At 59.1% G+C, this 40994-nt stretch carries 40 protein-coding genes (1 of these 40 cut by a window edge); 29 read left to right on the forward strand and 11 right to left on the reverse strand.

The window, feature by feature from the left end:
- Together G502_RS21580 and epmA are read right to left on the reverse strand one after the other, a co-directional pair.
- Positions 1-639, reverse strand: the 5' portion of a protein-coding gene (locus tag G502_RS21580; protein ID WP_022729261.1) for a dienelactone hydrolase family protein. The gene continues 96 nt to the left of window position 1, outside the view; only the first 639 of its 735 coding nucleotides appear in the window; the start codon lies at positions 637-639; the stop codon falls past the left edge of the window.
- A 138-nt stretch (positions 640-777) separates the two neighbouring features.
- Complete coding sequence (epmA, locus tag G502_RS0113775; RefSeq protein WP_022729262.1) at positions 778-1857, reverse strand: EF-P lysine aminoacylase EpmA; 1080 nt, start codon at positions 1855-1857, stop codon at positions 778-780.
- 91 nt (positions 1858-1948) lie between these two features.
- On the opposite strand from epmA, the gene efp reads away from it, so the two are divergent.
- On the forward strand, positions 1949-2515 hold the full coding sequence (gene efp, locus G502_RS0113780; RefSeq protein WP_322098922.1) for an elongation factor P: 567 nt from the start codon (positions 1949-1951) through the stop codon (positions 2513-2515).
- A 644-nt stretch (positions 2516-3159) separates the two neighbouring features.
- Here efp and G502_RS0113790 read toward each other — a convergent pair.
- From G502_RS0113790 to G502_RS0113800, 3 genes are all read right to left on the reverse strand, one after another.
- On the reverse strand, positions 3160-3534 hold the full coding sequence (locus G502_RS0113790; protein WP_022729265.1) for a hypothetical protein: 375 nt from the start codon (positions 3532-3534) through the stop codon (positions 3160-3162).
- Between the two features lie 379 nt (positions 3535-3913).
- Positions 3914-4729: a prolipoprotein diacylglyceryl transferase gene (locus G502_RS0113795; protein ID WP_022729267.1), complete on the reverse strand. Its 816-nt coding sequence runs from the start codon at positions 4727-4729 to the stop codon at positions 3914-3916.
- A 218-nt stretch (positions 4730-4947) separates the two neighbouring features.
- Positions 4948-5637, reverse strand: a complete 690-nt coding sequence (locus G502_RS0113800) for a fumarylacetoacetate hydrolase family protein (protein ID WP_022729268.1) — start codon at positions 5635-5637, stop codon at positions 4948-4950.
- Positions 5638-5852: 215 nt separating this feature from the next.
- Between G502_RS0113800 and G502_RS0113805 the strand changes: the two genes are divergently transcribed.
- The 10 genes from G502_RS0113805 to G502_RS0113850 all read left to right on the forward strand — a co-directional run bounded on the left by G502_RS0113805 (position 5853) and on the right by G502_RS0113850 (position 15776).
- Positions 5853-6836: a TRAP transporter substrate-binding protein gene (locus tag G502_RS0113805; RefSeq protein WP_211217839.1), complete on the forward strand. Its 984-nt coding sequence runs from the start codon at positions 5853-5855 to the stop codon at positions 6834-6836.
- On the forward strand, positions 6837-7379 hold the full coding sequence (locus G502_RS20295; protein WP_081649816.1) for a TRAP transporter small permease: 543 nt from the start codon (positions 6837-6839) through the stop codon (positions 7377-7379).
- Positions 7376-8692, forward strand: a complete 1317-nt coding sequence (locus G502_RS0113815) for a TRAP transporter large permease (RefSeq protein ID WP_022729271.1) — start codon at positions 7376-7378, stop codon at positions 8690-8692. Before G502_RS20295 ends, G502_RS0113815 begins: the two co-directional genes overlap by 4 nt.
- A complete protein-coding gene (locus G502_RS0113820) occupies positions 8689-9987 on the forward strand; it encodes a replication-associated recombination protein A (RefSeq protein ID WP_022729272.1) in 1299 nt (432 codons plus the stop codon). The genes G502_RS0113815 and G502_RS0113820 overlap by 4 nt, the downstream gene beginning before the upstream one ends.
- 145 nt (positions 9988-10132) lie before the next feature.
- A complete protein-coding gene (locus G502_RS20300; RefSeq protein WP_040488313.1) occupies positions 10133-10795 on the forward strand; it encodes a cysteine hydrolase family protein in 663 nt (220 codons plus the stop codon).
- An 87-nt stretch (positions 10796-10882) separates the two neighbouring features.
- Entirely contained in the window at positions 10883-11263 is a 381-nt protein-coding gene (crcB, locus tag G502_RS0113830; protein ID WP_026989492.1) for a fluoride efflux transporter CrcB, read from the forward strand.
- 4 nt (positions 11264-11267) lie between these two features.
- Positions 11268-12260 (forward strand): RluA family pseudouridine synthase, encoded by a 993-nt coding sequence (locus G502_RS20305; RefSeq protein WP_022729275.1) that lies wholly within the window; start codon positions 11268-11270, stop codon positions 12258-12260.
- A 30-nt stretch (positions 12261-12290) separates the two neighbouring features.
- Entirely contained in the window at positions 12291-12977 is a 687-nt protein-coding gene (locus tag G502_RS0113840; RefSeq protein ID WP_026989493.1) for an HAD-IA family hydrolase, read from the forward strand.
- Complete coding sequence (locus G502_RS0113845; RefSeq protein ID WP_022729277.1) at positions 12974-15061, forward strand: AsmA family protein; 2088 nt, start codon at positions 12974-12976, stop codon at positions 15059-15061. The genes G502_RS0113840 and G502_RS0113845 overlap by 4 nt, the downstream gene beginning before the upstream one ends.
- A gap of 7 nt (positions 15062-15068) precedes the next feature.
- Positions 15069-15776 carry an ATP12 family chaperone protein gene (locus G502_RS0113850; protein WP_022729278.1) on the forward strand — a complete coding sequence of 236 codons (708 nt, stop codon included), beginning with the start codon at positions 15069-15071 and terminating at the stop codon, positions 15774-15776.
- Positions 15777-15791: 15 nt separating this feature from the next.
- On the opposite strand, the gene G502_RS20310 is transcribed toward G502_RS0113850, so the two are convergent.
- Positions 15792-16850 (reverse strand): AI-2E family transporter, encoded by a 1059-nt coding sequence (locus G502_RS20310; protein WP_022729279.1) that lies wholly within the window; start codon positions 16848-16850, stop codon positions 15792-15794.
- A gap of 122 nt (positions 16851-16972) precedes the next feature.
- Between G502_RS20310 and G502_RS0113860 the strand changes: the two genes are divergently transcribed.
- From G502_RS0113860 to G502_RS0113885, 6 genes are all read left to right on the forward strand, one after another.
- Complete coding sequence (locus G502_RS0113860) at positions 16973-18505, forward strand: acyl-CoA carboxylase subunit beta (RefSeq protein WP_022729280.1); 1533 nt, start codon at positions 16973-16975, stop codon at positions 18503-18505.
- Between the two features lie 52 nt (positions 18506-18557).
- Entirely contained in the window at positions 18558-20519 is a 1962-nt protein-coding gene (locus G502_RS0113865) for an acetyl-CoA carboxylase biotin carboxylase subunit (RefSeq protein ID WP_022729281.1), read from the forward strand.
- A gap of 22 nt (positions 20520-20541) precedes the next feature.
- The gene (locus tag G502_RS0113870; protein WP_022729282.1) at positions 20542-20988 is read left to right on the forward strand and encodes a hypothetical protein; all 447 of its coding nucleotides are present in this window, start codon (positions 20542-20544) and stop codon (positions 20986-20988) included.
- A gap of 4 nt (positions 20989-20992) precedes the next feature.
- On the forward strand, positions 20993-21274 hold the full coding sequence (locus G502_RS0113875) for an acylphosphatase (protein WP_022729283.1): 282 nt from the start codon (positions 20993-20995) through the stop codon (positions 21272-21274).
- 24 nt (positions 21275-21298) lie between these two features.
- The gene (locus G502_RS20315; RefSeq protein ID WP_022729284.1) at positions 21299-21748 is read left to right on the forward strand and encodes an NUDIX domain-containing protein; all 450 of its coding nucleotides are present in this window, start codon (positions 21299-21301) and stop codon (positions 21746-21748) included.
- A gap of 69 nt (positions 21749-21817) precedes the next feature.
- Positions 21818-22186, forward strand: coding sequence for a DUF4870 family protein (locus G502_RS0113885; RefSeq protein ID WP_026989494.1), 369 nt, complete (start codon positions 21818-21820; stop codon positions 22184-22186).
- A gap of 6 nt (positions 22187-22192) precedes the next feature.
- On the opposite strand, the gene lipB is transcribed toward G502_RS0113885, so the two are convergent.
- A complete protein-coding gene (gene lipB / locus G502_RS0113890; RefSeq protein ID WP_022729286.1) occupies positions 22193-22876 on the reverse strand; it encodes a lipoyl(octanoyl) transferase LipB in 684 nt (227 codons plus the stop codon).
- 147 nt (positions 22877-23023) lie between these two features.
- Here lipB and G502_RS20320 point away from each other — a divergent pair, with 147 nt between their 5' ends.
- The 5 genes from G502_RS20320 to G502_RS0113915 all read left to right on the forward strand — a co-directional run bounded on the left by G502_RS20320 (position 23024) and on the right by G502_RS0113915 (position 28783).
- Positions 23024-25330, forward strand: a complete 2307-nt coding sequence (locus tag G502_RS20320; protein WP_022729287.1) for an NADP-dependent malic enzyme — start codon at positions 23024-23026, stop codon at positions 25328-25330.
- A gap of 4 nt (positions 25331-25334) precedes the next feature.
- The gene (mgtE, locus tag G502_RS0113900; RefSeq protein WP_022729288.1) at positions 25335-26726 is read left to right on the forward strand and encodes a magnesium transporter; all 1392 of its coding nucleotides are present in this window, start codon (positions 25335-25337) and stop codon (positions 26724-26726) included.
- A gap of 59 nt (positions 26727-26785) precedes the next feature.
- Positions 26786-27427, forward strand: a complete 642-nt coding sequence (locus G502_RS20325) for a glutathione S-transferase family protein (RefSeq protein WP_022729289.1) — start codon at positions 26786-26788, stop codon at positions 27425-27427.
- Between the two features lie 28 nt (positions 27428-27455).
- On the forward strand, positions 27456-27899 hold the full coding sequence (locus G502_RS0113910; RefSeq protein WP_022729290.1) for a PaaI family thioesterase: 444 nt from the start codon (positions 27456-27458) through the stop codon (positions 27897-27899).
- A gap of 203 nt (positions 27900-28102) precedes the next feature.
- On the forward strand, positions 28103-28783 hold the full coding sequence (locus G502_RS0113915; protein WP_022729291.1) for an SDR family oxidoreductase: 681 nt from the start codon (positions 28103-28105) through the stop codon (positions 28781-28783).
- Between the two features lie 32 nt (positions 28784-28815).
- On the opposite strand, the gene G502_RS0113920 is transcribed toward G502_RS0113915, so the two are convergent.
- The 3 genes from G502_RS0113920 to putA form a co-directional block, all read right to left on the reverse strand.
- Complete coding sequence (locus G502_RS0113920) at positions 28816-30237, reverse strand: sensor histidine kinase (RefSeq protein ID WP_022729292.1); 1422 nt, start codon at positions 30235-30237, stop codon at positions 28816-28818.
- Between the two features lie 239 nt (positions 30238-30476).
- A complete protein-coding gene (locus tag G502_RS20330; RefSeq protein WP_022729293.1) occupies positions 30477-30899 on the reverse strand; it encodes a PaaI family thioesterase in 423 nt (140 codons plus the stop codon).
- A gap of 67 nt (positions 30900-30966) precedes the next feature.
- Entirely contained in the window at positions 30967-34122 is a 3156-nt protein-coding gene (gene putA, locus G502_RS0113930; protein WP_022729294.1) for a bifunctional proline dehydrogenase/L-glutamate gamma-semialdehyde dehydrogenase PutA, read from the reverse strand.
- A gap of 116 nt (positions 34123-34238) precedes the next feature.
- Here putA and G502_RS0113935 point away from each other — a divergent pair, with 116 nt between their 5' ends.
- From G502_RS0113935 to bfr, 3 genes are all read left to right on the forward strand, one after another.
- On the forward strand, positions 34239-34763 hold the full coding sequence (locus G502_RS0113935) for an Lrp/AsnC ligand binding domain-containing protein (protein WP_022729295.1): 525 nt from the start codon (positions 34239-34241) through the stop codon (positions 34761-34763).
- Positions 34764-34856: 93 nt separating this feature from the next.
- Positions 34857-35072 carry a (2Fe-2S)-binding protein gene (locus G502_RS22835; RefSeq protein ID WP_081649817.1) on the forward strand — a complete coding sequence of 72 codons (216 nt, stop codon included), beginning with the start codon at positions 34857-34859 and terminating at the stop codon, positions 35070-35072.
- 109 nt (positions 35073-35181) lie between these two features.
- Positions 35182-35667 carry a bacterioferritin gene (gene bfr / locus G502_RS0113940; RefSeq protein ID WP_022729296.1) on the forward strand — a complete coding sequence of 162 codons (486 nt, stop codon included), beginning with the start codon at positions 35182-35184 and terminating at the stop codon, positions 35665-35667.
- Here the strand turns inward: bfr and G502_RS0113945 are convergent.
- Positions 35664-35849 (reverse strand): hypothetical protein, encoded by a 186-nt coding sequence (locus tag G502_RS0113945; RefSeq protein ID WP_155957860.1) that lies wholly within the window; start codon positions 35847-35849, stop codon positions 35664-35666. The two genes, bfr and G502_RS0113945, sit on opposite strands and share 4 nt — an antisense overlap.
- A gap of 448 nt (positions 35850-36297) precedes the next feature.
- Here G502_RS0113945 and G502_RS20335 point away from each other — a divergent pair, with 448 nt between their 5' ends.
- From G502_RS20335 to G502_RS0113965, 4 genes are all read left to right on the forward strand, one after another.
- The gene (locus G502_RS20335) at positions 36298-37134 is read left to right on the forward strand and encodes an enoyl-CoA hydratase-related protein (protein ID WP_022729298.1); all 837 of its coding nucleotides are present in this window, start codon (positions 36298-36300) and stop codon (positions 37132-37134) included.
- A 27-nt stretch (positions 37135-37161) separates the two neighbouring features.
- The gene (locus G502_RS0113955; protein WP_022729299.1) at positions 37162-39051 is read left to right on the forward strand and encodes a potassium/proton antiporter; all 1890 of its coding nucleotides are present in this window, start codon (positions 37162-37164) and stop codon (positions 39049-39051) included.
- Positions 39052-39235: 184 nt separating this feature from the next.
- Entirely contained in the window at positions 39236-40156 is a 921-nt protein-coding gene (locus G502_RS0113960; RefSeq protein ID WP_022729300.1) for a hydroxymethylglutaryl-CoA lyase, read from the forward strand.
- A gap of 3 nt (positions 40157-40159) precedes the next feature.
- Positions 40160-40582 (forward strand): DUF1489 family protein, encoded by a 423-nt coding sequence (locus G502_RS0113965; protein WP_022729301.1) that lies wholly within the window; start codon positions 40160-40162, stop codon positions 40580-40582.
- Positions 40583-40994: the final 412 nt, after the last annotated feature.

Consider the following 40994-nt stretch of genomic DNA (forward strand, 5'->3'; position numbering starts at 1 on the left):
GATTTGCAGCTCGTAGTTGGCCCCGACGGTCTTGAGAACCTTGGCCGCTTCATGCGCGCGTCCCACCGGCACAACGGAGTCTCTGCCCCCGTGGAGAATCAAGGTTGGCGGCATGGACTGAATGCGGGAACGGTCGATGTCCCAGGAAAGTCCCCCTCCGACAGCGACCACGGCCTTTATGCGCTCGTCCTGCGTAGCGCGGCCCAGTGCCTGAAAGGCACCAAGAGAGAAGCCATAGACGCCAATACGTTCCTCATCGACCTTGGGGAGCTTCGCGATGTACTCGAGGGCTTCGCCCACTACACGGTCACGCTGACGGAAATAGGCCGGGCTGGCCTTGTTCGCGACACTCAGGCCGTCGAAGTAGTGCACGATGAAAGCGGCAATGCCTTCATCCACAAGCTGTTCGACGATGGGATAGAACAGAGATCCACTTCCCAGGCCGCTGGCTCCATGCAGAACCGCAACAGCCGGAACGGGGGCATCGGGCCTGGCTCCTTCGGGCAGGGCCATGTCAATCCGTACGTTACGGCCTTCGACCTTGAAGCTTCCCATGCCGTTGACGACCTGGGCTGCATTGAAGCCATGGCTTTCGGAAAGGGGGACGAGCAGGAAAACGCTGAAAATGAGACCGGTCAAAACCGGAAAAAAGGCTCCTCTACGTTTCCGCATGCTGTTCCAATGCCTCCCGATGATTGGACCTGTGGTTCTATAACACCAAAACCCGCCCCAGTCTCAACAAAAAGCTGCTGCATTTCTGACATTCTTGGGGCGTGCTCACCTGGAGTCGGCATCATTCAATGATTGTCCTGGACGAACGGGGGCCCAAAGGACCTCCTCGATGTCCTCGGCACCGGTAAAGAGCATGACAAGGCGATCAACACCAAGCGCTATCCCGGCAGCCTCCGGCATGCCCTGGTCGAGTGCGGCCAGGAAGTCCTCATCAATGGGATAGCGCTGCCCGTAGATACGCTGTTTCTCTCTGCAGTCAGCCTCGAACCGTCGGCGCTGCTCGCTGGCATCCGTCAGTTCGCCAAATGCATTGGCGAGTTCAACCCCGGCGATATAGAGTTCAAAGCGTTCGGCCAGCCTTGGATCCGATGGTTTTGGGCGTGACAGCGCGGCCTGGCTGACCGGGTAGTCATAGAGGATGGTGGGGGTACTATATCCCAGGTGCGGCTCGATCTTCTCCAGAAGGATCCGGGTAAAAACGGCCTGCCAATCGTCATCCTCGGCTGTCCGGATTCCCTGTTGCCTGGCGGCTTCGGCCAGCAGGCCTGCGTCGGGCTTCCAGGGGTCCTCTGTCGTCGCCAACAGGTCGATGTTGGCATAGTGTTGGAAGGCCTCGGTAACGGAAAGATGCTCCCAGGGCTGGAAAAGATCGACCTGCTGTCCCTTCCAGATAATGGATGTTTGCTGCAGGCGACGCGCAATGGCACGCAGCATATCCTGGCAGTCCTGCATCAGGACTTCATAGCCTTCCTGTGCCCTGTACCATTCAAGCAGCGTGAATTCCGGATGGTGAAGGGACGAAGCCTCGGCATTGCGAAACACACGGGCAAGGGTGAAGAGGCGTTTTTCCCCGGCGACCAGAAGCTTCTTGCAGGCAAATTCCGGCGAGGTGTGAAGGTAGAGCTGCGCCTGCCTGCCGTCGGGGGTGGTCAGCCGGGTTTCAAAGGCCTGTAGATGAGGCTCCAGCCCAGGAGAAATCTGCAGGGCCGGGGTTTCAGCCTCCACGAAATCCTGATCAAGAAAGTGTTGACGTATCCCGTTCAGGACATGCGTTCTCTTGACCAGGTTCGGGCGTCGCCGGGCATAGGTTTCGGGATTCCACCAGTTTTCCGAGGCTGTGGTCATGCTGCTGATGCTGTTCCAGTGTGGCTTGGCGTTGAGGGAAGGAGGGGAAGCTGTTAGCTTCCGACATCTTTTTCATAAGGGATATTTGATCGTGAAAGTGAATGCCAGTGCACTGCGTCAGGGCAATGTTGTCGAGTACAATGACAAGCTCTACGTCGTTCTCAAGGCCGACAATATCCAGCCGGGCAAAGGTACGCCGGTGACCCAGCTGGAAATGCGCCGCATCAGCGACGGCGTCAAGACTTCGGAGCGTTTCCGCACCACGGAGCAGGTGGAGAAGGCCTTCATTGAGGAAGGGGATTATCAATATCTCTATGAGGACGCCGACGGCTCGGCCTTCATGGAGGTCAATACCTTCGACCAGATCATCATTCCCAAGCAGGTGATCGGCGATGGTCAAGTCTATCTGCAGGAAGGGCTGGTGGTTAAGGTCTACCAGCACGAGGGTGTTCCTGTCAGCATCGAGCTGCCCCAGCGGGTGACGCTCGAGGTCACGGAGACGGAGCCAGTCGTCAAGGGACAGACGGCAGCCTCCTCGAACAAGCCTGCCACTCTCAGCAATGGACTGCGTGTCATGGTGCCCTCGCACATCACGGCCGGCACGCGGGTGATCGTGAACACGGCGGACAATACCTACCAGGAACGCGCCAAGGACTGATCTTCAGGACTGCGGCAAGCAGAAAGCCTCCTGCCGTGCGGCAGGGGGCGTGGGGTTCTTAATTTTCTGGGATGCAGACTCATTCAGTCATCGATTAGTCCGGTCTGGCGGCGTCCTCGTCAGAAAGAAACGGGCTGGGGGTGCCACTTTGGATTTGTAAGGCGACATTTTCTCCAGCGCGCCGATCACTGATATAAAGGATGTCATCACTGGATTTGCGCGTAGGGATGCCGACCGATATCGGCGACTGCCTGCAGGTCGGTATAGAAAGCTCTGTAGGCCGTTAGCCTTTTTTCTTCCTGCACATCATCCGTCAAGATCGGTCCGGACTCACGGGGATTTCCTGCATATTGCTCCAATCCTATTTTCAAATGGAGCCAGGCACGGATGCTGCTAGAGTATTATGGAGTGGGACTACCCATAACTAGAAACTGGTTTAGGGAAATTTGGAATCGCGAGACAGTGGAGAAGAGTTGGCTGCCGATTCAAAGAGGCGTGCAGGGACTGCCGAGCAGTGGCACGGCGCCGACATGGGCAGAGTTTCAGTTAGGCTGACAGTATAGGTGTGCGTGGGCTCCCAGAAACGAATAGCCCCTGCCGTCTCCGGCAGGGGCCTCGCAGGTATGTAGAAGGACGAACCCAAGTTACTCAGTAATGTTCTCGTCCTTTTCTTCGTCGACGAGATCCTTATCACTAACCGATGGGGTACTGCCCATCGCAGCGTTGTTGTTGCTGTCATCGCCATCAATATCTTCGGCACCCTCTATGGAGGTGCCTTCCGGTTGGCCGCCAACATCGTTATGGTCGGTGTCAGGGTTATTGGACATGGTGTCCAGGGCGGGATCTTCGTCCTGCTTCATCTCTTCCGCCGATGCTGGGCCGGATTCCCGAGATGTCTCCTGGTTCTGGGCAAGAAGCATGGTGTCCTCGCTCATGCTTCCAGGCTGGGCAAAGGCTATTCCGGTGGCCATCAGGCCTGCCAGAGTGGCGGGCAGGATTGTCAATTTCACGGATTTCATTCTATACTATCCTTTCTCAAGTTGTCTGAGAGTCCCCCTGCTTTTCTGATTGGGTAGAGGAGAAGCAGGGGGATAGACGCTGTTTCGCGCCTCCATCAGAGGTCGCACCCTCCGAACTAGTGTCCAATGCTGCTGCGTCAATCATGGAGCGCTTCACCTCTCTTCTTGTTCGAGAGCAAGGCGAATTGGGCAAAGGAGGGATAATCCCGGTTGTCAATGACCAGGCTGCTGTTCTTCGTGGCCAATAATGTTTCGGGCAGAAGTGCCAAGGGAAGGGACTTAATCAATCAACTCTTCGACGGGCAAGGTGCAGCCTGGCTGGAGAAAAAGCCCCTGCCTCCCCAGGGGGCAGGGATGGGAGGCAGGGGTAAGGAAGCCCTCAGTCCATGTCTTCGGGGGCTTCGTATTCCGGCATTTCGTCAATGTCCTCTTCCGTGAGCGAGGTCACCAATTCACCTTCTTCGCCAGGTGAAAGGTCCGATAGCTCAATCGCGAGTTCCTTGGCGCCTATACCGAGAATGCCGCCGGCCTTGGCGAGTACGGCCACAACCTCGCCAACCTCGTTGGCCAGCAGGTCATCAACACGTGCAATTTCATCTCCCTCCTGGTTGACGATGGCAGCTCCGGCAACCTCTTCGGCGTCCATGCCATTGCTGAGTGTGACGGCTTCATAGTCGCCTTCCAGGGGGCGCAGTTTGGAGGTGTCGACGCTATCCTCCTCGGGGGTTTCCACGGATGAACTTTCGGCGTCGTCCTCATCCATGGCCTCGTCCATGGCATCCTCGGCGCCCTCGGCAGTCTCGTCCACCTCTTCGGCAGCGTCTTCGGCTGTTTCCTCTACGCTCTCGGCTGCATCTTCAGCTGCTTCTTCTGTCGCCTCGGCTGCGCCAATGTCATCTTCCTCCTCGACGTCAGCGCCTTCCTCTGCAGAGTGCGCTGCGTCGTCATCGAAGGCTTCGCCAACTTCGGCACCTTCCTCGTCGCCGGCATACTCTTCTTTTTCGCTTTCTCCATCCCCGCTTTCGGCACCGGCCTCGGCGTTCACGCCAGAGCCGGATTCCGGGGAGGATTCGGTGGTTTCTGCGGGCTGTCCGCTATCCTGCTCGGAAGGCGTGGAGGACTGAGCCACGGCCAAGCTCGTGGATGCCAACAGCAAAGCTGCGGCGGGAATCAAGGTTGATATACGGGGCTTCATGGTTGCACCTCATTGTAAACCATTGTCTGGTCCAGAAGAGGTTGGGAAGCCCTCTCGAGACTGCAATGGACTTACCAACAATGCCCCAGCATTGCCCTTACCATCCCACAATAGATGCCTTTTCCCGCTCACAAGGGCAGGAAAATGCACACTATGTCACAAGCGCTGCCTGTCGCCCGTCATAACGGCGAATCCTTAAGAGGCCGTGCTTTCGATTGTCAGGACTGAACAACCTGACAGGTCAGTTCGCCGATGCGTTCTATGCTGCCGTACAAGCTGTTTCCGGGAAGAACTGGACCGACCCCGGCAGGTGTGCCGGTGTAGATCAGGTCCCCGGGATGGAGGGTGAAATAGCGGCTGAGGTGCGCCAGCAACTCCTCCACAGACCAGGTCATCTGGGCAAGATCCCCGGATTGGCGCTCTTCTCCGTCAACCGACAGGGCGATCCTGCCCTCGCTGGGGTGCCCGATGTCGGAGGCCGGGTAGAGGCGTGAACAGGGGGCGGAACAATCGAACGCCTTGCCCACTTCCCAGGGGCGCCCCTTTTTCTTGGCTTCCCCCTGCAGGTCGCGCCGGGTCATGTCGAGGCCAACCCCATAGCCGAAGATATGCTGGCGCGTCTTGTCCCGCGTTATGTTTCGCCCGCCTGTGCCAAGAGCCACCACGAGCTCGATTTCGTGGTGAACATTCTGGCTTTCCGAGGGGTAGGGGAAATCCTGTCCTTCGGGCAACAGACTGCTGGCCGGTTTCATGAAAAAGAAAGGCAGTTCCCGGCTGTCCTCACCCATTTCCTGCACGTGTTCGGAATAATTGCGACCGACACAGAATATGCGGCGCACCGGAAAGGTCTCCTGCCGGCCATGGATTGGCAGGAAGGGGTGAGTCCAGGGAGCGGGAATGTCTGTCATGGTCGAACCTTCTGCTAGGATGAGAGTCGGATTTGCTGCAGAGATAGTGGATTCCTGTCAACTTTACCTAAAGCGGGCATGCTTCTATAGCTGTTGCGGCCCGGTTGGGCCAGGCAGTCGGGTCACGTCGTGCAGGAAAGGGTATAATCTTGATGTTCAGGCTGAAATTCCATTGGGCAGTTTTCGTGTCTGCTTGTCTTTTGCTGGGGATGGCGATGACGGCCCGCGCCCAGACGCAGGATGTCACCTTGCGGATCCATCACTTCCTGCCGGCATCTTCCACGGTACAGGTCGAGCTGCTCGAGCCCTGGGCTGAACGAGTCGAGACTCAATCGGAGGGACGGATCGCCATTGAGATCTATCCGACAATGCAGTTGGGAGGACGTGCGCCCCAGCTTTTCGACCAGGTGCGTGACGGCGTGGTGGACATGGTGTGGACGCTGCCAGGCTATACCCCTGGACGCTTCCCCAAGCTGGAGGTTTTCGAGCTGCCTTTCGTACCGGGCAGTGCCAAAGCCACCAGTGCCGCGGCTCAGAGCTATTTCGAAAGCCATGCCAGCGATGAACTGGCTGAGGTGCACCCCATCCTGGTTCATGCGCATGCGCCCGGCAGCCTGCACATGAATGACAAGCGCATTCGCAATCTGGAGGATATCCAGAACGTCAAGGTGCGCGCGCCAACCCGCATCATCAATGATACCCTGGAGGAGATCGGAGCTGCGCCGGTCGGCATGCCCGTCCCCCAGGTGCCGGAGGCCATGTCAAAGGGCGTCATTCAGGGGGCAGCGCTGCCCTATGAGGTCACCCGCTCGTTGCGCATGCATGAACTGACCGACAGTCACACCGAGTTCCACGGCGAGCGCGGCCTCTACACGGCGGTCTTCCTGTTCCTGATGAACAAGCAAAGCTATGAAGCCTTGCCGCAGGATTTGCGTCAGGTGATTGATGACAACAGTGGGCTCGAGCTTGCCCTGGAGATCGGTGCCACCTGGGACGAGGCGGAAGAGCCCGGTCGCGAAGCCGCGCGAGAGGAGGGGCACGCCTTCGACATTATCGAGGGCGAGGAACTGGAACGCTGGCAGGAGGCCAGCCAGCCGGTGATCGATGCCTGGATTGCCGAGCGGGATGAAGCGGGTGATGACGGCGCAGCCCTGCTGTCGGCGGCCCGGCAGTTGATTGAGCAATACAGCGAGAAATAGATGGCGATGTCAGGGGGAGCTGAGAAGAGGGCGGCTCCGCTCTGGGCCATGCTGGACCGTGGGATGCATGCCGTGGCCGCAGGCTTTGCCATTCTTGGCGGCCTGGTTCTGTCCCTGGTGGCCGTCATCACGGTTGGCAGCATTCTGGCGCGGGCCTTTCTGGGAAGCGGTCTGGGTGGTGATTACGAGCTGGTGGAAATGGGCTGTGCCATGGCGGTTTTCACCTTCCTGCCCTACTGTCAACTGGTGCGCGCCCATGCGAAGGTGGATTTTCTCAGCCGGTGGTTCGGTGTGTGGCTGACCCATTTCCTGGATGCCCTGGCTGATGTGCTGTTCCTGGTCATTGCCATTCTTCTGACCTGGCGCCTGAGCGTTGGGGCGCTGGATGTCCTGCAGTATGGAGAATCGACCATGGTGCTGCGCCTGCCTGTATGGTGGGGTTTCGTGCCAGCCGTTCTGTCCTGCGGGCTGCTGTGCGTTGTCTGCCTTTATGGTCTGCTGCGGCGTTTTCTTGGGCCCGGACTGCACGAGAGCGGGAGATGACGGCCTTTTCGCTGGGTCTTGCCAGTTTCCCGCTGCTTCTGGTGCTGTTGGCCCTGCGCCTGCCTATCGGGGTGGCCATGCTGGTTGTCGGGGGCGGCGGCTATATGCTGGTCAATGGCGAAACCGCGTTGCTGAATTACCTGAAGACCACACCCTATTACCTGTTTGCCAATTATTCCTTCTCGGTCATCCCCCTGTTCCTGCTGATGGGGCAGTTCGCCACGCGTGCAGGCCTGTCGGAGTCTCTTTTCCGCGCGGCCTATGTCTTTCTGGGCCACCGGCGCGGCGGGTTGGCCATTGCCGGGATCGGCGGCTGCGCAGGGTTCGGGGCCATTTGCGGCTCGTCCACGGCGACCGCTTCCACCATGGGACAGGTGGCCCTGCCGGAGATGCGCCGCTATGGCTATTCTGGTGCACTTTCCACCGGGACGCTGGCCGCCGGCGGGACCCTGGGAATCCTGATCCCGCCTTCGGTCATCCTGGTGATCTACGCCATCCTGACCGAGCAGAATGTCGCCGCCATGTTCCTGGCCGCCTTTGTCCCAGCCATGCTGGCGATCCTCGGCTTCATGTTGGCCGTTTCGGTCTATGTCCGCCTGTTCCCTGGCGAAGGGCCGTCAGCCCCCAAGGCTTCCTGGAAAGAACGCGGGCGCACCCTGCTGACCATCTGGCCCGCACTGGCAATTTTCCTGGCCGTGATCGGGGGTATCTATGGAGGTGTTTTCACACCCACGGAAGCTGCGGCCGTCGGGGCTGTGGCAACAGGATTCCTGGCCCTGCTGAAGGGAGGGCTGGCGAACGGAGGCTGGAAAGAAGTTCTTCAGGGCACGGCCCAGACCACGGCCATGATCTTCCTCATCCTGTTGGGTGCCGAGGTGTATTCCGCTTTCCTCGCCATGACCCGCATGCCCATGGAAGCTGCTTCCTGGATCACGGCGGCTGAGCTTTCTCCCTATCTGGTCATCGGGGGCATCCTGCTGTTCTATCTCTTGCTGGGCTGTGTCATGGACAGTCTGTCCATGATCCTTCTGACCATTCCCATCCTCTTTCCCATTGTAAGCGGCCTGGATTTCGGACTGACTTACGAGGAAACCGCAATCTGGTTCGGTATCCTGACCGTGATTGTGGTGGAACTTGGCTTGATTACGCCCCCCGTCGGTCTCAATGTCTTCGTCATCAATGCCATGGCGAAGGATGTTCCAATGCTGGAGACCTTTCGCGGGGTCTTGCCGTTCCTGATTGCGGAAGTGGTGCGTGTGGTCCTTCTGGTCGCGTTTCCGGGCATAGTCCTGTTTGCCCTGAGGTTTGCATGAGTCCGACGGAAAGCCTTTTCGAAACCACGGCGGATCGGCCGCTTGCAGATCGCTTGCGGCCGACACGACTGGAGGACGTCGTGGGGCAGGAACATCTGCTGGCACCGGATGCGCCAATCGGGCGCATGGTCCAGCAGGGGCGCCTTGCCTCGATGATCCTGTGGGGTCCACCTGGATGCGGCAAAACGACCATTGCCCGCCTCATCGCGGAGGCGAGCGAGCTGGCCTTTGAGCCTTTGTCCGCCGTCTTTTCTGGAGTGGCGGATTTGCGCAAGGTTTTCGAGCGCGCGAAGGAACGTCGAAGCGCGGGACAGGGTACCCTGCTTTTCATCGATGAGGTGCACCGTTTCAATCGGGCTCAGCAGGACGGCTTCCTGCCCTATGTGGAGGACGGCACGGTCATCCTGATCGGTGCCACGACGGAGAATCCCTCCTTCGAGCTGAATCCGGCGCTGCTGTCGCGCTGTCAGGTGTATGTGCTCAATCGTCTTGGCGAGCCGGCCCTGAGCGAACTGATGAGTCGGGCGGAGGTGGAAGCCGGACGCAGCCTGCCGTTGGACGAGGAAGCGCGCAGTGCCCTGTTGGCCATGGCCGATGGCGATGGGCGCTACCTCCTGAACCTGGCCGAGCGTCTGATGGCTGAGCCGGCTGATGCGCAGCTGACCACGGCCGACTTGGTTGCCGTGGTCCAGAAGCGTGCGCCGATCTACGACAAGGGGCAGGAGAGCCACTACAACCTGATCAGCGCGCTGCACAAGTCTCTGAGAGGCTCGGACACTGATGCGGCCCTCTATTGGTTTTCGCGGATGATCGATGGGGGGGAGGACCCGGAATATGTTGCGCGCCGGCTGGTGCGCTTTGCGTCTGAAGATATCGGCCTGGCCGATCCGCAGGCGCTTCCCCAGGCTCTGGCAGCCTGGGATGCCTACAACCGCCTGGGTAGCCCGGAAGGCGAATTGGCCCTGGTACAGGCAGTCATCTATTTGGGAACGGCACCCAAATCCAATGCCGCCTACAAGGCTTCCAAGGTTGCCTCGAAAACCGCCCGCGAAACGGGTTCTTTGGCACCCCCCAAGCATATCCTGAACGCACCGACCAAGCTGATGAAACAGCTGGGCTATGCCGAGGGTTATGCTTATGACCATAACACCGAAGAGGGTTTCTCGGGCCAGGATTACTTCCCGGATGAAATGCAACGCCAAGCTTTCTATCAACCAGTGGAGAGAGGGTTTGAGCGGGAAATCGCCAAGAGGTTGGATTACTGGGCACGTTTGAGAGCAAAAAAAGGTTCATAAAGAACTGCCTAGCTCAGCCTTGCGCAACCTGCGAATCCGTCATGCAAAGCTGATCCTTGCTTTGGCGCGCTGTCCGCGTAAGGTCCGCGGCTACGAGAAATCAGCTTTTCCAGAAGGCCGGTACAGGATCTGAATGACAAAGACCATGACCGAGCAAAACATTCCAGACCGTTCCGCGGTCGCCCTTCTGACCATAGACCTGCAGCGCGATTTTGCCTGCCAGGGTTCTCCCATCCAGGCATCCGGAGTGGGCGCCTGCCTGCCGCGTGTCCGCAGGATCGTTCAAGCCTTCAGAGAGTACGAGAAGCCCATCTTCCATGCTGTGCGGCTTTATCGTCCGGACGGATCCAATGTGGACCTCTGCCGCCGTTCCGCGGTCATGGAAGGGCTGCGCGTCCTGATGCCCGGCACAAAGGGTGCGGAGTTGCTGGACGATATCAAGCCGAAGGCAGATATCCGACTGGATAGCGAGGAGCTGCTTTCCGGTGGTTTCCAGGAACTCGGAGCGAAGGAGTGGGCTTACTACAAACCCCGTTGGGGCGCCTTCTACGGAACCGAGCTGGAAACACGCTTGCGTGACTCGGGAATTGGCACTCTTGTGGTTGTGGGGTGCAATTTTCCGACTGGAGGACGAGCCACGATTTACGAGGGCTGTGCCCGGGATTTCTGTGTGATCGCGGGCAGTGATGCCATCTGTGATGCCAGCCGCGACGGCCTGGATGAACTGGGTCGCCTTGGCGCTTATCAGAAGACGACGGATGCCGTCCTCGAATGGCTTTCCGGAAAACGGCAGAACAGCGCTGCCTGAGCCTACTGAACAGCGACGGCTTTCCCGGACACGAGCCTTCTGGTAAAGGCTTTGCGCCAGACGATCCAGAAGGGAACTGAACTGACCATGCATTCGCTGTTGGCTGTTGCGGCTGGGGGCGCTCTCGGAGCCGTTGCCCGCCATCTGCTGTCTGCGCAGATCATGCGCGTGAGCGGGTTTGGTTTTCCACTCGGCACGCTTTCCGTGAATGTCCTTGGGGGCTTGCTGATGGGTCTGCTCGTCAGCCTGTTTGCATTGCATTGGAATGCTGGCCAGGAGGTAAGGCTGTTCCTGACTGTCGGCTTGCTGGGTGGCTTTACCACCTTTTCCACCTTTTCGATGGAAACGATACTCCTTTTTGAGCGAGGACAGTGGATGGCAGCCGGTCTGTATGTCCTGGCTTCCGTCAGTCTGGCTCTTGCCGGCTTTGCCGCCGGTCAGGCCCTGGTGCGTCTGTGTTCTGGGTAACAGCATGGTTGAGAACAGAAAAATTTTAGCGGATGAGGCCGAGCAGCGCCTGGACCGCTGGTTCAAGCGCCATTATCCCGGCTTGTCCCACGGGCGGCTGGAAAAGCTGTTGCGAAAGGGCCAGGTCCGGGTCGATGGTCGGCGTGCAAAGGCTTCTACGCGTCTGGAAGTGGGGCAGGTGGTGCGGGTGCCGCCTCTTGGGGTGGACAGCCAGACCGAACGACCAAAGATGGCCGCTCCAGAACCTTCAGCGCGTGAGGCGGCTGACCTCAAGGCGCGCATCCTCTATCAGGACGATTGGGTCATGGCCATCGACAAGCCTGCGGGCCTGGCCGTCCAGGGTGGCAGCGGTCAGCGCCGACATCTGGACGCCTTCCTGGATCTTCTGCAGTTCGAGAAATCCGAGCGACCACGTCTGGTACACCGCCTGGACCGGGATACGGCGGGAGTCTTGCTGTTGGCGCGCACAGCTGAAGCGGCGCGTCGCTTGACAGCCTCCTTCAAGCGGGATGAGCCCAACAAGCTTTATTGGGCACTGGTTGCCGGCAGTCCGGATCCGGACAAGGGAGAAATCGATCTGCCGCTGGCCAAGTCCGGCAAGGCGGGCAAGGAGAAGATGGGAACGCAAGGAGCGGATGTCCGTCCAGCGGTTTCCCGCTATGCCACGATTGCGCGTTCCGGCAAGCAGATGGCATGGATTGCGCTGCGTCCCCTGACGGGACGTACCCACCAGCTGCGCGCTCATTGCAGCGCCATCGGACATCCGATACTGGGGGATGGGAAATACGGGGGCCGCCAAGCCTTTCCCGAAAAACCATGGAAACCTGAAAGCCTGATGCTCATGGCGCGCGAGATCACATTACCTCATCCAGACGACGGCACCACCTTGCGCGTGACCGCACCCTTGCCTGCCCACTTCGAATCAGCCTTCGGTGAGCTGGGCTTTCAAAGTGACTCGGGCTATGCCCTCAAGGCTGCCGATATCCTGGGCCTTTGAATGTCTCTTCCAGGAGTTCTTGAACGCACCATGCCGCTTCATCCCTACCGACTTATCCTGTTTGATTTCGACGGTACTCTTGTCGACAGCCAGGCAAATATTCTGCGCTGCATGCGGCAGTCTTTTGTCGAGGCCGACCTTGAACCACCACAGGACCAGGACATTCGGCGCATTGTGGGCCTCAGTCTCGATGAGGCCGTAGAGCGCCTGCTGCCGCCGGAACGGAAGCGGGACAGCGTCGAGCGGGTCTGTGAGGGGTATCGTCGCGCCTTTCTCGCCTGGCGGCAGCATCCCGATTACGAGGAGCCTTTGTTTCCAGGAGTCAGGCCCACGCTGGAGCGTCTCAACGAACCGGAAATCTTCCTGGGAATCGCCACCGGAAAGAACAGGCGTGGGCTTTCTGCTTCGCTGGATCATCACGACTTGGCGCATCTGTTCTGTACCTTCCAGACCCCCGATACCTCACCCGGTAAGCCGCACCCGGGCATGGTGCTGCGCGCGATGGAAGAGATGGCCTGCCATCCCGAGGAAACCCTCCTGATCGGGGATACGACCTACGACATAGAGATGGCACGAAATGCTGGTATCAATGCAATCGGCGTGAAATGGGGTTACCATGAAGCGCACGAGTTGATATCCGCCGGCGCTCTCAGGGTGCTGGACGACTTCTCGGAAATACCGGATCACCTGTCAGACCTTGTGGGGACAATACGATGAGAAAACTGAAGTGGGTTCTGCTGGCCATTGTCGTCATACCCATCGCTCTGGCCGTGACGGCCTACGCGATTGTCTCCACCTACAGCTTCGATGAAGTTAAGGCCATTGCACGGCAAGAGGTACGCAAGGCCACCGGGCGCGAGCTTGTCATCGACGGACCGTTGGATGTTGCCCTGTCGCTCTCACCGGCCGTAACTGTCAGCGACGTAAGCCTGAACAATGCCGACAACGGTAGCCGTGACAGTATGATCAATCTGGAGCGTTTCGAGCTTCAGGTTGAACTTATTCCCTTGCTGAGCGGGGATATAGAGGTGAGGCGACTGGTATTGGTTGGCGCCGATATCCTGCTTGAGACAGATGCAGAGGGAAATCCGAACTGGCAGTTCACGCCACCGGCAGACGACTCGACTGAGGGCGAGACCACCACGGCGGACCAGGCGCGCGAGACGGGGCGCCAGCGCATGCCGAACCTCAATTCCGTTTCCATCGAGGACAGCCGTCTCACCTATCGCAATGGTGAGACGGGAGAAAGCATGACCCTTTCCCTGGACAGCGCAACGATTGCCGGGTCGGGCGACCTGCTCGATCTGGATCTGGAGGGGGATCTCCGCGAAGTTCCCTTCTCGTTTGCCGGTTCCGTTGGAGGGCTGGACCGCCTGACGGGCGGTGGTGATTATCCGGTCAAGCTGGAGGGACAGCTTGCCGATGCCGATATCGACCTGAACGGCAACATCATCAGTATGACCAGTGATCCCAGATTGGACCTTCAGGTCCAACTCGAAGGTGACAGTCTCGCTGCCTTTTCCGAACTAGGCGGGACCGATCTGCCGGATCTTGGGCCCTACAGCTTTGCCGGCCATGTAGAAGGCGAGATGGCCGCGTTATCCCTGAATGGGATGACTCTGGAAATGGGTGAAAGTGACCTTTCCGGAGATGCTGGGCTGGACCTGACCGGTGCACGTCCAAGGGTGACCGGCGACCTGCAGAGCACCTTGCTGGATATGGCCGATTTCCAGGGGGATGACGCAGACGCTTCCGCAGACAGTGATGAAGGCTCTGATTCGGAAGGAATTGACACCGGCGAAAAGCAGTTCGTCATTCCGGAAACGCAACTTCCCTTCGAAGCCTTGAGGGGACTGGACGCACAGCTGAGCGCGCGCGTTTCCACACTGCGGTTGCCGTCCGATGTGGAAGTGTCGGATGTGGATATCACCCTTGCGCTTGCCGAAGGTCGACTGGACATCACGCCGCTCCAAGCCGGCTTTTCCGGAGGTGTCCTGGGGGGCGAGGTCATGCTGGACAGCAGTTCGGATACGCCGCGCCTTGCGATCAACATGACAATGGAAGGCTTCGACTATGGCCGCCTGTTGCGTGAACGCGAGCTGAGCGAGGATGTCGAGGGTACGGCCGATATCAAGCTGGACCTGGAAGGAACAGGCAGTTCTCCGAGGGCGCTGGCTTCCAGTCTGAACGGACGCAGCGAGATCATAGGCCACGAAGGTGTGATCACGAATCGCCTTCTGGCCATCGTCTCCACCGGCTTGTCCGAGGTCATGGGGCCACTGCTTGGCGACAACAAACAGACTCGGCTGAATTGCATTGTCAGTCGTTTTGATTTCGAAAGTGGCGTGGCCACAAGCCAGGTGCAGTTGCTCGACACAACGACCTTCTCGGTGGCGGGCGGCGGCCGCATCGACCTGCGCGATGAAAGTCTGAACATGAATTTCGATACCAAGACCCGGCAGACAGCGCTGGTTAGCCTGGCTATTCCGTTCAATGTTCGGGGAACCCTGAAGAATCCCAGTTTCTCACCCGATCCCTCAGGTACCGTTGAAGCTGCCGCCAAGCTGTTCGGTTCGGGCAAGGATCCCGAGGAGATACTCGGCTCAATCATGTCGGGCGGCTCTTCGGACAGTGAAATACAGGAAGAAGAGGACAATCCCTGCCTGACGGCTTTGGGGCAGACAGAAGGACAAACCCAGTCCTCGGATGAAGCCGAGGATGAATCCAGCCAGGCTGAGGATGCCGTCAAGGGCGTTGCCGAGGATCTGGAAGAGGGCATCAAGGGCCTTTTCGGAGAGTAATGGCTAGATGATCCAGGCGACAAAGCGTTTCTACAAACGGGCAGAACCAGCGGAAGTAGAGGGCGGCTATGGCATTTTTCTGGATGGCCGCCCCGTCAAAACCCCAGGGCGCCAGGAACTGGCCTTGCCCTCCAGGTTACTGGCAGATGCCTTGGCCGCAGAATGGGACTCCCAGGAAGAGCAACTTGAACCTGAGGCCATGCCACTGACTGCATTGGCTTTCACAGCTCGTGATATCGTGGCGCCAAAACGGCCTGAGGTTGTTGATGAGATTGTGGCTTATAGCGAGACAGACCTGATTTGCTATCGCGCCAGTTATCCGGACAGCCTGGTTCGAAGGCAGCAGGAGGTCTGGCAGCCCCTGGTTGACTGGGCTGGTTCCAGCCTGGGAGCGCCCCTGGAAGTGACCACCGGAATCCAGGTGGTGGAACAGCCATCGGACTCACGCCAGAACCTGAGGAGGGCCGTCGAGGCATATGACGATCTGGCGCTATCCTCGCTTTCCTCGGCAGTGCGCATAAGTGGCTCCCTGGTCATTGCCCTGGCTCTCTGTGAAGGGCAGGTGACTGCCGAAGAGGCCTTTGCCGCAGCCGAACTGGATGAAACCTATGAAATGGAGCAGTGGGGCTGGGACCGTGAAGCACAGGAACGTCGAGACTACTTGCAGTCCGAACTGCAGAATGCCGCACGCTTCCTGGAGCTTCTGAAATCCTGAAGTCCTTGAATGTAATTAGTATTTTGTCTTTGTCTTGCCAGGAATACGGCTTCCGGCCAAGCGGGCCAGCCACTGTGTCTGCTCAAACTGATCGCAGATCGTTATTATGGCAATCGTTGCTGGAACACCAATGAAGGCACCAGCAACTCCCCAGATCATGCCCCAGAAGAAGATGGAAATCACTACGACCAATGGTGAAAGTGCCAGTGCCCGTCCCTCCAAACGAGGGTCGACATAGTTGCCCAACACGATCTGGATGGTGGAGGTTCCAAGCAGGACCAGAAGAGGCATCAGCCAGTCGTTGAACTGGACAGTGGCAAAGACCACGGGTGGAATGACCGCCAGAATCGAGCCCAGGAAGGGAATGTAGTTCAGGATGAAGGCGATCAAGCCCCAGGTCAGGGCGAACTCAAGCCCGAGGACCAGTGCAAAGAGGTAGGTCAGCAGGCCGGTCAGCAGGCTGACAAAGGTACGTACGACGATGTACCTGCGAAACTTGTGGCTGATCTTCTGGATGGCGTCGAGGATCAGGTCGCCGGTGGGCAGGGATCTGAGTTTGCTGCCAAAGTCCCGGACCTCCAACAAGCCGAGGACGATATAGATGAAGGTCAGGCCGATCAGGGCTATGCTGGCGTTTACACGATCCAGGGCACTGGCGGCCATGCCGACCATGGGGCCGATATCCATTTCCTCCACGTTCGGGACGTTCACCGGGAATCCGTTTGCTGCCGCCCAGGCCAGAACACTGAAATAGGCACGGTCGAGTTCGTAGCGATAGGCTGCGATGCCGTCCCCGATCAGTATGACACTCAGGGCCAGAAGCCCGAAGAAGCCCCCAAAGGCCAAAACGATAAGCAGGACCGAGGTAAGGAAGCCGACCCAGCGTGGAAAGCGGCGATCCAGTCGGTCCTGCACCGGCCAGACGATGGCCATGAGAAACAGACCGAATGCCAGAGGCAGGGTAACAGGGCGGCTGAGATAGAGAACCAGGATGAACAGGGACGCTGCACCAAAAATGATCGACCAGTGCGCCAACCTGGCTGTTCGATCCATTCCGTCACCCTTCATATCCATGGCAATGTTCCGCTTTCGTGAATTGCTGGTACTCAACCCCAACTTGGCGCCAGCCTGTGCGCATGATATCAGCAGATAAGAAGAATTACATGTCAGCGCCACGACAAGACAGGAAATGACCCATGCAAGACATTCTTGGCGAGTTGGAAACGCGGCGCGAGCGCGCGCGCAGCGGTGGTGGAGAAAAACGCGTTGAGGCCCAGCACGCCAAGGGAAAGCTGACAGCGCGGGAACGCATAGAGGTGCTGCTCGATGAGGGCTCCTTCGAGGAATACGACATGTTCGTCGAGCACCGCTGCAACGATTTCGGCATGGACGAACAGCGCATTCCCGGGGATGGGGTCATCACCGGACACGGCACCGTGAACGGAAAACCGATTTTCGTGTTCAGCCAGGATTTCACGGTTTTCGGCGGCGCGCTTTCCGAGACCCATGCCGAGAAAATCTGCAAGGTCATGGAACAGGCCATGAAGGTCGGTGCGCCCGTGGTCGGAATCAACGATTCCGGTGGGGCCCGGATTCAGGAAGGTGTCGCATCGCTTGGCGGCTATGCAGATGTCTTCCAGCTGAATGTCATGGCATCCGGCGTGATCCCCCAGATTTCCATGATTATGGGGCCCTGTGCCGGTGGAGCCGTTTATTCCCCCGCCATGACCGACTTCATCTTCATGGTGAAGGACAGCTCCTACATGTTCGTGACCGGCCCCGACGTGGTGAAGACGGTGACGCACGAGACCGTGACACACGAGGAACTGGGTGGAGCCGTTACTCACACCACCAAGTCCGGAGTGGCTGATCTGGCGTTCGAAAACGACGTGGAGGCCTTGCTGGAGCTGCGGGACTTCCTGTCCTACCTGCCGCCCAGCAATCGTGACGAGGTGCCGGAACGTCCCACCGAGGATCCGGCGGAGCGGGACGATCATTCCCTGGATACCCTGGTGCCTGGCAGCCCCAACAAGCCCTATGACATGAAAGAGCTGATCGAGAAGGTTGTCGATGAGGGGGAATTCTTCGAACTGCAGCCGAACTATGCCGGCAACATCATCATCGGCTTTGCCCGTATGGAAGGGCGCACGGTCGGTATCGTGGCCAACCAACCCATGGTGCTGGCTGGGTGCCTGGACATTGCCAGCTCGATCAAGGCGGCGCGCTTCGTGCGCTATTGCGACTGCTTCAACATTCCCATTCTGACCTTCGTCGACGTGCCCGGCTTCCTGCCCGGCACCTCCCAGGAGTTCGGCGGCATTATCAAGCATGGCGCCAAACTGCTCTTCGCCTTTGGGCAGGCGACCGTTCCCAAGGTGACTGTGATCACCCGCAAGGCCTATGGAGGTGCCTATGACGTCATGAGTTCCAAGCATCTGCGCGGTGATGTGAACTACGCCTGGCCATCGGCCGAGATTGCGGTCATGGGGCCCAAGGGTGCGGTGGAGATCATCTTCCGCAAGGATGCCGATGATCCCGAGAAGATCGAGGAGCTGACCGAGGAATATCGCAAGAAGTTCGCCAATCCCTTTGTGGCCGCCTCGCGCGGGTTTCTGGACGATGTCATCATGCCCCACGGAACACGTCGCAGGATTTGCCGCGCCCTTCGCATGCTGCGCAGGAAGAAGGTGGAAGAACCCTGGAAGAAGCATGACAACCTGCCCCTTTGAGGGCGTCTTGCCTGGAACCGGGCGAAAGACATGACAACGGAGGAGCGCTTGCGTGTTTGAGAAAATCCTGATTGCCAACCGGGGCGAGATTGCCTGCCGTATCATCCGTACCTGCCGGCGCATGGGAATCGCCAGTGTTGCGGTTTTTTCCGAGGCAGACAGCGATGCCCTGCATGTGCGCATGGCGGACGAATCGGTCCTGATCGGTCCGGCTGCGGCGGCCGAGAGTTACCTGCAGGGGGATCGAATCATCGAAGCCGCCAAGTCGACGGGGGCCCAGGCCATACATCCCGGGTTCGGGTTCCTGTCGGAAAACGCGGAATTCGTGAAAGCCGTCAAGTCGGCCGGCCTCGTCTTCATCGGTCCGCCCGCCGAGGCCATTGCGGCCATGGGAGACAAGATTCAGTCCAAGAAGCTTGCCGAGAAAGCCGACGTCAATACCGTGCCGGGCTATATAGGCGATATCTCCGATGCAGACACGGCAGTCTCGATCGCCGCAGATGTGGGTTATCCCGTCATGATCAAGGCCTCGGCCGGCGGCGGCGGAAAGGGTATGCGGATCGCCCGCAACGAACAGGAGGTGCGCGACGGGTTCGGTTCGGCGCGCAATGAGGCCAAGAGCAGTTTCGGCGATGACCGCATCTTTATCGAGCGCTATGTCGAGCAACCGCGGCACATTGAAATCCAGGTTCTGGCTGATGGCAGCAACGCGCCTGTCTATCTTCATGAGCGGGAGTGCTCGATCCAGAGACGCCACCAAAAGGTTATCGAGGAAGCTCCCTCGCCCTTCCTGGATGAAAAGACGCGCCAGGCCATGGGCGAACAAGCCTGTCAGTTGGCAGCGGCCGTGGACTATCACTCCGCGGGTACGGTCGAATTCATTGTCGACAAGGACAAGAATTTCTTCTTCCTTGAGATGAACACGCGACTTCAGGTGGAGCACCCTGTCACCGAAATGATCACGGGCCTCGATCTGGTGGAGTGGATGATCCGGATCGCGGCGGGCCAGCAACTGGATTTCAAGCAGAAGGATATCAAGCGGAATGGCTGGGCCGTTGAAACCCGCGTTTATGCAGAGGATCCCGCACGCAGCTTCCTGCCATCCATCGGCCGGCTGAGGCGCTATCAGGAGCCCGAGAAGGGGCAGGATGTCCGAATCGACAGCGGTGTGGACGAAGGCTCTGAAATCACCATGTTCTACGATCCCATGATCGCCAAGCTGGTGACCTGGGGATCCGACCGTCGTGCAGCGATTACACGCATGCGCTCGGCACTGGACGCCTTCTACATCCGTGGCATCAACCACAACATCAACTTCCTTTCCGCCGTAATGGCCCATCCGCGCTTTCGAGACGGCAATATCACGACGAATTTCATTGCCGATGAGTTTCCCGAGGGCTTTGCGGGCCGCAAGTTGAGGGACGACGAGCAGCTGGGTCTTGCGGCCGTGGCGGCTTTCATTGAGTGGCGTCGTGAAGCCTGTCATGCCATGCCGATCAGCCGTGGCCCCGAGCGTGTTGTTCGTATCGGGCAGGAGGAATACGCCTTTTCCGTCGAGCCGGCCGAGCGGGGCATTCGGGTCACCTCCGAGCAAGGCACGTTGTCGGTCGAAGGGGACTGGAGGCCCGGCCGGGCCCTGTTCACAGGACAATTGGATGGTTCCGCAATGACCGTTCAGGTGGACCGTCGCGGGCCGGCCGTGGTGCTGACCTATGATGGCTGCGTGGTCGAGGCGCTTGTCCTGCGCCCGCGCGTGGCGGAAATGGCACGCATGATCCCGGAAAAGGCACCACCGGACCTGTCCCGTTACCTTCTGTCGCCCATGCCGGGTCTTCTGGTTTCCGTGAAGGTGGAGGCCGGTCAGCTGATCAAGGCCGGTGAGGAACTGGCTGTGGTCGAGGCCATGAAGATGGAGAACGTGTTGCGCGCCGTTTCGGATGGAACCGTCTCAAAGATTCATGCCCAACCCGGCGAAAGCCTCTCGGTCGACCAGGCCATTATTGAATTCGAGTAGGCGACCGGCCAATTTGGCGTCCATGGAGCATCTTGATCCACCCGATGTCATAACCTGGGACGAGCGGCGCCTCTGGTTCGAGGAGCAGGAAGCGCGCCATGCACGGGCCGGCGCGTCATCCAGGCTTTCCGAACAGGCTTGTGCCCTGATGCTGGACTTGCAGGCCGTTTTCTGTGCGGGCGCCTGGGCAACGGTCGTGATCCTTGCGGCAGCGATTGTCGAGACTCAGGCCGATCGTTCGAAACTGTACAGGACAGCTTCGGCCCGGGACCTTCAATGGCTTCGGGGCTTGCGCAACAGTCTGCTCCACGAGAATCAGGGGGATTCCGTGCTGACCATCGAGGATCAATGGGTGCAGCGCCCGCAATGGGAAAAGCATGCCCGAAGGGCCATCACCTTGGTGTTCCAGGCGATCTATCCGGAGCAAGAGCCGCAGGAAAACGAGGCGGGATCGGTGCAGGAGAGGTGAAAGCATGTCGGAAGTGGCGCATCATTTGACTATCCACGGCAGGGTCCAGGGTGTCGGATATCGTGCCTGGGTCGAGAACGAGGCTTCGGCGCGGGGTTTGCGTGGATGGGTTAGAAACAGACGCGAGGGCACGGTCGAATCTGTTTTATGTGGCCTGGAATCCGCCGTGGAGGATATGGTCCGGCTGTGTTGGCAGGGGCCACCAATGGCCCAGGTCCGGGACATCGATGCGCAGCCTTGCGCCTTGCCAGAGGAAAATGGCTTTGAGCAGCTGCCGACCCAATAGCCTGCCGTTGGAAGGAGCAGCTGCGTGATTGCGTTCGACACGCCTGAACCCGGTTATCACTATACGCACCGTCCGGGCGCCTATGGCCTCGCCCATGGCGCGGACGGACGTCTGTTCCTGGTGCGCACCAAGGATGGGTTGGAGATTCCAGGGGGTGGCATCGAGCCCGGTGAAAGCGCGGAAGAGGCCTTGCGCCGGGAGTTTCTCGAGGAGACGGGCTATGAACTGGAAGAGGTTACGCCTTGGCTCTGCATTCAGCAGTTCTTGACGCAGCCAGTCGAGGATAAGTTCTATCACAAGTATCCTTACTTCTACCTGGTTGCCCTGGGGCGCAAGCTTGGACCTCCGTTTGAAGAAGGGCATGCACCCTGTTGGATTCGACCAGAAGATGCCTTGGGGCAGATGGCGGAATCGGGCCAGGAGTGGATTGTGGATTACCTTCGGCGGGAAGGGGCAAAGGCGCCCTTTCTCTGAAATGCGAGACTGGCAAGACGATGGCCGTTTCGATTAAAAGGAAGATTCTTTCAGGATATGGGGACCAAAATGGCAGAGCCAGAAATTCAGACACCTCAGGGCGGCGGCAATTCGAACGAAAGGATGATGCCGCTCGTTGTTTATATTCTCTATCTGACCGGTTTCGTGGTCGGCATAACGCCTCTGATCGGGGTTATCATGGCCTACATCAACAGGTCTGCTGCCCCCGCCTGGTTGCAGACACACTATAGCCTGCAGATACGTACGTTCTGGATTGGCCTGCTGCTCAGTATCGTCGGCGCCATCACAGCATTGATCTTCATCGGATGGCTTGTCCTGCTGGCAACGGCCATCTGGTACATCGCGCGTTGCGTGAAAGGCTTGATGCATCTGCAGCGCGAAGAGGCCTATCCGGATCCGGAAACTTGGCTGCTTTGAGAAGGCTCAGGCTTCCTCGAACGTAGCCAGGAAGCTGCGATAGAGGGCAGCGTCAAGGTCATCGAAGGTGACGGGCAGGCCCTGGTCGACCAATGAAGTGACGCCGTGTTCACGGATGCCGCAGGGGATGATTCCCTGGAAATGCGAAAGATCGGGTTCCAGGTTCAGTGAGATGCCGTGAAAGGTGACCCATCGGCGTACGCGTACGCCGATGGCTGCAATCTTCTTTTCCTGTCCGCTTTTCTCGTCGACAATCCAGATCCCAACCCTGCCTTCACGGCGTTCTCCGCGCAGATTGAATTCCTGGAGCGCGCGTATCAGCCAGTCCTCCAGGCTGTGAACGAACAGCCTGACATCCGGGCGCCGCTTCTTGAGATTCAACATGACGTAGGCTACGCGCTGGCCGGGACCATGGTAGGTGTACTGCCCGCCACGCCCGGTCTCGTAGACGGGAAACTGCGGGCTCAGAAGGTCGGAAGGGTCGGCGCTGGTCCCGGCGGTATAGAGCGGGGGATGCTCCAGCAGCCAGACGGCTTCCCGCGCCTGGTCAGCCGCGATTTCGGCGGCCCGCTGTTCCATGGCCTCCAGCGCCTCGGGATAGTCTATGGCGGTTGTTGAAAGCCGCCATTCGGCACAGCCGGGGCCTGGATCGGCATAGAGGTCTGTTTCGAGCAGAGCTGTTTTGTCCATGATGATTTGCTTGTTATGCTTTCGGGCTTGCTCTCAGAGCCATGCCTTGCGCTTCGGACTTGTGTTCGTCAAGGCTTGGTCTAGTTTCGATCCACCCCGATCCTTTTAGGTGATCGGCTCCCGCCAGAAAAGAACAAGGGACAGTCCATGACAGACAATCTCTCCGAAGCCGCACTGGCGTATCATCGCCAACCAAGGGCCGGAAAGCTGGAGGTCACGGCGACCAAGCCCCTGGGGAATCAGCGCGACCTGGCTCTGGCCTATTCGCCGGGCGTTGCGGCGGCCTGTCATGCCATTGTCCAGGATGAGGCGGAAGCCTCGACAGTCACCACACGCGGCAATCTTGTGGGAGTCATCACCAACGGGACGGCGGTCCTTGGGCTCGGCTCCATTGGCCCGCTGGCTTCCAAGCCGGTAATGGAAGGCAAGGCCGTCCTTTTCAAGAAGTTCGCCGGAATCGATGTTTTCGATATCGAGGTCGATGAGGGGGACCCGGAAAAGCTGATAGAGATCATCGCTTCGCTGGAGCCCACCTTCGGTGGCATCAACCTTGAGGATATCAAGGCACCTGAATGCTTCATCGTCGAGGGGGCGCTGCGCGAGCGGATGGGCATTCCCGTCTTTCACGACGACCAGCATGGCACGGCCATCATCGTGAATGCCGCCATCTATAACGGCCTGCGCCTGGTGAAGAAGTCGGTCGAGGACATCAAGGTTGTCTGTTCCGGGGCTGGGGCGGCCGCGATTGCCTGTATGGACCTGCTGGTGAGTCAGGGGGTCAAGCGCGAGAACATCTGGGTGACCGATATCGCAGGCGTCGTCCATGAGGGGCGTACGGACGAGATGGACCCCTGGAAGGAGAAATATGCTCAGAAGACCGACAAGCGGCACCTGTCAGAGGTGATCGAGGGCGCCGATGTCTTTCTGGGATTGTCCGTTCCCAATGTGCTGAAGCCCGAGATGGTCAAGCAGATGGCGCGTGATCCCATGATCCTGGCACTGGCCAACCCGGTGCCGGAGATCATGCCCGAGGAGGCCCGTGCCGTGCGCTCCGATGCCATCATTGCCACGGGACGCTCGGACTATCCCAACCAGGTCAACAATGTCCTCTGCTTCCCGTTCATTTTTCGGGGTGCCCTGGACGTCGGTGCCACGACAATCAACGAGGACATGAAGCTGGCTTGCGTGAAGGCGATTGCCGATCTGGCCATGGTGGAGTCCTCGGAAGTGGTAACCCAAGCATATGGTGGCCAGCCCACTTCTTTCGGGCGCGATTACCTGATCCCGCGGCCCTTCGACCCGCGCCTGATCATCCAGGTGGCACCCGCCGTCGCCAAGGCGGCCATGGACAGTGGAGTTGCAAAGCGTCCCATCGAGGACATGGCGGTCTATCACCAGCAACTGAGCGAATTCGTTTTCCGTTCAGGTCTGGTGATGAAGCCGGTCTTCGAACGCGCCGCGCAGGATCCCAAACGGGTCTTCTTTGCGGAGGGCGAGGCCGAACGGGTGCTGCGTGCCGCTCAGGTCCTGGTCGATGAGGGCCTGGCGCGGCCGGTGATCTGTGGCCGGCCCAAGGTGGTCGAGAAGCGAATCCGCAAACTGGGCCTGCGGATTCGCGAAGACGAGGATTATGACCTGATCAACCCGCTCAGCGATTCGCGCTACAGCGAGTACTGGCGTCTCTATCACAGCCTGATGGAGCGCAAGGGGGTGTCTCCCGACCAGGCGCGTACCATCGTGCGTACGGATGCCACCGTGATCGGGGCCCTGGCTGTCCTGCGCGGGGATGCCGATACCATGGTTTGCGGTGTCGAGGGTCAGTACAAGAACCACCTGAGGCATGTGGACGACATCATCGGCAAGGCGTCTTCGGTTCACGACTACTCTGCGCTCAGCCTGCTGATTACCCAGAAGGGCACATTCTTTGTTGCCGACACCTATGTCAGTGACGATCCCACGGCCGAGGAAGTGGTCGAGATGACGGCGATGGCAGCGGAATCCGTGAAGCGTTTCGGCATCGAGCCGAAGATTGCCCTGATCTCGCATTCCAACTTCGGCAGTCATGATGATTCCTCGGCACGGAAGATGCGCAAGGCCACCGGCCTTTTGCACGAGAAGTACCCCGAGCTTGAAGTCGAAGGCGAGATGCATGCCGACGCGGCCCTGTCGGAAGATATCCGCACGCGAATTTTCCCCAATTCACGTCTGAAAGGGGCCGCAAATCTGCTGATCATGCCAACCATCGATGCGGCAAACATTTCCTTCAACCTACTGAAGGTCCTGGGCGATGCGCTTCCGGTTGGGCCCTTGTTGATCGGTGCGGCCCGCCCCGCTCATATCGCAACGCCTTCGATCACCGCCCGCGGAGTTGTGAACATCAGTGCAGTTGCGGTTGTGGACGCCCAGTGCCGCGAGCCATCACCTTCCAAGAACGCAGACAACGGCAAGGGCTGAATTCGTGGCCGAAGTGGAAACGCGCCCTCCTGAACCTGATACGGAAGACGAGGTCGTCGGTCTTTCCCCTTCACTCGTGCGTGGGGTGGATGAGGCCCTGGACAACGGTGATGAAGAGGCCGTCAGCGAACTGATCAGCGAGCTCCATCCGGCGGACATGGCGGACCTGCTTGAAAGTCTGGTGCCGGCTAAAAGGGATGAACTGCTCGGGCAAATTGGACAGACACTGGACCCGGAAGTTCTGTCCTACCTGGACAGTGACCTGCGCGAAGAGGTGGCCGAAACCCTGGGCGCCAAGGAAGTGGCGCGTGTTCTGAAGCGGCTGGAAAGTGATGACGCGCTGGAGTTCTTCGAAGACCTGAGCGAAGACCTGCGCACCCAAGTCCTGGCGCGTGTGCCCGTCACGATCCGTCGGCTTCTTCAGGAAGGCCTGGAGTATCCAGAGGATTCCGCGGGCCGTCTGATGCAGCGCGAGGTTGTCGTGGTGCCCGCCATCTGGTCAGTCGGTGAGACCATCGATTACATGCGTTCCCACAAGAAGCAGATGGAGCGCGACTTCTACGATCTTTATGTCGTGGATCCCCGCTATCGCCCGATCGGCAAGATACCGCTGTCCAGGGTCCTTAGGAACAAGCGGCACGTTCCCATCACGGAGCTGCTGGACGAGGGAGTTCGCACCGTGCCTGTGACCATGGACCAGGACGATGTGGCCTTTCTCTTCAAGCAGTATTCGCTGCTATCGGCCCCGGTTGTGGATTCGTCCGAGCGGCTTGTCGGTGTCGTGACCATCGATGACATCGTCCATGTGGTCGAGGAGGAAGCCGAGGACGACCTTCTGAAACTGGGCGGCGTGACGGAGACGAATGTCTACAGTGCCGTTTTGGAGACGACCAAGTCGCGTTTCACTTGGCTTTTCGTCAATCTCGGTACGGCGGTCATGGCTTCGCTGGTCATCGGCGTTTTCGAAGCCACCCTTCAACAGGCTGTGGCACTGGCCATCCTGCTGCCGATCGTGGCCTCCATGGGCGGCAACGCCGGCACCCAAACCGTCACGGTGGCCGTGCGTGCCCTGGCCCTGAAGCAGCTTTCCGGAGGGGGAGCGAAGCGCTTCATTACCAAGGAGCTTCTGGTTGGCCTGGCCAACGGAGTCTTGTTTGCCGTCCTGGTGGGCCTTGTTGCCTGGATATGGTTTGGCAATTCCCTGATTGGCATGGTGATCGCGATGGCCATGGTCATCAACATGGTGGCGGCAGGACTGTTCGGGACTCTGATTCCCATTACGCTGGAACGCTTGAACATTGACCCCGCAGTGGCGTCCTCGGTCTTCCTGACCACAGTGACGGATGTCGTTGGGTTTTTCGCTTTCCTGGCATTGGCCGCGCTCATCCTGTTGTAAGGGCCCGGCAAGCCCGGGCCCTTGGCCTCTTGCGGCAGTGGAAGAAGGAGTATTCAGGAATGTATCGACTATACTGGTCTCCCTCGACGGGGGCCTTTGCACCCGAAGCCCTATTGAACGAAATAGGGGCCCGCTACGAGCGTGTGTTCGTGGATACGCGCAAGAACGAACAGAGTTCACCCGATTTCCTGAAGCTCAACCCTCGTGGACAAGTGCCGGCGTTGGAGCTCCCTGACGGCAGTGTCATGACCGAATCGGCAGCGATGATGCTGACACTTTGCGAACGGCATCCGGAATCCGAGCTGCTGCCACCCCCGGGAGAAGCGGCGCGTGCCCAGCTCTATCGTTGGCTGTTCTTCGCGGTTGCCAATATCTACGAAGCGATTCTGCGCCGCTATTACAGCGATCGCTTTACTGTCGATCCGATGGGCGGTGAAGCCATTCAGCGTCAGGCTGAAAAGGATTTGGTGAGTTATTGGGGGATCGTGGAACAGGAGGCGTTGTCCGAGTCGGGTGGCCTGCAAGGTGCCGGTTTCAGCTTGCTCGACATCTACTTGTCCATGCTTGCGGCTTGGCAGCCCCAGGCCAAGGATGTACTGGAAACACATCCCAGGCTTGCGCGCATGGTCGGCCGGGTCAGTCAGCGCCCCGCAATTGCACCCGTGTGGAACGAGCATTTCGCCCTCAAGGCGCAGGCTTGATCACCAGATTTCGAAACGGAAGACTTTCATGACAGATTTCCAGCCGGCAGACCCCCAGTGGGAAGCGCGTGTGCGCGCCTCGTTCGACCGCCTGGGGATCATGAAGACCCTGGGGGCACGCCTTGGGAAGATCGCACCCGGAAGTGTTGAGATCCTGCTGGAGTATAATGAGGGGCTCAGCCAGCAGCATGGATACTTTCATGCGGGCGTGACCTCCACCATTGCCGATTCCGCGGGGGGCCTGTCTGCCTACAGTCTGTTTCCTGTGGGCCGGGCCGCCCTGTCCGTGGAATTCAAGATCAACATGCTCAATCCGGCAGATGGCGATTGCCTGCGCGCCGTTGGCAAGGTCCTGAAACTGGGACGAACCTTGTCGATTTGTGAAATTGAGGTCTACAGCCAGAGGCAGGAAAGAGAAAGTCTTTGCGCAAAGATGCAGCAAACCCTGTTTCAGGTGGCCGCGCGAACATGATGCCGGCTTTCCCTATCCCGAGCTGGGATATATTTCCCGGCCATGTGAAAAGCTCAATCCTGGCAAGATGCAGGAGAACAGTTGTTGCGCTCTGCCCGGCTCTGTGAGAACGGTGCGACCTTCAGCTGGGTAGAGTCCTGGCTCGCCGGCCGGGTGTCGCATGTGTGCCCAGGCCAGTTTTTTCGTAACGGGGGTAGGTTTCCTTGTCGACTGTCCTGATAACCGGTGCCAATCGCGGGATCGGACTGGCGCTGGCCAGCTGTTTCGTGGAAGAGGGCTGGGAGGTGCATGCCTGTTGCCGGCATCCGGAAAAGGCCACCGCCCTGAAGGCCCTGGGCGAGTCTGTCACGATTCACAGGCTCGATGTGATGGATATGCTCCAGACCGAGAACTTGGCCCGCAGCCTTTCCGATGTGCCGCTTGATATCCTGGTGAACAACGCAGGGGCAAAGGATCCGGGGTCGCCCTTTGGAAAGGTTTCTTACGAGGAATGGTCGCGCGTTTTTGCCATCAACACCATGGCCCCCCTTCACTTGGCAGAACGCTTTGTCGACCAACTGGAAAGGGGCTCGAGGAAGCTGATCGTCAACATCAGTTCACGCATGGGATCCATTGGCGATAACGACAGTGGCGGCAGCTATATTTACCGCTCCAGCAAGGCGGCCCTCAACATGGTCACGCGCTCGCTGTCCATAGACCTGGCTGACCGTGGAATATCCGCAATTGCCGTACATCCTGGCTGGGTGCGCACCAAGATGGGCGGACCGAATGCACATCTGGACACCGATGAATCGGCAGGCTCACTGAAGGATCTGATGCTCAATCTGCGTCCGGAAGACAATGGGTGCCTGCTCAATCACGACGGCCAGCGGCTCCCCTGGTAGCCACCTTTGGCCGGGTAGCAGGCACCGGGATTTCAGAAGGATGAATAGTGAGGCGTTTCCGAGGCGCCCTGGGTGGACGGCTGCAGACTGTGGTCCATCGACAGGGGCTCGGCCTCGTCGTTGGCCGATGAAGCCGTCTGCTCCTGCATGACACGGGGCAGGGTGACAACAAAGCGTGATCCCTGACCGGGCGTGCTTTCGGCAACGATATCACCGCCAAGTTCATGCGCCAGATCCTGCGCAATGGCCAACCCCAGCCCGCGTCCCGGCCGTATATGGTCCTTGCGCTGCTTCGAGCGGTAGCCAGCCTCGAAAATGCGTTCCAGCTCATCCTTGGGGATGCCGACACCTTCGTCCCATATCACGATGGCCAGTTGCTCGTCCGAAAGAGGCTCTGCTTTCAGGCCCACGGACCGTCCCTTCGGCGTAAACTTGATGGCATTGCCTAACAGATTGATCAGGATCTGGGCTATGGCCCTCCGGTCACCCTTGACCATCCAGGGCCCGACCGGGCCAATATTCGACCAGTTCACGCCGGCACGTTCTGCTTCCAGCGACAGGATGACAGCAACTTCCGCGACGATTTCGGCCAAAGGCAGCTCGTCCTCAGACCGCGGCTGCCTTTCCTCTTCAGGCTGCTTTTCCTCCACGAAGGTGGTGATCACGCGCTGTAGATGTGAGGCCGCCGCGGATATGCTCTGCAGGCAATGAAGATAGCGTGAGGGCAGCGGCCCATAGGGGCTTTTCGTTGCAAAATCCGCATATCCCATGATGGCGTTCAGGGGCGAGCGCAGTTCGTGGGCCAGGCGCGCGAGCCGTTCGGTCTCGCTTTCGTCTTCTTCATCCTGCTGATCGCTGGTCTTCAGGCCATAGCGCAGTTCGGATACCTCTATGGCCAGGCGTTCCATCTCCTGGATGAGGCGGTAGTAGCTGTCCTCGTCGACTTCACTGTCGACAGGCTGCCGGCCTTGGGGTTGCCCGCGGTTTATAGCGTAGGATTCCCAAGGAGCAGCGGTTCCGCGGTAGCCCAGATATCGCCCGGTGGCCTCGTCGAAATAGGCGACGCCGCAAAGGCTGATCACATCGCCCTCTCCATCGGGGGAGGTGATGTGGAACAGGAGATTCCGGAAAGGGCGGCGCGCCTCGACCGCACGATGCAGGCGGTCGCGACTTTGTTCATCCGCCTTCTGCTCGGCCTCCGAAAAGAGTGACAGCAGAGGCTCTCCGACGAGCTTGTGGGCCAGGCGCCCCAACCCCCGTGCGACGGGTGCACTGACATAGGTCAGGCGCAAGTCGCTGTCGGTCTCCCAAAGCCATTCGGCAGAAGCGCGCAGAAAATCCTCGGAGCGCCCTTCAGCCGGACCTGATGGTTGGCTGGTTTCGCTCCGTTGTGCATCCGCATCTGCGGTGGTGCGTTCGGGGACGCCTATCATGGACACGCCGGTGGACGGCATGGAAATCCTTCCATTTCCCCATCGCCTTCTACCTGAGCAATCTAGCTCGAGGCAGTGTGAGAAATCAACTTTCACTATAACACATTTTTAACATTTTTTTAGACAGATAAAGACATTTTTCCTCTGTGGAACAGATTTGTTGGTGAAGGGCGTGCGGTGCCGGTTGAACTGAACCTCTGCGAGCCTTCGAAAATGAGCTCGAAGCAGACTGGCCAAAAATCAGCTGGCCGCGGTTCTGCTTATCCCACGTAGCGGAAAGTGCCTTCTGCCTGCGCCAGGAGTGCGCCGCTTTCATCACGAACGTCACAGCGGCTGAAGAAGATGCTGCGCCCACCTCCGACCTTTTCGCCGATGGCCGTGATCCTGCGTCCCGGTTGTCCCGGTTCGATGAACTGGACATTCAGGGACAGCGTGACGGCCTGTCGCTGGCCTTCCGGCATGTCGGGATGTGTGCCGGCATAACCGCAGGCGGCATCCGCCAGCGTCGAGGTCATGCCGCCATGAAGGACCTGGCCACGATTGAGGTGGAAGGCCTCCACCTGCAGGTCGAGTTCCACGCGGTTGAGCTCCCATGATGTGATCTGTAGCCCGACATGGGCACCAAAGGCGCCAGTCTCGTGGGTACTATCATGGGAAACGGGAGGTTTGCTGGAGTCTGTCATTGCTGATTTGAAAAGAAGAGGAAGGGCGGTCCTGCCTGCAGAAGACAAGGGGCAGGACCGCAAACAACTACATGGGGAGGTCTTCACTCATGGACATGAGAGAGGCATTGCCCCCTGCCGCCGTGGTGTCAATGGAGATGACGCGCTCGGTCGCGAAGCGGTGCAGATAGTGGGGTCCTCCGGCCTTGGGCCCCGTTCCCGACAGACCCTCGCCGCCGAAGGGTTGTACGCCGACAACAGCGCCGATCATGTTCCGGTTCACATACATGTTGCCGACGCGGATGCGCCGGCGCACGAAGTCGACGGTCGAGTCGATGCGTGTATGTATGCCGAAGGTCAGGCCGTAGTTCAGGGCGTTGATGTCCTCGATCAGCTTGTCCATTTTTTCTGCCTTGTAGCGCAGGACATGAAGGACAGGCCCGAAGACTTCGCCCTGAAGGCGGTTCAGCGAGTCGATCTCGAAGGCCACGGGCGGCACGAAGGTGCCCTTGTCGGCAGACTCCGGCGCCGAGGCGCGGGCGATCAATCGCCCTTCGGCTTCCATACGATTGATGTGACCGTTCAACATGTCCCGAGCTTCGGAATCTATGACCGGGCCGACATCGGTGGACAGCCAGGCCGGATCACCTACGCTCAGTTCAGAAATGGCCCCGGAGAGCATCTTCAGCGTCTTCTCGGCAACATCCTCCTGAATGCAGAGGATGCGCAGGGCCGAACAGCGTTGACCTGCGGACTGGAAGGCGGAGATCACCACATCGCGAATGACCTGCTCGGGCAGCGCCGTTGAGTCCACAAGCATGGCATTCTGGCCACCGGTTTCCGCGATCAGGGGCACAATGGGCCCTTCGCGCTTGGCCAGGCTCTGGTTGATCAGCCGCGCCGTTTCCACGGAGCCCGTGAAGGCGATGCCGGAAATCCGCGTATCGGCAATCAGCGCGCCTCCGATCTTGGCGCCGTCCCCGGGGATCAGGTGCAGAACGTCCTTGGGAATCCCCGCTTTGTGGAGCAGCCGCACGGCTGCGGCAGCTACCAGTGAAGTCTGTTCGGCGGGCTTGGCGATAACACAGTTTCCGGCCACCAGTGCGGCCGAAATCTGGCCAGTGAAGATGGCCAGGGGGAAGTTCCAGGGGCTGATGCAGAGGAAGGTGCCGCGTCCGTGAAGTCCGTATTCGTCGATTTCTCCGGTAGGCCCGGGCAGTTTCAGCGGTGCGCCGAAATCCTCGCGCGCCTTCATGGCATAGTAGCGACAGAAGTCGACCGCCTCGCGCACCTCGGCGATGGCATCGTTGGGTGACTTGCCGGCTTCCTTGATGCAGATGGCCATCAGTTCGGCCGTGTTCTCCTCCATAAGGTCGGCCATCCGGTCCAGGCAGGCAGCGCGCTGGTCGGCAGGTGTTTCGTTCCAGGAGAAGTGCGCTTTCGTGGCGATCTCCAGCGCTTCCAGGGCCTGTTGCGGCGTCGCATTCACGACCTGTCCAACGACCTCCGTATTATCGGCTGGATTACGAACATCTTCGGCGCGCCCCTTGGCCTCCTTGCCATTGATGATAGGCGCAGCACTCCAGTGCTTCTCCGCCTTCTCACGCATGCTCTGTGAGAGGGGCGACATGACCGAGATGTTGGTCAGGTCAAGTCCCGCCGAGTTCCTTCTTGCGTCCCCGTAGATATTCCGGGGCAGGGGGATGTGCGGGTGTGGCACATGTTTCAGCTTCTTGGCCTGCTCGACCGGGTCAGCCACCATCTCCTCGATGGGCAGGTCCTCGTCCTGGATGCGATTGACGAAGGAGCTGTTGGCCCCGTTTTCAAGTAGGCGGCGGACCAGGTAGGCCAGCAGATCTTCGTGGCTGCCGACGGGGGCGTAGATGCGGCAGGGTCGATTGTGCTTCTTTTTGCCGACCACTTCTTCATAGAGGGCTTCCCCCATGCCGTGGAGGCGCTGGAATTCGTATTCCTGATTGTCGCCTGCAAACTCCAGGATGGCTGCCAGGGTCTGGGCGTTGTGCGTGGCAAACTGGGGGTAGAAGACATCCGTGTTGCTCAGCAGTTTCTTGGCACAGGCCAGATAGGAGACGTCTGTCAGCACCTTGCGCGTGAAAACGGGATAGCCGGGATACCCCAGTTCCTGGGCGTGCTTGATCTCGGTGTCCCAGTAGGCGCCCTTGACCAGGCGCACGTTCAGCCGGCGCTGGTGCTTGCGGGCCATATCCGCCAGCCAGTCGATCACCATATGAGCCCGTTTCTGGTAGGCCTGGACGGCCAGTCCGAAGCCGTTCCAGCCGGCCAGATCAGGATCACCGGAGACGGCTTCGATGACATCGAGTGAGATGTCCAGGCGATCTGCTTCCTCGGCGTCGACGCAGAGGGCAATTTCCTTCTGCTTGGCATCGAGGCAGAGCTGCTTCAGGCGCGGTACGATCTCGCTCATGACGCGGTCGCGATGTGCAAACTCATAGCGCGGATGCAGGGCGGACAGCTTCACCGAAATACCGGGACTGTCATCGATGTTCTTGTCTGCGCCGGCTTTGCCGATGGCGGCGATGGCATCACGATAGGACTGGTAGTAGCGATCCGCATCCTCCATGGTCCGTGCGGCTTCGCCGAGCATGTCATAGGAGTAGCGGTATCCCTTTGCCTCCACGGGCTTGGCCCGCTCGAGCGCTTCTTCGATGGTGCGTCCCATGACGAACTGGCGGCCCATGATGCGCATGGCCTCGCGCACGGCGCGCCGAATCACGGGCTCCCCAGATCGCTGGACAAGGCGGCGCAGCACCCCACCGACATTCTGGCGGTCCGCGTCATTCAACTTCACCACACGGCCCGTGAGCATCAGGGCCCAGGTGGAGGCGTTGACGAAAAGGGACTCACTGGCGCCCACGTGCTTGTCCCATTCCGCCGAGCCAATCTTGTCCTTGATCAGCTTGTCGACGGTATAGGAATCCGGTACGCGCAGCATGGCCTCGGCCAAGCACATCAGGATGACGCCTTCCTTACTGGACAGTTCGTATTCGTGCATGAAGGCATCGATACCGCCCTGTCCGATGCGCGAGTTGCGCACGGCCTTGACCAGGTCCGTGGCCTTCCGTTCGACCCTGTGACGCGTGTCTGCATCGGATTCCGCAAGCTTGATCAACTGATTGACGGTCTCCGTTTCGTCGGCATGCGTGGTCTGGCGCAGCTTCTGGCGCAGTGTGCTGACCTCGGCCAGTGCAGGATCGATAATCATGGGCTAGCTCCCTTATTCGTGCGCCCTCTGTGCCCTTTGTAAAATAGCGATACAAAGAAGCTGATAATTCTGATAAATTGCGAGCACAGGCAAGATTTTGCAAGGAAATAGCAAAAATGGCAGCAAAATCATCCAAGGAAATTGCTTCTGATAGGGTTTTGGACCAGGTGGACCGCAATATCCTTCGTGCCCTGCAGGCAGAGGGCCGGCTGAGCAACGTCGAACTGGCACGGCGTGTGAATTTAAGTCCCACACCCTGCCTCGAGCGCGTTCGGCGTCTTGAACGCGAAGGCTATATAAAGGGCTACCGCGCAATCCTGGATCCCATGAAGCTCGACGCCGCCCTGATGATCCTGGTCCAGGTGACACTGGACCGTACGACACCGGAAACTTTCGAACAATTTCGCAAGATTGTCGAGGGGCTGCCGGAAGTACTGGAGTGCCACATGGTTTCAGGTGGCTTCGATTACCTGCTTAAGGTGCGAATGCCCGATATGGCGACCTATCGAAAGTTCCTGGGCGAGGGGCTGGCCGAAATGTCGGCCATCGCCCAGACCCATTCCTATGTGGTCATGGAAGAGGTCAAGACAGACAGCCCGCTGCCCATTCACGAACTCTCCGAGGCCTTAGAGACAGAATGATGAAAGCGTGCAGCGAATAACGATTTCAAGGTTATTGACATTCATTCGCAGTCGCGCTAGAGAGACTGTATCGAAAGTCAGAAGTGGTTTTCCATGTACGTTTGTCTCTGCAACGGATTTACCTGTCGGGATGTGCGCCGCTCCATAGAGGAGGGCGCAGGGACTGTTGGACAGGTTTACAAGGCCCAGGGCGCGAAGCCCAATTGCGGGCGCTGCCGGGAAACCATCAGTGATATTCTGACAGAAGGGCGGACATCTTCTGAAAGTCTGCCTATGGATGCTCCAGCTTTTCCGATCGCTGCAGAGTGACAATCACGCCTTTTTCCTGATAGCCTGAGAACCTGTCTCTGGCGACACTGCTGTTTGTCGCTGGCGCGACAGGAATGAACTCAGGTATGACTGCAGGAGAGAGACGGGCATGAAGGGTGACAAACAGGTCATCGAGTACCTCAACAAGGTACTCACCAATGAGTTGACGGCGATCAACCAGTATTTCCTGCACTCGCGCATCCTGGGTGATTGGGGTGTGTCCGAACTGGCGGGCAAGGAATACGAGGAATCCATCGACGAGATGAAGCACGCTGATCAGTTGATCAAGCGTATCCTCTTCCTTGAGGGCCTTCCGAATCTACAGGATCTGCACAAGATCATGATCGGAGAGGACGTGAAGGAGATCCTGGAGTGCGACCTCAAGCTGGAAAGCAAGGCCATCCCACTTCTTCGCGAGGCGATCACCCACTGCGAACAGGTGCACGATTACGTCAGCCGCGAACTGTTCGAGAGCATCCTCGAAAGCGAGGAAGAGCACGTTGACTGGCTGGAAACCCAACTCGGGTTGATTGGACGCATGGGGCTGGAGAATTTCATCCAGATGCAAACCGGCGCCAACGAATCCGAGGGCTAAGCCGAAACCACTTCTTTTTCAGGCAGGTGTTCGAGTTCTGCTACACGTCTGCTGGCGTTCTGGCCTGCAGGAGTCGTGGCAGGTTCCTTCGAGACGGCGAGCTTTTCTGCTTTCCGGGACCAGGTCTCCTGTCGCGTCAGGCGGAAAAGCAGTGCGGGATCCAGGGTGCGCAGGACGGTCATTCTTGTCTCCCAGATAATGATAATGAATTTCATTATCAAATTTATCGACTGGCTGACAAGATTTCTTTGTCCTTCAAACGCTTCATGGAAGCTGGCCGATTTCGCGTCACTCTGGAGCCGTGATTGTCCAAGCTGCGAGACCTGCTAACTTTTGCTTAAAACAGCAGTTCCATGATATTGGAAATGAAGAATTATCCCGAGTTTGGTATTTTTCTCGCCATGCTGGAACCAATGCCATAGTGGGGCAGGGTATTCTTGTAGCGATATGCGTGTGAATCGGTCTGCCAGATCGAGCCAGACGTGACAGTTTTCCGTTCAGCCCCCGGCTGTTATCTTAACGTCGAGATCACAAAGGAGTCGATCCTCATGACATGCATGAACTCTGTCTCTGCATTGCAAGACAGCCGTTATGTCCTGGGGCCGGCCGTACTTGGGAGCATGTTGGCGAATGCATGAGCCTTTGTTCCGGGAAGAGCGCAGGGAGGACGGTATCGTTCGAATTATCCTGGCGCGCCCCGAAGTCCACAATGCCTTCAACGATGCCTTGATCGCCGGCCTGAGCCGGAGCCTGGAGAGGCTGGACAGCGATCCGAACGTTCGCCTTCTTCAACTCGCCGCTGAAGGTGCATCATTTTCCGCAGGCGCCGATCTGAACTGGATGGAGGCGATGGCCAGCTATAGTGAGTCCGAGAACATCCGGGATGCCGAGGCGATGGCGGGCCTGATGGAACGCCTCAACAGCTTTTCAAGGCCGACGATTGCCGTGGTTCAGGGGGCAGCCATGGGCGGCGGTGTTGGCCTTGTCGCTTGCTGCGATATCGCTTTGGCGGCCGATACGGCCATTTTCGCCCTGAGTGAGGTCAGGCTGGGGCTTATCCCGGCCGTCATCTCGCCCTATGTTCTTGATGCCATAGGCGTGCGTGCGGCCAGACGCTACTTCCAGACGGGCGAGAAATTCTCGGCGGAAGAGGCCTGTCGCTTGGGATTGCTGCACGAGGTTGTGGTTCCGGAGCAATTGGAGGCTCGGGCCGAAGCCCTGTCGGACAGCCTTCTGACCGGAGGTCCAATGGCCCAGCGCGCGGCCAAGGAGCTGATCTTTTCGGTCGAGGCAAACCGCCGTTCGTCGGAGTTGAAACGGGCAACAGCGGCGCGGATTGCGCGCCTGCGCGCCTCTCATGAGGGACGTGAAGGCATTCGTGCCTTCCTGGACAGATCGACACCCTCATGGCGTGATGTCAGGGAAGAGAAGCCAGTCACAGCGTCCAGAGGAAACAAGAAAGGATAAAATCGGCCGGCCCGGTCGCACAGGAACATGGAATTTGCCAATCAACTGATATTCATGGGAGGCGCCCTGCTGCTGGTCAGTATTCTGGCGGGCGTGCTGTCCTCACGAATAGGTGCCCCTCTTCTGCTGGTCTTCCTTGGTCTCGGGATGTTCTTCGGTGAGGATGGGCCGCTTGGCATTTCCTTCGACAATTTCGATCTGGCCTATCTGATTGGCAGTCTGGCTCTGGCCATCATTCTGTTCGATGGCGGCCTGCGAACGCCCTACAGGTCCATCAAGCTTTCCTGGGCGCCGGCATCCCTGCTGGCCACAGTGGGAGTCATTATCACGTCTGGGTTGACTGGTCTGTTTGCCTGGGCCGTTTTGGATTTTGGACTGCTGCCCTCGCTGTTGGTAGGCGCGATCGTAGGCTCCACTGATGCCGCGGCGGTTTTCCTGCTGCTGCACCAACGCGGCATGGACCTAAAGCGCCGGGTTGGAACCACCCTCGAGGTGGAATCGGGCGTCAACGACCCCATGGCCATATTCCTGACCATTACACTGGCCGAACTCGTGTCCACGGGTGTCACGGACATTACCTGGGATATCGCCCAGAGCTTCCTGCTTCAGCTGGGGGTGGGCGCCGCCTTCGGGGTGCTGGGAGGGTATGCACTTGCCTGGCTGGTCAACAAGCTGGAGCTTGCGCCCGGCCTCTATCCCGTTTTCGTGATTGCCGGTGCGCTGGTCGTGTTCGGCGGTGCACAGCAACTTGGTGGCAGTGGCTTCCTTGCGGTTTACCTGGCCGGCATCATCGCGGGCAACAAACGCCTGCGGGCCAACCAACTGATCCGCAGGTTTCATGACGGAATTGCCTGGGTGTGTCAGATCGGGATGTTCCTGATGCTGGGTTTCCTGGTAACGCCCAGCAGTTTGCTGCCGGATCTCTTGCCTGCCGGTCTGATCGCCCTGGGACTCATGTTCGTCGCACGTCCGTTGGCTGTTGCGATCTGTCTTGCGCCCTTCAATTTCTCGCGAGAGGAACGCCTTTTCATCGCCTGGGTCGGGTTGCGCGGGGCCGTTCCGATCTTCCTTGCCATCATTCCGCTGCTCCAGGGTGTGGTCGGTGGCATGCAGTACTTCAATGTCGCCTTCATCGTGGTTCTCAGTTCACTGATCCTGCAGGGTTGGACGGTACCCCTTCTGGCCCGACGGCTGAACATCGAGCTGCCTCCCGCGCCCGAGGACAAGGGCAAGCTGGATTTCGAACTGCCTTCCGGCTTCGACCGGGAAATGGTGGGCTATCGCATCGCAGACACCAGTCCCATGGTGAACAAGTCGATCGACGCGCTGCGCGTGCCGGATCGGGTCCGCATCCTTGCGCTCCTGCGCGAGAATGTCGTGGTGCCGCGGCAGCTGATCAAAACCCTGAAGCCCAATGACTATCTTCTGGCCGTTGCACCACCGGAGCAGGTCCTGCTGCTGGACCGCCAGCTGCTGCCGCGTCGGCGCAGCGGGGCCAAACGCGAAGATGTGACCCTGGGTGATTTTTCCTTCCCCGGCACCACGGCACTTGGCGCGATTTCGGATGTCTATGACCTTCCGGTCACCAAGCAGGAACGCGAGATGCCCCTGGCCGATTTCCTGCGTAAACGTCTTGGCAAGACGGTTTCCGTGGGCGATCGCCTGCCCCTGGGGGCCATCGAACTGGTGGTGCGTGACCTGAATGACGAGGGGATAACCGAGGTCGGAATCTGGCTGGAACCGGCACAACCCCAGCTGTTGCCTGAACGCCTGATTGGCCTCTTCCATCGGGCGACTGCGGTCTTCCGCAGGGGTTTGCCGTGGGTTTCCACGACACACCACGAGGCGAGCGCCGATGAAACCGAGCAAGCGGCACAGGAGGGGGCGCCGGTACCTGTGAAGGACGGCAAGAGCTAGGAGCCTCTCTTTTCTTTTCCTGTTGGCTTCAGGCTAGGGTTAGCCATGAAAAGGCAACATACCATCGCCTTGGCTTAAGGTGGCATTGTGATTCAGGGTCATCTTTCAGAAAGTGGCTTTTCGATACAGAGATCACAGTTGGTTTCTTGATGGTTGTTCGGGTAAAGCAAGGTGGCAGGTGCGCATGAGTGAGTTGCCGAAGGCCGTTCGGCTTGTCGAGGTTGGTCCGCGAGACGGCCTGCAGAACGAGTCGGCCCACCTGCCGGCCGCTGTGCGGGCGGATCTGATCATGCGGCTGGCAGAAGCCGGATTGACCCATATCGAGGCCGGGGCCTTTGTCAGCCCGCGCTGGGTGCCTCAGATGGCGGCCACGGCCGAGGTGATGTCATTGCTGCCGCAAAGGCCGGGTGTCAGCTACCCTGTGCTGGTGCCCAACGAGAAGGGCCTGGATGCGGCGCTCGAGGCCGGGGCCAGGGAGATCGCGGTCTTTGCTGCTGCCTCCCAGAGTTTTTCCCAGCGCAATATCAACTGTTCCATAGAGGCCTCGATGGAACGCTTTGCCCCTGTGGTCGAGCGGGCGCTGGACGCGGGCCTGAAGGTCCGAGGCTATGTCTCCTGTGTATTGGGGTGCCCCTACGAAGGTGAAATCGACTCGAGTGCGGTGGCCTGGGTGGCGCGGGAGCTGCGTGGGCTCGGCTGTTATGAAATCTCGCTGGGGGACACAATTGGAGTCGGCACCCCCGGCCGTGCGCGCGCCTTGGTCAAACGGGTCTCGCAGGATGTTCCCCTGCCGGAACTGGCAGTCCATTTTCACGACACCTATGGCCAGGCCTTGGCCAATATCTATGCCTGTCTGCTGGAAGGAGTCTCTGTGGTGGATGCTTCGGTGGCAGGTCTCGGCGGCTGCCCCTATGCGGCCGGCGCCAGCGGCAATGTTGCCAGTGAGGATGTGGTCTACATGTTGAATGGTCTCGGGATTCGCAGCGGGATTGATCTGGATCGTCTGGTTGCGGCCGGAAACTTCATTTCGGAGCAGATTGGCCAGTCCTCGCGCTCACGTGTTGCCCTGGCGCGGGGCGGAGCTGTAGCTCGCGAAGAGGTGTAGGTCTTGGCTGAGTTGCATCTGATCAAGCTGTCTGTCGGCAGCGAATCGGTCGAGAGCCTGAAGGCGTTCCAGGAAGAACGCCTAGCTGTTGCTGGAGGCCTTTGGCACGACACCCGTATGATCCCACGCCGCCGGGGCGAGCTTCTGGAAGGCGGCTCGATCTACTGGGTGATCAAGGGGCTGGTGCAGGCACGCCAGCCACTGGAGGACATAGAGGAGCGGAGCGATGACTCCGGCCGTTCCTATGCGCGCCTTGTTTTGAGGCCAGGTCTGCTGCGTGTGGCGCCACGTCGGCAGCGGCCTTTCCAGGGGTGGCGTTACCTGACGGCTGCACAGGCGCCAGCCGACCTGGGCGAGACCGGGGATACCCTGTCCGAGGCACCGCCGGAGATGCTGGCCGAACTGCGGGAGTTGGGACTGTTGTGAGCCGGGCTTCACGGGACTGCAAAATTTTTCTGGCATGATTTGAATTTTGCTCTGGACAGCACCGGCCGATATCCCTAAATAAGCACTTGTCGCGGCGCTGAAGGCGCTCTGCCTTAACTCCCGCGGCTTCCCGAAGACAAAAAATTCAGACAGCGTCTGAAAAGACGTTGAATGGACTTGTCTTCGTGGATATACTCTTTGCTCTTCCGTTCAGGGACGAAATGGTCTGGAAGCACTGCTTCCGAACGGGAGACTTTGGCCCTTACCTCGTGTGAGAGCCGGCTCTTTGACATTGTAGTTAGATATTGGAAGGGATACGCGGACGGCGGTTTTGTGCTTTGGTTGCATGGGCCGTTATTTGTTTGGCGTATCCTGGCTTCGAGCCCTCTGAGGTTAAGACCTTGGAGGATGC

The organism is Fodinicurvata sediminis DSM 21159 (assembly GCF_000420625.1).
In the GTDB taxonomy this organism is placed as follows: Bacteria; Pseudomonadota; Alphaproteobacteria; order Kiloniellales; family DSM-21159; genus Fodinicurvata; species Fodinicurvata sediminis.

Coding starts and splice junctions, on each gene's coding strand:
- G502_RS20330 (WP_022729293.1), bottom strand. CDS start 30,899: ATGACAGACTCCAGCAAACCTCCCGTTTCCCATGATAGTACCCACGAG.
- G502_RS0113860 (WP_022729280.1), top strand. CDS start 16,973: ATGCAAGACATTCTTGGCGAGTTGGAAACGCGGCGCGAGCGCGCGCGC.
- G502_RS0113850 (WP_022729278.1), top strand. CDS start 15,069: ATGATCCAGGCGACAAAGCGTTTCTACAAACGGGCAGAACCAGCGGAA.
- G502_RS0113885 (WP_026989494.1), top strand. CDS start 21,818: ATGGCAGAGCCAGAAATTCAGACACCTCAGGGCGGCGGCAATTCGAAC.
- G502_RS20300 (WP_040488313.1), top strand. CDS start 10,133: ATGACCGAGCAAAACATTCCAGACCGTTCCGCGGTCGCCCTTCTGACC.
- G502_RS0113870 (WP_022729282.1), top strand. CDS start 20,542: ATGGAGCATCTTGATCCACCCGATGTCATAACCTGGGACGAGCGGCGC.
- G502_RS0113805 (WP_211217839.1), top strand. CDS start 5,853: ATGACGGCCCGCGCCCAGACGCAGGATGTCACCTTGCGGATCCATCAC.
- G502_RS0113935 (WP_022729295.1), top strand. CDS start 34,239: ATGGCAGCAAAATCATCCAAGGAAATTGCTTCTGATAGGGTTTTGGAC.
- G502_RS0113960 (WP_022729300.1), top strand. CDS start 39,236: ATGAGTGAGTTGCCGAAGGCCGTTCGGCTTGTCGAGGTTGGTCCGCGA.
- G502_RS0113840 (WP_026989493.1), top strand. CDS start 12,291: ATGCCGCTTCATCCCTACCGACTTATCCTGTTTGATTTCGACGGTACT.
- crcB (WP_026989492.1), top strand. CDS start 10,883: ATGCATTCGCTGTTGGCTGTTGCGGCTGGGGGCGCTCTCGGAGCCGTT.
- G502_RS0113910 (WP_022729290.1), top strand. CDS start 27,456: ATGACAGATTTCCAGCCGGCAGACCCCCAGTGGGAAGCGCGTGTGCGC.
- epmA (WP_022729262.1), bottom strand. CDS start 1,857: ATGACCACAGCCTCGGAAAACTGGTGGAATCCCGAAACCTATGCCCGG.
- G502_RS0113820 (WP_022729272.1), top strand. CDS start 8,689: ATGAGTCCGACGGAAAGCCTTTTCGAAACCACGGCGGATCGGCCGCTT.
- G502_RS22835 (WP_081649817.1), top strand. CDS start 34,857: ATGTACGTTTGTCTCTGCAACGGATTTACCTGTCGGGATGTGCGCCGC.
- lipB (WP_022729286.1), bottom strand. CDS start 22,876: ATGGACAAAACAGCTCTGCTCGAAACAGACCTCTATGCCGATCCAGGC.
- putA (WP_022729294.1), bottom strand. CDS start 34,122: ATGATTATCGATCCTGCACTGGCCGAGGTCAGCACACTGCGCCAGAAG.
- G502_RS20295 (WP_081649816.1), top strand. CDS start 6,837: ATGGCGATGTCAGGGGGAGCTGAGAAGAGGGCGGCTCCGCTCTGGGCC.
- G502_RS20325 (WP_022729289.1), top strand. CDS start 26,786: ATGTATCGACTATACTGGTCTCCCTCGACGGGGGCCTTTGCACCCGAA.
- G502_RS0113920 (WP_022729292.1), bottom strand. CDS start 30,237: ATGCCGTCCACCGGCGTGTCCATGATAGGCGTCCCCGAACGCACCACC.
- G502_RS0113795 (WP_022729267.1), bottom strand. CDS start 4,729: ATGAAGCCCCGTATATCAACCTTGATTCCCGCCGCAGCTTTGCTGTTG.
- G502_RS20320 (WP_022729287.1), top strand. CDS start 23,024: ATGACAGACAATCTCTCCGAAGCCGCACTGGCGTATCATCGCCAACCA.
- bfr (WP_022729296.1), top strand. CDS start 35,182: ATGAAGGGTGACAAACAGGTCATCGAGTACCTCAACAAGGTACTCACC.
- G502_RS20310 (WP_022729279.1), bottom strand. CDS start 16,850: ATGGATATGAAGGGTGACGGAATGGATCGAACAGCCAGGTTGGCGCAC.
- G502_RS0113875 (WP_022729283.1), top strand. CDS start 20,993: ATGTCGGAAGTGGCGCATCATTTGACTATCCACGGCAGGGTCCAGGGT.
- G502_RS0113800 (WP_022729268.1), bottom strand. CDS start 5,637: ATGACAGACATTCCCGCTCCCTGGACTCACCCCTTCCTGCCAATCCAT.
- G502_RS20335 (WP_022729298.1), top strand. CDS start 36,298: ATGCATGAGCCTTTGTTCCGGGAAGAGCGCAGGGAGGACGGTATCGTT.
- G502_RS0113815 (WP_022729271.1), top strand. CDS start 7,376: ATGACGGCCTTTTCGCTGGGTCTTGCCAGTTTCCCGCTGCTTCTGGTG.
- G502_RS0113845 (WP_022729277.1), top strand. CDS start 12,974: ATGAGAAAACTGAAGTGGGTTCTGCTGGCCATTGTCGTCATACCCATC.
- G502_RS0113790 (WP_022729265.1), bottom strand. CDS start 3,534: ATGAAATCCGTGAAATTGACAATCCTGCCCGCCACTCTGGCAGGCCTG.
- G502_RS20305 (WP_022729275.1), top strand. CDS start 11,268: ATGGTTGAGAACAGAAAAATTTTAGCGGATGAGGCCGAGCAGCGCCTG.
- G502_RS0113945 (WP_155957860.1), bottom strand. CDS start 35,849: ATGACCGTCCTGCGCACCCTGGATCCCGCACTGCTTTTCCGCCTGACG.
- G502_RS0113955 (WP_022729299.1), top strand. CDS start 37,162: ATGGAATTTGCCAATCAACTGATATTCATGGGAGGCGCCCTGCTGCTG.